The sequence below is a fragment of the Sandarakinorhabdus sp. genome, assembly GCF_051860625.1.
Lineage (GTDB): Bacteria > Pseudomonadota > Alphaproteobacteria > Sphingomonadales > Sphingomonadaceae > Sandarakinorhabdus.
In genome coordinates this window covers 1-55404 of record NZ_JBHYDQ010000019.1, presented here as the reverse complement: position 1 = coordinate 55404, position 55404 = coordinate 1, and the positions used below count along the sequence as shown (strand labels likewise).

56 protein-coding genes (1 of these 56 only partly in view) are annotated in these 55404 nt (G+C 65.3%); 34 read left to right on the top strand and 22 right to left on the bottom strand.

The window, feature by feature from the left end; all coding sequences use genetic code 11:
* Positions 1-2357, top strand: the 3' portion of a protein-coding gene (locus ACTIEZ_RS14845) for a TonB-dependent receptor domain-containing protein (RefSeq protein ID WP_439547468.1). It extends 745 nt beyond the left edge of the window; only the last 2357 of its 3102 coding nucleotides appear in the window; its start codon lies off the left edge, out of view; its stop codon occupies positions 2355-2357.
* Between the two features lie 113 nt (positions 2358-2470).
* Here ACTIEZ_RS14845 and ACTIEZ_RS14840 read toward each other — a convergent pair whose 3' ends face one another.
* Complete coding sequence (locus ACTIEZ_RS14840; RefSeq protein WP_439547467.1) at positions 2471-3298, bottom strand: class I SAM-dependent methyltransferase; 828 nt, start codon at positions 3296-3298, stop codon at positions 2471-2473.
* Positions 3295-5061 (bottom strand): putative 2OG-Fe(II) oxygenase, encoded by a 1767-nt coding sequence (locus ACTIEZ_RS14835; RefSeq protein WP_439547466.1) that lies wholly within the window; start codon positions 5059-5061, stop codon positions 3295-3297. The genes ACTIEZ_RS14840 and ACTIEZ_RS14835 overlap by 4 nt, the downstream gene beginning before the upstream one ends.
* Before the next feature lie 53 nt (positions 5062-5114).
* Between ACTIEZ_RS14835 and ACTIEZ_RS14830 the strand changes: the two genes are divergently transcribed.
* Positions 5115-6620 (top strand): hypothetical protein, encoded by a 1506-nt coding sequence (locus ACTIEZ_RS14830; protein ID WP_439547465.1) that lies wholly within the window; start codon positions 5115-5117, stop codon positions 6618-6620.
* On the opposite strand, the gene clpB is transcribed toward ACTIEZ_RS14830, so the two are convergent.
* Both clpB and ACTIEZ_RS14820 read right to left on the bottom strand, forming a co-directional pair.
* Positions 6617-9193 carry an ATP-dependent chaperone ClpB gene (gene clpB / locus ACTIEZ_RS14825; RefSeq protein WP_439547464.1) on the bottom strand — a complete coding sequence of 859 codons (2577 nt, stop codon included), beginning with the start codon at positions 9191-9193 and terminating at the stop codon, positions 6617-6619. The genes ACTIEZ_RS14830 and clpB overlap by 4 nt on opposite strands.
* Before the next feature lie 100 nt (positions 9194-9293).
* Positions 9294-9668 (bottom strand): hypothetical protein, encoded by a 375-nt coding sequence (locus tag ACTIEZ_RS14820; RefSeq protein ID WP_439547463.1) that lies wholly within the window; start codon positions 9666-9668, stop codon positions 9294-9296.
* Positions 9669-9810: 142 nt separating this feature from the next.
* Here ACTIEZ_RS14820 and ACTIEZ_RS14815 point away from each other — a divergent pair, with 142 nt between their 5' ends.
* Positions 9811-10917: a PQQ-dependent sugar dehydrogenase gene (locus ACTIEZ_RS14815; RefSeq protein ID WP_439547462.1), complete on the top strand. Its 1107-nt coding sequence runs from the start codon at positions 9811-9813 to the stop codon at positions 10915-10917.
* A gap of 39 nt (positions 10918-10956) precedes the next feature.
* On the opposite strand, the gene ACTIEZ_RS14810 is transcribed toward ACTIEZ_RS14815, so the two are convergent.
* From ACTIEZ_RS14810 to ACTIEZ_RS14800, 3 genes are all read right to left on the bottom strand, one after another.
* Complete coding sequence (locus ACTIEZ_RS14810; RefSeq protein WP_439547461.1) at positions 10957-11766, bottom strand: SDR family NAD(P)-dependent oxidoreductase; 810 nt, start codon at positions 11764-11766, stop codon at positions 10957-10959.
* A gap of 90 nt (positions 11767-11856) precedes the next feature.
* Entirely contained in the window at positions 11857-12252 is a 396-nt protein-coding gene (locus ACTIEZ_RS14805) for an MAPEG family protein (protein WP_439547460.1), read from the bottom strand.
* A gap of 11 nt (positions 12253-12263) precedes the next feature.
* The gene (locus ACTIEZ_RS14800) at positions 12264-14189 is read right to left on the bottom strand and encodes a CocE/NonD family hydrolase (RefSeq protein WP_439547459.1); all 1926 of its coding nucleotides are present in this window, start codon (positions 14187-14189) and stop codon (positions 12264-12266) included.
* A gap of 115 nt (positions 14190-14304) precedes the next feature.
* Here ACTIEZ_RS14800 and ACTIEZ_RS14795 point away from each other — a divergent pair, with 115 nt between their 5' ends.
* Positions 14305-14880: a hypothetical protein gene (locus ACTIEZ_RS14795; protein ID WP_439547458.1), complete on the top strand. Its 576-nt coding sequence runs from the start codon at positions 14305-14307 to the stop codon at positions 14878-14880.
* Positions 14881-14895: 15 nt separating this feature from the next.
* Here ACTIEZ_RS14795 and ACTIEZ_RS14790 read toward each other — a convergent pair whose 3' ends face one another.
* Genes ACTIEZ_RS14790 through xseA form a run of 5 tightly spaced genes read right to left on the bottom strand, consistent with a single transcriptional unit; the run spans position 14896 to position 18866 of the window.
* Positions 14896-15609 (bottom strand): 2OG-Fe(II) oxygenase, encoded by a 714-nt coding sequence (locus ACTIEZ_RS14790; protein ID WP_439547457.1) that lies wholly within the window; start codon positions 15607-15609, stop codon positions 14896-14898.
* Positions 15606-16355: a 2OG-Fe(II) oxygenase gene (locus tag ACTIEZ_RS14785; protein ID WP_439547456.1), complete on the bottom strand. Its 750-nt coding sequence runs from the start codon at positions 16353-16355 to the stop codon at positions 15606-15608. Before ACTIEZ_RS14785 ends, ACTIEZ_RS14790 begins: the two co-directional genes overlap by 4 nt.
* Complete coding sequence (locus ACTIEZ_RS14780) at positions 16352-17203, bottom strand: M23 family metallopeptidase (RefSeq protein ID WP_439547455.1); 852 nt, start codon at positions 17201-17203, stop codon at positions 16352-16354. The genes ACTIEZ_RS14785 and ACTIEZ_RS14780 overlap by 4 nt, the downstream gene beginning before the upstream one ends.
* Entirely contained in the window at positions 17203-17424 is a 222-nt protein-coding gene (locus ACTIEZ_RS14775) for a DUF2093 domain-containing protein (protein ID WP_439547454.1), read from the bottom strand. The genes ACTIEZ_RS14780 and ACTIEZ_RS14775 overlap by 1 nt, the downstream gene beginning before the upstream one ends.
* Entirely contained in the window at positions 17424-18866 is a 1443-nt protein-coding gene (gene xseA / locus ACTIEZ_RS14770; protein ID WP_439547453.1) for an exodeoxyribonuclease VII large subunit, read from the bottom strand. The genes ACTIEZ_RS14775 and xseA overlap by 1 nt, the downstream gene beginning before the upstream one ends.
* A 74-nt stretch (positions 18867-18940) precedes the next feature.
* Here xseA and purD point away from each other — a divergent pair, with 74 nt between their 5' ends.
* Genes purD through ACTIEZ_RS14755 form a run of 3 tightly spaced genes read left to right on the top strand, consistent with a single transcriptional unit; the run spans position 18941 to position 23093 of the window.
* Positions 18941-20197 (top strand): phosphoribosylamine--glycine ligase, encoded by a 1257-nt coding sequence (purD, locus tag ACTIEZ_RS14765; RefSeq protein ID WP_439547452.1) that lies wholly within the window; start codon positions 18941-18943, stop codon positions 20195-20197.
* A gap of 44 nt (positions 20198-20241) precedes the next feature.
* Positions 20242-21312 (top strand): phosphotransferase family protein, encoded by a 1071-nt coding sequence (locus tag ACTIEZ_RS14760; protein WP_439547451.1) that lies wholly within the window; start codon positions 20242-20244, stop codon positions 21310-21312.
* A 41-nt stretch (positions 21313-21353) separates the two neighbouring features.
* Positions 21354-23093, top strand: coding sequence for a M20/M25/M40 family metallo-hydrolase (locus tag ACTIEZ_RS14755; protein ID WP_439547450.1), 1740 nt, complete (start codon positions 21354-21356; stop codon positions 23091-23093).
* A 186-nt stretch (positions 23094-23279) separates the two neighbouring features.
* Here the strand turns inward: ACTIEZ_RS14755 and ACTIEZ_RS14750 are convergent, their stop codons facing one another.
* Entirely contained in the window at positions 23280-24599 is a 1320-nt protein-coding gene (locus ACTIEZ_RS14750; RefSeq protein ID WP_439547449.1) for a hemolysin family protein, read from the bottom strand.
* A gap of 138 nt (positions 24600-24737) precedes the next feature.
* Here ACTIEZ_RS14750 and ACTIEZ_RS14745 point away from each other — a divergent pair, with 138 nt between their 5' ends.
* Positions 24738-25436 (top strand): OmpA family protein, encoded by a 699-nt coding sequence (locus ACTIEZ_RS14745; RefSeq protein ID WP_439547448.1) that lies wholly within the window; start codon positions 24738-24740, stop codon positions 25434-25436.
* Between the two features lie 34 nt (positions 25437-25470).
* On the opposite strand, the gene pheT is transcribed toward ACTIEZ_RS14745, so the two are convergent.
* The 4 genes from pheT to rpmI form a co-directional block, all read right to left on the bottom strand.
* Entirely contained in the window at positions 25471-27834 is a 2364-nt protein-coding gene (gene pheT, locus ACTIEZ_RS14740; RefSeq protein ID WP_439547447.1) for a phenylalanine--tRNA ligase subunit beta, read from the bottom strand.
* A complete protein-coding gene (gene pheS / locus ACTIEZ_RS14735; RefSeq protein WP_439547446.1) occupies positions 27831-28901 on the bottom strand; it encodes a phenylalanine--tRNA ligase subunit alpha in 1071 nt (356 codons plus the stop codon). Before pheS ends, pheT begins: the two co-directional genes overlap by 4 nt.
* Before the next feature lie 90 nt (positions 28902-28991).
* Complete coding sequence (rplT, locus tag ACTIEZ_RS14730; protein WP_439547445.1) at positions 28992-29360, bottom strand: 50S ribosomal protein L20; 369 nt, start codon at positions 29358-29360, stop codon at positions 28992-28994.
* 12 nt (positions 29361-29372) lie between these two features.
* Positions 29373-29576, bottom strand: coding sequence for a 50S ribosomal protein L35 (gene rpmI, locus ACTIEZ_RS14725; RefSeq protein ID WP_439547444.1), 204 nt, complete (start codon positions 29574-29576; stop codon positions 29373-29375).
* Positions 29577-29770: 194 nt separating this feature from the next.
* On the opposite strand from rpmI, the gene ACTIEZ_RS14720 reads away from it, so the two are divergent.
* The gene (locus ACTIEZ_RS14720) at positions 29771-30139 is read left to right on the top strand and encodes a VOC family protein (RefSeq protein WP_439547443.1); all 369 of its coding nucleotides are present in this window, start codon (positions 29771-29773) and stop codon (positions 30137-30139) included.
* 41 nt (positions 30140-30180) lie between these two features.
* On the opposite strand, the gene ACTIEZ_RS14715 is transcribed toward ACTIEZ_RS14720, so the two are convergent.
* Entirely contained in the window at positions 30181-30741 is a 561-nt protein-coding gene (locus tag ACTIEZ_RS14715) for a YqgE/AlgH family protein (protein WP_439547442.1), read from the bottom strand.
* Positions 30742-30826: 85 nt separating this feature from the next.
* Between ACTIEZ_RS14715 and ACTIEZ_RS14710 the strand changes: the two genes are divergently transcribed.
* From ACTIEZ_RS14710 to ACTIEZ_RS14685, 6 genes are all read left to right on the top strand, one after another.
* Positions 30827-31312 (top strand): peroxiredoxin, encoded by a 486-nt coding sequence (locus ACTIEZ_RS14710; protein ID WP_439547441.1) that lies wholly within the window; start codon positions 30827-30829, stop codon positions 31310-31312.
* A 62-nt stretch (positions 31313-31374) separates the two neighbouring features.
* Positions 31375-33612 carry a molybdopterin cofactor-binding domain-containing protein gene (locus ACTIEZ_RS14705; protein WP_439547440.1) on the top strand — a complete coding sequence of 746 codons (2238 nt, stop codon included), beginning with the start codon at positions 31375-31377 and terminating at the stop codon, positions 33610-33612.
* A gap of 10 nt (positions 33613-33622) precedes the next feature.
* Complete coding sequence (gene hemH / locus ACTIEZ_RS14700) at positions 33623-34663, top strand: ferrochelatase (protein WP_439547439.1); 1041 nt, start codon at positions 33623-33625, stop codon at positions 34661-34663.
* Positions 34664-34753: 90 nt separating this feature from the next.
* Positions 34754-35476 carry an acetoacetyl-CoA reductase gene (gene phbB, locus ACTIEZ_RS14695; protein ID WP_439547438.1) on the top strand — a complete coding sequence of 241 codons (723 nt, stop codon included), beginning with the start codon at positions 34754-34756 and terminating at the stop codon, positions 35474-35476.
* A gap of 3 nt (positions 35477-35479) precedes the next feature.
* Positions 35480-35683 (top strand): hypothetical protein, encoded by a 204-nt coding sequence (locus tag ACTIEZ_RS14690; protein ID WP_439547437.1) that lies wholly within the window; start codon positions 35480-35482, stop codon positions 35681-35683.
* Positions 35680-35901, top strand: coding sequence for a ribbon-helix-helix domain-containing protein (locus ACTIEZ_RS14685; RefSeq protein ID WP_439547436.1), 222 nt, complete (start codon positions 35680-35682; stop codon positions 35899-35901). Before ACTIEZ_RS14690 ends, ACTIEZ_RS14685 begins: the two co-directional genes overlap by 4 nt.
* A 193-nt stretch (positions 35902-36094) precedes the next feature.
* Here ACTIEZ_RS14685 and ACTIEZ_RS14680 read toward each other — a convergent pair whose 3' ends face one another.
* Positions 36095-36886 (bottom strand): DUF1295 domain-containing protein, encoded by a 792-nt coding sequence (locus tag ACTIEZ_RS14680; RefSeq protein WP_439547435.1) that lies wholly within the window; start codon positions 36884-36886, stop codon positions 36095-36097.
* Positions 36886-37503 carry a lysophospholipid acyltransferase family protein gene (locus tag ACTIEZ_RS14675; protein WP_439547434.1) on the bottom strand — a complete coding sequence of 206 codons (618 nt, stop codon included), beginning with the start codon at positions 37501-37503 and terminating at the stop codon, positions 36886-36888. Before ACTIEZ_RS14675 ends, ACTIEZ_RS14680 begins: the two co-directional genes overlap by 1 nt.
* A 141-nt stretch (positions 37504-37644) precedes the next feature.
* Here ACTIEZ_RS14675 and ACTIEZ_RS14670 point away from each other — a divergent pair, with 141 nt between their 5' ends.
* Entirely contained in the window at positions 37645-38064 is a 420-nt protein-coding gene (locus ACTIEZ_RS14670) for a DUF2177 family protein (protein WP_439547433.1), read from the top strand.
* Here ACTIEZ_RS14670 and serB read toward each other — a convergent pair.
* Entirely contained in the window at positions 38039-38947 is a 909-nt protein-coding gene (serB, locus tag ACTIEZ_RS14665) for a phosphoserine phosphatase SerB (RefSeq protein WP_439547432.1), read from the bottom strand. The two genes, ACTIEZ_RS14670 and serB, sit on opposite strands and share 26 nt — an antisense overlap.
* Between serB and miaA the strand changes: the two genes are divergently transcribed.
* The 7 genes from miaA (at position 38931) to ilvC (ending at position 46370) form a co-directional block, all read left to right on the top strand.
* Positions 38931-39839, top strand: a complete 909-nt coding sequence (miaA, locus tag ACTIEZ_RS14660; protein WP_439547431.1) for a tRNA (adenosine(37)-N6)-dimethylallyltransferase MiaA — start codon at positions 38931-38933, stop codon at positions 39837-39839. The two genes, serB and miaA, sit on opposite strands and share 17 nt — an antisense overlap.
* 232 nt (positions 39840-40071) lie before the next feature.
* The gene (locus ACTIEZ_RS14655) at positions 40072-41268 is read left to right on the top strand and encodes a collagen-binding domain-containing protein (protein ID WP_439547430.1); all 1197 of its coding nucleotides are present in this window, start codon (positions 40072-40074) and stop codon (positions 41266-41268) included.
* Between the two features lie 153 nt (positions 41269-41421).
* Complete coding sequence (locus ACTIEZ_RS14650; RefSeq protein ID WP_439547429.1) at positions 41422-41691, top strand: hypothetical protein; 270 nt, start codon at positions 41422-41424, stop codon at positions 41689-41691.
* Between the two features lie 302 nt (positions 41692-41993).
* Entirely contained in the window at positions 41994-42740 is a 747-nt protein-coding gene (locus tag ACTIEZ_RS14645; RefSeq protein WP_439547428.1) for a PEPxxWA-CTERM sorting domain-containing protein, read from the top strand.
* Positions 42741-42958: 218 nt separating this feature from the next.
* The gene (locus ACTIEZ_RS14640; protein ID WP_439547427.1) at positions 42959-44707 is read left to right on the top strand and encodes an acetolactate synthase 3 large subunit; all 1749 of its coding nucleotides are present in this window, start codon (positions 42959-42961) and stop codon (positions 44705-44707) included.
* Complete coding sequence (ilvN, locus tag ACTIEZ_RS14635; protein WP_439547426.1) at positions 44707-45216, top strand: acetolactate synthase small subunit; 510 nt, start codon at positions 44707-44709, stop codon at positions 45214-45216. The genes ACTIEZ_RS14640 and ilvN overlap by 1 nt, the downstream gene beginning before the upstream one ends.
* A 134-nt stretch (positions 45217-45350) precedes the next feature.
* Positions 45351-46370, top strand: coding sequence for a ketol-acid reductoisomerase (gene ilvC, locus ACTIEZ_RS14630; protein ID WP_439547425.1), 1020 nt, complete (start codon positions 45351-45353; stop codon positions 46368-46370).
* A gap of 182 nt (positions 46371-46552) precedes the next feature.
* Here ilvC and ACTIEZ_RS14625 read toward each other — a convergent pair whose 3' ends face one another.
* On the bottom strand, positions 46553-47014 hold the full coding sequence (locus ACTIEZ_RS14625) for a DUF2721 domain-containing protein (RefSeq protein WP_439547424.1): 462 nt from the start codon (positions 47012-47014) through the stop codon (positions 46553-46555).
* Between the two features lie 257 nt (positions 47015-47271).
* Between ACTIEZ_RS14625 and ACTIEZ_RS14620 the strand changes: the two genes are divergently transcribed.
* From ACTIEZ_RS14620 to ACTIEZ_RS14570, 11 genes are all read left to right on the top strand, one after another.
* The gene (locus ACTIEZ_RS14620) at positions 47272-48822 is read left to right on the top strand and encodes a 2-isopropylmalate synthase (RefSeq protein ID WP_439547423.1); all 1551 of its coding nucleotides are present in this window, start codon (positions 47272-47274) and stop codon (positions 48820-48822) included.
* On the top strand, positions 48819-49181 hold the full coding sequence (locus ACTIEZ_RS14615) for a hypothetical protein (RefSeq protein ID WP_439547422.1): 363 nt from the start codon (positions 48819-48821) through the stop codon (positions 49179-49181). Before ACTIEZ_RS14620 ends, ACTIEZ_RS14615 begins: the two co-directional genes overlap by 4 nt.
* Positions 49182-49322: 141 nt before the next feature.
* Complete coding sequence (gene rpsF / locus ACTIEZ_RS14610; protein WP_439547421.1) at positions 49323-49781, top strand: 30S ribosomal protein S6; 459 nt, start codon at positions 49323-49325, stop codon at positions 49779-49781.
* Between the two features lie 12 nt (positions 49782-49793).
* Positions 49794-50018 (top strand): 30S ribosomal protein S18, encoded by a 225-nt coding sequence (rpsR, locus tag ACTIEZ_RS14605; RefSeq protein WP_372919498.1) that lies wholly within the window; start codon positions 49794-49796, stop codon positions 50016-50018.
* A gap of 12 nt (positions 50019-50030) precedes the next feature.
* Positions 50031-50627: a 50S ribosomal protein L9 gene (rplI, locus tag ACTIEZ_RS14600; RefSeq protein WP_439547420.1), complete on the top strand. Its 597-nt coding sequence runs from the start codon at positions 50031-50033 to the stop codon at positions 50625-50627.
* A 125-nt stretch (positions 50628-50752) separates the two neighbouring features.
* On the top strand, positions 50753-51040 hold the full coding sequence (locus ACTIEZ_RS14595; protein ID WP_439547419.1) for a DUF3297 family protein: 288 nt from the start codon (positions 50753-50755) through the stop codon (positions 51038-51040).
* A 40-nt stretch (positions 51041-51080) separates the two neighbouring features.
* On the top strand, positions 51081-52370 hold the full coding sequence (locus tag ACTIEZ_RS14590; RefSeq protein ID WP_439547418.1) for a replication-associated recombination protein A: 1290 nt from the start codon (positions 51081-51083) through the stop codon (positions 52368-52370).
* The gene (locus tag ACTIEZ_RS14585; protein WP_439547417.1) at positions 52367-52702 is read left to right on the top strand and encodes an MmcQ/YjbR family DNA-binding protein; all 336 of its coding nucleotides are present in this window, start codon (positions 52367-52369) and stop codon (positions 52700-52702) included. Before ACTIEZ_RS14590 ends, ACTIEZ_RS14585 begins: the two co-directional genes overlap by 4 nt.
* Before the next feature lie 154 nt (positions 52703-52856).
* Positions 52857-53717 (top strand): hypothetical protein, encoded by an 861-nt coding sequence (locus tag ACTIEZ_RS14580; protein WP_439547416.1) that lies wholly within the window; start codon positions 52857-52859, stop codon positions 53715-53717.
* 38 nt (positions 53718-53755) lie between these two features.
* Complete coding sequence (gene crcB, locus ACTIEZ_RS14575) at positions 53756-54148, top strand: fluoride efflux transporter CrcB (protein WP_439547415.1); 393 nt, start codon at positions 53756-53758, stop codon at positions 54146-54148.
* The gene (locus ACTIEZ_RS14570) at positions 54148-55233 is read left to right on the top strand and encodes an RluA family pseudouridine synthase (protein ID WP_439547414.1); all 1086 of its coding nucleotides are present in this window, start codon (positions 54148-54150) and stop codon (positions 55231-55233) included. The genes crcB and ACTIEZ_RS14570 overlap by 1 nt, the downstream gene beginning before the upstream one ends.
* Positions 55234-55404 lie beyond the last annotated feature (171 nt).

Here is a 55404-nt window from a genome sequence, read left to right as displayed (position 1 = left end):
GCGGCGGTTCGTCGTTCGTCCCGCAGAACCGCCTTCAGGTGCCTGGCACTTCGGTGCTGTTCAACCCGGCCAATGGTCCGCTCCCAGCCGGCACCAATTGCCCGGCCACTGGCGGCGCCGCCAACCCGGGTGGCTGCGAAGTTCTTGATCGCGGCGTCGGTTCCTTCGGCACCGGCTTTGGCGGCATCTTCCTGACCCCCGGCGCTGACGCCACGGCCTATCGCAACCCGCAGGATGCGTACAACTATGCACCCGTCAACTATCTGATGGTGCCGCAGGAACGCTACCTGCTCGGTGGCTATGCCGATTATGAAATTTCGCCCGGCATTACCGCTTACACCGAAGTGTCCTATGTGCAGAACATCGTTCGCGCTGAATTGGCGCCGACCCCGGTCGGCTTGACCGTGCCGATCCGCATCAGTGCGGTTTCGCCCTTCCTGACCGCTGCCGATGTTGGTCGCCTGAACCAGATCGACGCGAATGAAACCGCCATCAACGCCCGGCGTTCAGCCATCGATGCTGCCAACGGCTGCGCTGTCGGTGCTGCAACCAATGCGGCCTGCACCGGGCTTAACCTTGCTGGTAACCCAGTGACGGCGCTTGGTCCGTTGTTCGCAGGTCAGTCGGCGGCCGCCAATGCCCCTGGCGTCATCCAGGCCAGCTTCAACTGGCGCATGCCGGGCAGCAGCCCGCGTATCAACAACGATGAACGCCACAGCTTCCGTGTCCTCGCCGGTGTCCGCGGTGATATCGGTGGCGGCTGGAACTACGACGCCTATTACAGCTATTCGCGCACCCGCAATGCCAACATCCAGGAAGGCAACGTCTCGCGCGCGGCCATCGAAGGCGCCCTGTTGGGCACCCGGGCGCCCGTCAACTTCTTCGGTGAAGGGGCCGCGACCCAGGCCCAGTTGCGTGCCATCTCGATCATCGCGCAGAACAGCACCATCTCGTCGCTGGAAGTGGCGCAGGCCAACGTCGGCGGTCCGCTGTTCGATCTGGGCTGGGGTGGCGGCGATGTCGCTGTGAACGCCGGTGTCGAATATCGGCGTCTGGCGTCCGAGTTCATCCCGGACACCGCGCTTTCGACCGGTGACGTGATCGGCTTCAATGCGATCAACCCCACCTCCGGTAGCTACAACGCCAAGGAAGTCTTCGCCGAATTGCTGATCCCGATCGCGTCGGGTCAGCCGTTCTTCGAGAAGCTGGAAATCACCGCAGCCGGCCGTTATTCGGATTACAGCCTGCCGACCGTCGGTGGCCAGTGGACCTACGCCATCGGTGGCCAGTGGTCGCCAATCCGCGACATCACCTTCCGCGGCCAGTACAGCCGCGCGATCCGTGCGCCGAACGTCGGCGAACTGTTCGGCGGTGGCGGCATCGGTGCACCGCGTGCCAACGATCCGTGCGCCACGGATGCGGCGCTGGCGCCTGGCCCGCTGCGCAATACTTGCATCGCCACTGGCGTGCCGGCATCCAACCTCGGTGGTCCGATCCCCGGTCCGCTGCAGCCCAACGAGCAGATTCAGGCCCGCACCGGTGGTAACCCGAATCTGAACGCCGAAGTCGCGACCACCTGGACCGCCGGTGTGGTGCTGAAGCCGTCGTTCATCCCGCGCCTGTCGATCACGGTCGATTACTGGAACATCGAAATCGGCAACGCCATTGCGACTGCCGGGGGCGGTGCCGCCAACATCCTCGATCTGTGCTATCGCACCTTCCAGGATCCCAACAACGGCTTCTGCCAGTTGATCACCCGCAACGCCGCCACTGGCGCTATCGATGCGGCGTTCAACCCGGATGGCAACCAGGCCGTGATCTTCGCCGGTGCAGCCAACCTGTCGTCGCTCGAAACACGCGGTTGGGATATCGGCGTCGACTACACCGTGCCGCTGGCCTTTGGTCTGTTCAGCAGCGAATCGCGCCTGAACTTCAACTTCCTGGGGACCGTTGCCGAGCGTAACACCTTCACGCCGGTGAACGGTGTGAACAACGTGATCGAGTGCGCTGGTCGCTTCGGCTTGAACTGCATTCCGCAGTCCAAGTTCCAGAGCCAGAGCCGTCTGACCTGGATGGATGGTGGGCTGACCACCAACCTGCGCTGGCGCTTCATGGGCCCGGTCAACGACGATAACGTCGCTGTCCGTACCGTCGAGCGCATCGGTAGCTACAGCCTGTTCGACTTGTCGTTCGCTTACGACATCAGCGACAATGTTGCGATCACCGCCGGTGTGAACAACCTGTTGAACAAGGCGCCACCGATCCTCGGCTCGAACCAGCAGCAGTCGAACACCTTCCCAGGGGTGTATGACGTGCTGGGCCGCGATTACTTCATCTCGCTCGGCTTCCGCTTCTAAGCGGCTGCCGAACGGCCAAAAAAAAGGGCGGCGAGGGAACTCGCCGCCCTTTTTCGTTTCGCCCCTCCTCTGCCGAAGCGGGGCAGGGGGTGGGACCGGATCAGGGCTTCCTGCTAAGGTCTGCTCCCCGTCATCACCCAGCCGATCGGCCCATCCGGCCCAGCCAGCACCTCGACCCGCACCGCCACCGGTGCCAGCCACGCTGCCCGATCGGCAATACCGTCGGCATCCAGCGCTGCAGCCTGCATCGCCGCCAACCGCGCCATCTCGGCCTCGGCCTCCGCCCGGATTGCCGCCACCGCATCGCGCCGCCCCGCCCGCGCCCAATGGCCCAGCGCGGCCGGCAGTTCCTGCGTCACCGGCTGCGCGGCATGGGCACTGCGCGCTGCCGCGATGTTTGCGGCCATGGCAGGGTCTTCACCGCGCCCGGCCGCCAGGGATTCGGCGACTTCGAACAACCCGGCATCCGCCATGGCCTGCATTGCGTTCAACCTTCGGCCATTGTGCAGCACGGCCATGCTGTCCCGGTGATGACAGATCAGCATCAACCGCCCGCCCGGCGCCAGCACGCGCACAGCCTCCGCCCACGCCGCGCGGCCACAATATTCCAGCCCGAACTGGCTGGTGACCATATCAAAGCTGCGATCGGCGAAGGGCAGGGCATGGGCATCGATACCGCCGCGCACACCCAGGGCAACCGCCGCCGGACCCACGTCAGCCGCGTCGATGCCGGTTCCGACAAAGTCCGTCCGGCCTTCCAACAGGATCTTCAGCACGGAACCGCCACCGGATGCCACATCAAGCACCCGGGTGCCCGCGGTTTGGCCCCTGGCGAAGCGCTGCCAGGCCCCGATCAAGGCATTTTGCACGGCCGGCGGCGCACCAGGCAGGCAGGCGCCACTGGTTTCGCGGGCCCAGTATCGGCTCCACGCCTCGCTCATGTCAGCACCACATCGAACGCCACCGTCATCCGTTCCCCGGCCGGGAACGGACGGGTACCGTGAAACAGGGTGGACGGGAACAACGCCAGCCGTTTCGGTTGCGGCCGGATCAAGTGCAGAGGCTTGAGCTCAAGACCCAATTCTGCCGGCGGCCCACCAACTTCCAGCCACCCAGGCTGGTCCGGTGCATCAATACCCTCTGGCAAGACAATATAGCACGCCGACGACAGCCGCCCCGCCGGGTGGATATGCGCGACATGAAAGCCGCCGCCCACCAACCGCACAGACCAACTTCCTGAAAATTCGGGCCGCTTATGCCGATCGCGGAGCAAGGGATGGCCCGGATCGGCCGGCGGTAGCCCCCCGACATGGCGCAGCACTGCCGCCGATATCGCCTCCCCCAGGGCTTTGACCGTTGGCTCCGGCCGCCCGAACAATCGCCCGCGTGTCTGTGTACCACCGCGCAGACTCTGCCCGATCGGGTGGGCGCGGGCATGGTGCAACCCGCGCAACACCGCGGCCAGCTCTGCCCAATCACCCGCATATTCAATATCTTGCGTCGCCACCAAACCCTCTTGGCCCGACAACCACTGATGCCGCGCATCACCCAACAACCGCCAGGCAATATCCAGATGCGCCCACAAATTCACCGCATTCAGATCAGCCCGCGCCAACGGCTCCAGCACGGAGGCTGCCAGCCCCGGATCGCCTGTGCGCAAGGCCAGTCGCGCCCGTGTCAGCGCCGCCTGTGGCACAGGGCCGACACGCGTCAACGCCGCTTGCGCCCGCCCGGTATCACCGACATTTGTCGCCAGCATCGCTTCGTACAAATCACTGGTTTCGTTGCGACCATGCCGCGCCACCACCGCGTCCAGCACGGTCAACGCCGCTTCCCAGCGATCAGCCGAAAACAGGCACGCGACATGGGCCAGCGCCAGGGGCGCATCATCCGGTCTGGCGGCAATGGCCAGGCGATAGCTGGCGTCGAACGCATCGCCCGCCCCGGCTTCGGCCCGCATCCGGGCCAGCGCATCCTGTCCTCCCCGCCAGGCCGGGCTGCGGGTAACGGCCTGTTCCAGAATGATTATCGCACCATCCTCGCCCGCGGCCTCCAGCGCCTCGGCCAGACCGAGCGCCAGCTCGCCATCGTCTGGCGCCTGGTCCAGCGCCGCCCGGTACAGTCCGATGGCCAGCGCCTCATCACCGGCCATCGCCGCCACGCGCGCACGGCCATGCAATGCCTTCAAATCCTGCGGCCTTTGTGCCAACACGGCATCGAAATCCGTTGCAGCATCCGCCAGATGGCCGCTTGCCAAATGGATGGCACCACTGGTCTGCCGCACGGCAGGGTCGTTCGGCAGCATCGCCAGCAACGCATCGACATCACCGCGCGCCGCAGCATGCCGGCCCAGCGTGTTGAGCAATATCGCCCGGTTCAATCGCGCTTGATGCAGCTTTGGTGCCGCATGCAGGGCAGCGTCATATTGCTTGAGCGCCGCTTCGGCCTCGCCTTGCTGATTCAGGAAGTTGGCATAGTTGTTGAGCACTTGCGCATCATTGGGCGCGGCCTTGATCGCGTTCCCAAACGCTGCCCGCGCCGCCGCCGCCTGTCCGGCACGTGCCTCATTCAATGCCACCAGATGCAGCACCGGGGCCTGCGGACCGGCCAGTCGCAGCACCTGCGCCAGATCGGCTCGCGCCGCTGCATGCTGCCCGGCGGAAAAGGCGCGCTCGGCCCGCGCGAACAGGGCGTTGATATCCATGCCAAAACATTGGCTGGCTGGCCTTTGCCTGTCCAGACGTTAGAAGGGCGCTGATGCCCATCGATCTGCCCATGGATGCCGCGATGGCGCCGCGCCCAGCGATGATCACCGAACATGTGCTGGGCGAAACCCGTCTGCGCCAGCGCGGCGCGGTGCTCACGGGCGAAGCCCTGGCGGATTGGCGCCTGTTGACCCCGGCCGGGCGGGGAGTCTCGCTGTCCGGGCTGCCCGGCACCTTGGTGTTGCTCGATGGCATGCGCCTTACACCGGCGGCGGGCGGGCAGGTAGATTTGTCCATGCTGCCAATCGCTTGGCTAGGGGAAGCCGCGCTCAGTGCCGGGCCGACCGGCATGGCCGATGGGGCAGGTGCCATCGCCGGCACCCTGCATCTGTCTCACGCGCGTGCCGACAGTGGCAGCCGCGTTTGGGCGATGGCCGGCGCGCAATCCGGGCGCGGCATCCGAGGTCTGGATCTGCGGATCGGCGGCAATTCCGGCTGGATCGGCGGCGGCTTCACCCAGGGCGGCGCATTGGCCACGCCCGCTGGACTGGCGGCAACCGGGCAGGGTCGCTGGCATTTAGGCGGCCGTTTCGCCCGCGAGATGGCGGGTGCCACCCTGTCCGGTCGCGCGCTGCTGGCCACCCGGCGGGAACGCGCCGCACAGGCCGATTATCATGACCTCGCGCTGCAGTTGGCCGGCGGCAGCGCCTGGCAGTGGTCGCTCGCGCTGGCCAGCGGTGCGCACAGCGCCAACACCGGCAGCAGCCGCCAAAGCCTGGTGTCTGGCGGCGTCAGCCGCACCACCGGCCTGATCCTCCCTGGCGCCGCAGAACCGATCAGCCTCGCGTTCGGCGGTGAAATGCGGCGCTTGCGGCTTGGCCCGGCACGGGTTCTGGCGCGGGAGGCCTATGCCGAAGCCTATCTGCCGTTGCTGCAGGATCGCCCGGCAGCCGAGAATCTGTCGTTGGAACTTGGCTGGCGCCAGGCCTGGATCGCCGGCCGGTCCGAGCCGCTGTGGAAAGCACGCGCCCGCTGGGAGTTCTTCCCTGGCCTGGCGCTGCGGGGGCAGGTGGCGCGCGGCGTCGATGATCTGGCCACCCTCAGCGGAGTCGGGCGCAGCATCGGGCTGGTTGCCGTGCCGGCCTTTCTGCCCGGCGTGGCGCTGGCGGTCGATTGGCGCAGCCAAACAGCGGGGCCGGCACGGGTCCAGGCCGTCGACGTGTCGCTCTCCGTCCGGCGAAGCATAGCGGAATCAACCACATTGCTGGTGAACGCCATGGCCACGCATCACCAGCGGGCCGACGTCACGCTGCTGCCGGTCGCCCGCTTTGCCAGCCTGCTGCGCGTCGGCGTGGAGCAAGGCAAATGGGCCGTTACCGCGGGCTGGCGCCACCGTTCCAGCCTTGCCGGCGAACCGGCCCGCAGCGCCATCGACGCCAGCCTTGAACGGCAACTGACCGACAAGGTGCGGATCATCGCCAGCCTGAGCAACGCCAACGATGCTGGCGCCGCGCCGGTCGGCCGCCAGGCCCTGCTGCAACTGGTCGCCGGATTCTAGGCCGGCACCAGCGCCAGCTTGCCCTCGCCCTCGTCCACATTCACCGTGCTGCCGTCCGGGACCGTGCCGGCCAGGATCAGCTCGGCGAGCGGGTCCTGCAGATGTTTCTGCACGCTGCGCTTCAGCGGGCGGGCGCCATAGACCGGATCATAGCCGACCCGCGCCAGCCAGCGCCGGGCAGCATCCGTCAGATTCAGGGTGATCTTGCGATCCTTCAGTAGCGCAGCCACGCGCAGCACCTGGATATCGACGATCGGCCCCATCGCTTCCTGGCCAAGCCGCTGGAACAGAACGATTTCGTCTAGGCGGTTCAGGAACTCCGGCCGGAAATGGCCGCGCACCACCTCCATCACCGCGCCTTCGGCATCCGTCACCGGCGTGCCATCCGGCAGGGCGGCGATGTATTGCGAGCCCAGATTGGAGGTGAGGATGATCAACGTGTTGGTGAAATCCACGGTGCGGCCCTGGCCATCGGTCAGCCGGCCATCATCGAGCACCTGCAGCAGCACGTTGAACACGTCGCCGTGGGCCTTTTCCACCTCGTCGAACAGCACCACCTGATAGGGGCGGCGCCGCACGGCTTCGGTCAACACGCCGCCTTCCTCATAACCGACATAGCCGGGGGGCGCGCCGATCAGCCGGGCAACGCTGTGCTTTTCCATGAACTCGCTCATGTCCAGCCGCACCATGGCGCGCGGATCGTCGAACAGGAATTGCGCCAGCGCCTTGGTCAGCTCGGTCTTGCCGACGCCGGTGGGGCCGAGGAACAGGAAGCTGCCGAGCGGCCGATTGGGGTCCTGCAAGCCGGCGCGCGCCCGGCGCACGGCGCTGGACACGGCCTTCACCGCCGCGGCCTGGCCGATTACCTGGGCCGACAAGATGCTCTCCATTTTCAGCAACTTGTCGCGCTCGCCCTGCAACATGCGGTCAACTGGAATGCCGGTCCAGCGACTGACCACGCCAGCGATGTCGTCACCGGTCACTTCCTCGCGCACCATGGCATCGGCGGTGGCGCCTTCGGCCTCCGCCAGTTGGCGCTCCAGGTCGGGAATGCGGCCATAGGTCAGCTCGCCGGCCTTGGCATAGTCGCCGGCACGCTGCGCCTGCTCCACCTCCAGCCGAGCGGCATCCAATTGCTCCTTGATGCGGGTGGCGCCGGCCAATTTCTCCTTTTCGGCCTGCCAGCGCCGGGTCAGCGTGCCGGATTCCTCTTCCAGCCCAGCCAGTTCACCGTTCAACGTCACCAGCCGCTCCCGCGAAGCCGCGTCGGTTTCACGGCTGAGTGCAGCGGCTTCGATCTTGAGCTGGATGATGCGACGGTCGAGCGCTTCGATCTCCTCGGGCTTGCTTTCCACCTCCATGCGCAGGCGGCTGGCGGCTTCGTCCATCAGGTCGATGGCCTTGTCCGGCAAAAATCGGTCGGCGATGTAGCGGTTTGACAGGGTCGCGGCGGCCACAATGGCGCCATCGGTGATGCGAACCCCATGATGCAGCTCGTATTTTTCCTTCAGCCCGCGCAGGATCGAGATCGTGTCTTCCACCGTCGGCTCGCCGACCACCACCGGCTGGAAGCGGCGTTCCAGGGCGGCGTCCTTCTCGACATATTTGCGATATTCATCGAGCGTGGTGGCGCCGATGCAATGGAGTTCACCGCGGGCCAGGGCGGGTTTCAGCAGGTTGGATGCGTCCATGGCGCCATCCGCCTTGCCGGCACCGACCAGCGTGTGCATCTCATCGATGAACAGCACCACATCGCTGCCTTCCGCACGCACTTCATCGAGCACGCCCTTCAACCGTTCTTCAAACTCGCCGCGATATTTGGCGCCGGCAATCAGCGCGCCCATATCGAGCGCCATCAGGCGCTTGTCCTTCAGACCATCGGGCACGTCGCCATTGGCAATGCGCAGCGCCAGCCCCTCGGCAATCGCGGTCTTGCCGACGCCGGGCTCGCCGATCAGCACCGGGTTGTTCTTGGTACGCCGCGCAAGCACCTGGATTGTCCGGCGAATTTCCTCGTCGCGGCCGATCACCGGATCCAGCTTGCCGGCGCGCGCTGCTTCGGTCAGGTCGCGGGCATATTTCTTCAGCGCGTCGAAATTGCCCTCCGCGCCGGCGCTGTCGGCGGTGCGGCCCTTGCGCACGCTGTTGATCGCTTCGTTAAGCGCCTGCGGGGTGACGCCCGCGCCTTGCAGCGCCTTGCCGGCTTGCGTGGTGGTGGCCAACGCCAGCGCGACCAGCAGCCGCTCGACGGTCACGAAGCTGTCGCTGGCCTTGGTGGCAATCTGTTCGGCGCTGTCGAGCACGCGCACCGTGTCATTGTCCCAACTCAGCGATTGGGCGCCGCTGCCGGACACCTGCGCGATCTTGGCAAGCGCCTGATCGGTGAGTTGCAGGGCGGTGGCGGGTACGCCGCCGGCTGCCTTGATCAGGCCGCCGCACAGGCCCTGGTCATCTTCAAGCAGCGCCTTCAGCACATGTTCCGGCGCCACGCGCTGGTGATTGTTCCGGATCGCAACTGTCTGTGCGGATTGCAGAAAGCCCTTGGCGCGATCGCTGAATTTTTCGATATTCATGGCCCATGTCTCCTGTTCGCACAGGATATGGTGTGGCTTTACAGCAACACAAGTGTGGGCGAACAGGAATCTTTTCGGGCGAAATCCGTCGCCAGGCGCCTCAGCGTGGCTTCAGCCAGGCAAACACCAGCCCACCAATCGCGCCGGCCGCGCAGAACAGGATGAACCCATCCGGCCCGCGCGCACCGGCCAGCGGCGTCGTCTGAAACTGGGCGTGCATGAAACCCAGCGTGGTGCCAACCGCAGCAGCGCCGGCCAGCGGCCACGCAATCGGCGCCACCATCGGCAGCTTCGGCTTGAGCCAGGTGGTGAGCAGGAACGCCAGGGCCAGCGCAATACCGAACACGGTCAGCACCGGCACCGCCAGCCCGGTGAAATCCCGCAGGGCGGTTTCCATCGCCAGACCAGGCGGGATCACGACACCCAGATCGATCAGGCCCGATTGCACTTGCCAACTCTGGATGATGCTGGCCATCACAGTGGTAACCAGAACGGCCGCCGACCAGGCTGGTCCGCTGCGCAACATATCTTTGGCCCAAGCCATTCGGCATTACCTCTGTTAACAAATGTAGATTAGCGCACATTGCCGACCCGTGGAAAGAGCCGAATCGTCAAAAATGAAGCATATCGTAAAAATACTGTTAATCACCACGCTGTTGGGGCCGTCAGCGGCGCGGGCGGAGCGCGTGACGGAAATAGCACGCGGGCTCGATCATCCGTGGAGCATCGCCTTCCTGCCCGGCGCCAATGCCGGTGTGCTGGTGACGGAGCGCGGCGGCCGCCTGCTGCACATCGTGCCGGGTCAGACGCCGCGGGCGATCACGGGTGGACCAACCGTGTATCGCAACAGCCAGGGCGGCCTGTTCGATGTGGTGCTGCATCCGGATTTTGTTCGTAATCGCTTGATTTATCTGTCTTATGCGGCTGGCAGCAAGGGCGATAATTTCACCCGCATCACCCGTGCACGACTGGACGGCAATCGGCTTGTCGATGCCCGCGTGATCTTCCAGGTCACGCCCGGCAAGGACACACCGGTGCATTATGGCGGGCGGATGGCGTTCCTGCCCGATGGCAGCCTGGTGATGACCACCGGCGATGGCTTTGATTATCGCGAACAGGCGCAGCGGCTACAGTCTGGCTTGGGCAAAATCGTGCGCCTGGCTGACGATGGCCGGCCCATGGCCAGCAATCCGTTCGTGGGCACGGGGGGCGCGCAGGCCAGCATCTGGAGCTATGGCCATCGCAATCCGCAGGGCCTCGCCGTCGATTCGATCACTGGCCGGCTGTGGGCGCATGAGCATGGTCCGCGTGGCGGGGACGAGGTCAATCTGATCGTGAAGGGCGGCAACTATGGCTGGCCGGTCGCCACCCTCGGCATCGATTACAGCGGCGCCACCATCAGCCCGTTCAAGCGGTACAAGGGCATGATCGATGCGCCCGTGGTCTGGGTGCCGTCGATCGCGCCATCGGGACTGGCCGTATATCGCGGCGCGATGTGGCCGGATTGGCAGGGCGATCTGATCGTCGGCGCTCTGGCCGCGCAAGAGGTGCGGCGGATCGATCTCGATGCCGATGGCAAGGTGCTGGGCCAGGCGCGCATCTTCCCCTCGATCAAGGCGCGCATCCGCGATGTGCGAGTGGCGCCCGATGGCGCGGTATGGGTGACGACCGACGAGGATGCAGACGAAGGCAGCGGCGGCCGGGTGTTGCGGGTGACACCCTAGGCTGCTTGCCGGTCGGGGGCCCCCGCACCCCCTCCGGCCTCAATGCGCTGTCCAGCCCCCATCGATGACCAGTTCCGATCCGGTCATGTAGCGGCTGTCGTCGCTGGCCAGGAACACCACGCCAGCGGCGATATCCTGCGGCTGGCCGGCGTGGCCCACCGGTGCCCCGGCGCCGATCTGATCGACGTTCAGCGCATTCGCTCCCGGTGCCACCGCCTCGGCCAGCGCGCCTGACGTGTCGATCTTCTGCCAGATCGGCGTGTCGATGATGCCGGGGTGCACGCTGTTGCACCGGATGCCGTCGCGCATCGCGGCGCATTCCATCGCCACCGCCTTGCTCAGCAGCCGCACCGCGCCCTTGCTGGTGCAATAGGCCGACATACCGGCCGCGCCGCCCAGGCCCGCCACCGATGAGATGTTGATGATTGACCCACCAACATGGCCATCCGGCCGCGCCGTCCGCATCGCTGGCAGCGCGTGCTTGATGCCCAGGAAGCAACTGGTGACATTGATATCCATCTGCCGGTTCCACTGCTCCAGCGTGACATCGGTGATCAGCCCCGATGTGCCGATGCCGGCGTTGTTCACCAATATGTCGAGCCGGCCATACAGGTCCATCACCCGCGTCACCAGTTCCGCCCAGCGCGCTTCTTCCACCACATCCTGGCCGCGGAAGGTCGCCTGGCCGCCGGCCGCTTCGATCATCGCCACGGTCTCGCGGCCGCCCGGTGCATCGATATCGGTCGCGAACACGATGGCGCCTTCGGCTGCCAGCGCAATGGCACTGGCCCGGCCGATGCCGCTGCCGGCGCCGGTCACAAAGGCCACCCGGCCGGTCAATTTGCCCATCTCGATTCTCCCCTTGGCGTGTTTTGCTGCAGCGTGGGCGCAGCGTGGCGGCTGCGCCAGCCCTTCAAACTGCCCGGGTGCCTGGCAGCATCAGATCAGGGACGTCACCGCTCCCCACGCACCGGCCAGCAGCATGAACATGCTGGGCAACAGGGTCAGGCCGAAACCGGGGCCGCGCTTGGTGGGATCGGCGTAATAGCTGCGGGCATAGACGATGCGGCCCAGGCTCCACAGCGCCGCCAGCCCGCCGGTGATCACATCGCCGAGCACCGGTGCCCCCACCAGCACCGCCGGCACGAACAGCGCCAATTGCTCCAGCGTGTTCATCTGCACCCGATAACGCTTGTCGAATTCCGGGTGCCCGCTGGAGGCCGGGGCCGGCACGTTCCACTTGCCGCGCGCCATGCCAACCGCGGCGCTGAGGCCGAAATAGACGAACAGGGCCACCACCAGCGCGATGGTGGTCAGGGGATAGAGGCTCAGCATGGCAGGGGCTTTCAGTTGGGAAGGGCAGCGCGGGCGGCAGCGGCGCCGCCGACAACCGGGATCGTCACATGGCTGGGCCGCTGGCCATCGCGCCACACGCCCTGGGTCGCCTTGCGATAATCGCCGGGCTGGGCGTGGAAGATGTTGGGCACAAAGGTCTGCGGATTGCGGTCATAAAGTGGGAACCAACTCGATTGCACCTGCACCATCAGCCGGTGGCCGGGCTGGATCACATGATTCACGCCGGGCAACAGGAAGCGATAACGCTCCGCCTTGCCGGGGGTCAGCGCCGCCGGCTTGTCGAAGCCGGTCACATAGCGGCCGCGGAAAATCTCCATGCCGATGCCGAGTTGCAGGCCGGCCAGATCGGGCTGGAAGCTGTTCTCCTCAGGGTAGACATCGATCAATTTCACCACCCAGTCGCTGTCGGTGCCGCTGGTGCTGGCGAACAGATTGGCCTCCGGCTGGCCATGGATCTGCAACGGCGCCTTCAGCGGTGCCGAGACATAAGTGACGACATCGGGCCGGGTGCTGGCGTGGCGCTGATCACTCACCAGCCACGCGCCCCACATGGCGCGATCACGCATGTTCACCGGCACTGGCACGAACGGCACCGGATGGGCGGGATCGGAAACATAATCATCATGCGCCTGCGCCAGCGTCGGCGGGTTCAATGACAGGCTGAAGCGGTCGTCGAGATAGAGGTTCACGCCCTCGCCGGCCGGAAAGCGGTCGTGCCGATCCCAGCGGTCGGCGCCGACGGCATAGGTCAGCACCGGCGGCGTGTCGTGGGCCGGGGCACCGATTTTCAGATGCGAATCCAGGAACGGCTTCATCACGTCGCGGCGGAACTGCAGGCCGGTATCGCCCTGGAATTTCAGCACACCCAGGCCCGACCCGTCATTATTCACGCCCGAATGCCGCCACGGTCCGATCACCAGTGACAGCAGCTTGTTGCCCGAATCCTTGGGTTCCAGCGCGCGATAGACGGCTGGCGCGCCATAGCTGTCTTCCTGATCCCATTGGCCCACCACCAGCATGGTCGGCACGGTCAACGGCCGGGCACCCAGGATCTTGTCCAGTGCCTGGCCCTGCCACCAGGCGTCATAGGACGGATGCTCCATGATCTTGCGCACCGCCGGCAGCGCATCGAGGCCATATTTCTTGACATAGGCGCCCGCCGAACCCGCGCTCAGATACTCGGCATAATAATCGCGCCGGCCCATTGCGACCGGATCGCCACTGCCCTTGGCCACGGTTTGCGCGGTGAAATAATCCAGCATCGTCTGGCGGAAGGCGCCGTTGTGGAACCAGTCATCGCCCATCCAGCCATCGACCATCGGTGACATCGGCACGGCGGCCTTCAATGCCGGGTGCGGATCGACCAGCGCCATCAACGCCGTGAAACCGGGATAGGACGATCCGGTGATCGCCACCCGGCCGTTGGTTTCGGGCACATTCTTCACCAGCCAGTCGATCGTGTCATGGGCATCGGTGCTGTGATCGGTGGCAGTGCGGTTCAGCGGGCCTTTCAGCGGCCGGTTCATCACATAATCGCCTTCGGATTTGTGGATGCCGCGCACGTCCTGATAGACGCGGATATAGCCATCCTGCACCAGTTCGGCGTCGCTGATCGGCAGGATTTCGCTGATCTGCTGGCTGGGGTTGCGGGCCGTGGCGCGCGCCGCATTGTACGGCGTGCGGGTCAACAGGATCGGGCCGTTGCTGGTGCCCTTCTTCATCACCACCACGGTGAACAATTTCACCCCGTCCCGCATCGGGATCATCACTTCGCGCCGCACATAATCGGCCGCTGGCGTCGCGGCGGTGAAGCCGGGCGTCATGTCGTTCTGCATCGTCGGTGTGCTGGCCGGCATCTGGGCAACGGCGCTGGTGGCCATCAGCAGCAGCAGGCCGGAAAAACGGATCCTCATCATGTCCCCCTTCTGTCTGCCTGTTTCATGGCCTGCCTGCCGCCGCCGGGCAAGCCAGTTGGCGACACGCGCGAACTGGCGTAACGGATGCCGGTAAACGGAGCGGGAAGGATCGGCCATGCGCCTGACACGCAGTGTGATTGCCATCACCGGGGCGCTTGGCCTCTCGACCATCGCGGCGGCCGCCAGTGCTGCCGACAAGCCACTGGTGCCGCCGCCCGCCGTTGTCCAGAAACTGCTCGATTGCCGCAACATCACCGACACCACCGATCGGTTGGCGTGTCTCGACACCGGCGTGTCCGCCCTGGCCGAGGCGGTGGAGAAGCGCGATGTGGTGGTGGCCGATCGCGAAGCCGTGAAGAATGTGCGCCGCAGCCTGTTCGGTATCGCGCTGCCCAGTTTCAATCTGTTCGGCAGCGGCAAGGGCAGTGACACCGGTGACGCTGCGGACTCGGATGAACAGGGCGCGCTGCAACAGATCGAAGCGACCCTGAAATCCGCCCGTCAGGGCCCCGCCCGCAACTGGCGCTTCGTGCTGGATGACGACAGCGTGTGGGTGCAAACCGATGGCAAGATGTTCCCGCGCGATCCGCGGGCCGGCATGTCCATCCGCATCCGCCGCGCGGCGGTTGGTACCTTCCTTGCCAATGTCGATGGCCAGATCGCGGTGCGGGTGCGCCGCCTGAACGAATGATCGCGCGCCGTACCGTCAGGCGGCAGCGCGCAGCCAGCCGGTGATCGAATAACGCCGGTTGGGCACCGAACCGGTGACCATCGACACGCTGTGCATCTGCGGCACCGCGAAGATATCCAGGCTGTTGAAGGCGGGTGCCACGCCGCGCACGCCATGCCCGTCTTCGTGGAACAGCAGCAATCCGCCCCATTCCACCCGCCACACCGGGTTCAGGCTGAACACATAGGCGGCGCGGCGCTGTTTGCCGGGCACCGCATCGTCGTGGCCGGTCAGAAAATCGCCGGGGGCATAGGCCGTGGCCTGGCCATCGGCGAACGCGATATCATCGGCGCCCGTGATGGTGCGCAACACGTCGCGCACCGCGCCGCCCGAAAGAAAGGCCGGCCAGCCGGCAATCACGCTATTTCCGCCCGGCGGCGGCGCATTGCCATCGGGCAGGCGCAGGGCTTCATAACGATATTGGAACCCGGTCTGCGCGCCCGCCAGCACCGCCTGCTCCAGCCCGTCGCGCTGTTCGGGCGTCATCGCGGCGCGGCTGCTGCGCGACAGTTCGAACACCTTGTCACCGCTGTTGACCACCTGCACCCAATCGGCGCGGCGCTTCATCTCAGCCAGGCAGGCAATCGCGGCATCTTCGGCCAGAAATGGCTGCAAGCGCACATGGCCATCGCGCGCAAAGGCGCTGGCGGCGGCACGTAGATCGATGGCCTGCGCCAGCGCCAGCATCATTTGGTGCGGAACCAGCCAGTGATGGCAAAGCGGCCCATCGGCGCAAATTGCGGCACCTGGCTGACATGGTGGCGCAAGGGCACCTGAAACAGGTTCATCGTGTTGAACCGCGGCATGAACCCGGCGACGACATTGCCCTTGACGTCCATGAAGTTGAGATAGCCGCCCCAATCGGGCTTCCAGTCCTTCGTCAGGTTGAGCACATAGGCCAGCCGGCGCCCCTCCTCCTCCACCTTGTCGTCGTGATCGGTCAGGAAATGGCCCGCAGCATAGACCGTTGCCTGCGCGTCGGCCCTGGTGATGTCGGGATGGCCGGACACTTCGCGCGCGAAATCCAGTACCGGCGCCGCATTCACCTCTTCCAGCAGATTATACAGCGGATGGCCGGGGTGCCATTTGTTCACATAGGCCTCCACCAGCGGATATTGCCCATACAGGAACGCAAAGCGCCCGCCGGCGGCAGCCGTGGCGGCAGCATTGCCCATCGCTGCCTTCTGCTGCGGGTTCATTTTCTGCAATTGTTCGGGGCGCACATGCTGGCCGAGCGGTTGGCCATCGCCGGCCCAGGCCAGACCGAAGGGCGTGTGCTGGCGCAACACCTGCCACAAATCCTCTGCGGCACCGGCGTCGAGGAAGTTTTCGACCTGCACCAGCCGGTTTTCGGCCAGCGCCGCACGGATCGCGGCGCGATCCAGCGCCGGATTCAAGGCAAACAGGGGGGGGATTTCGGTGATGATGTCGGTCATGATCTCTCTTCTTTCGGCATCGGTGGCAGCAGCGCCTCCGGATCAACGCGCACGCCGTGCCAGGTCATGCCCCAGTGCAGATGTGGGCCCGTCGATCGCCCGGTGCTGCCGATGGCGCCGATGATCTGGCCCTGCGCCACGATATCGCCGGCCTTCACATCGATGCGCGACAGATGCAGCATCGCTGAATGCAGCCCGCGGCCGTGATCGAGGATGATGATATTGCCTTCCAGGCTGAACGGCCCCGCCGCCAGCCGCACGATGCCGGGGATTGGCGCCCGGATCGGCGTGCCACGCGGGGCGGCGATGTCCATGCCGCTGTGATAGCTCGCCGGCACCTCGCCATAGATGCGCTGCGCACCGAAGTGGGTGGAGATGCGGCCCGTGGCCGGCCATTGGAACGCCGCCCGCCAGAACGGCAGCGGGCTGATCTCTTCGCGGGCGGCGCGCACCTGCACCACCTCGGCCTCGCGCATGGCTTCCCACTTCAGGTTGCGCGGTCCATTGGGGTCGGCCGGGGTCATCAGCCGCGCCGGCAGCCGATCAATGTCCCATTCACGGGCCGTCACCATGATTTGCCGGCGGGCGCTGCGGCCATCGCGCATCACCCATTCCAGTTGCTGGCTGCCGGTGAAATCGCGATCCACCCCCAGCATGATGCGACCATCGCGTTCGACATGCACAGCCACGCCATCCACCCGCAGATCGCGGCTGCCGGCGGGCAGGCTGGCGATCAGCAACTGGCCCTGCACGGCGGTCAACGGCTCATCGACCACCAGCGGCAGCGGCGCGGCTGCCGCGGAGATCGCTGCCGTTGCCAGCAGCAGCGGCAAGGCAAAGATGCGCATCAGGGCTGAAACATGCCCTTGGCCCGCATCTCGGCATAGCGGTTGCTGGCGATGTCGGCGCTGAAATAGGCTTCCTGCAGTTCGTGGCTCCAGTACCGCAAAGCGGCGAGCGGGATGCGCTGGTTGGTGACGGCGCAGTTCACATGATCGCCGGATTCCACGATGCGGTAACTGCCGCTTTCATAATGCAGGCGCGCAGCGCGGCCAAAACGATCGAGCATCAGAACAAACTCCCCTGCGCCGCTGGCGGTTTCGTAAACACCGGCGTTTCGCCATCGCCAAAGCGGATCGTCAAGTTTTGTTGTGCCGCCGCTGCTACCGCACTGGCGATCACATGGCCATCTGGCCCACGCACAATGGCATAGCCGCGCGCCAGCACCTGGTCCGGCCCCAGGCTGGCCAGCATGCGCGCTGCCTCGTTCAGCCGGCTGCTGGCACTGGCCAGCCGCGTGGCGAGCAGGAACGGCCGCAAGCCAGCGCCGGTGCGCGCCAGTTTCTGGGCGTCACTGGCCACCGGCCGCGCCAGGGCAGGGGCCAGCCGCGCCGCCATGGCCGCCAGCCGCTGGCCATCGCGCTCCACCCGCGCGCTCAGCAGCGCCGGCCGCAGCCGCCCGCCGGCGCGTTCCAGCCGCAGCGCAAAGCCGCCGGCGCGCGCGTCCAGGGCCTTGGGCAGCCGCTCGGCCAGATCATCGACGCGCTGCGCCGCCAGCCCGATCAGATTGCGCGGCTGCGGCAGCCGGCGGGCCAGCGCCAACCCGCGTTCCTGGCGCAGCGCCAGCCCGCGCAGCAGCGCCGCATCCATCCGGCCGCTGAGCATGGTCAGGCTGGCGGCCAGTTCGGCGCGCACCGGCACGGCGCGCTCGGCGGCGGCGGTGGGGGTGGGCGCCCGCCAGTCCGACGCGTAATCGATCAGGGTGGTATCGGTTTCATGGCCGACCGCGCTGATCAGCGGAATGTGGCTGGCAGCAGCAGCACGCACGACAATCTCTTCGTTGAACGCCGCCAGATCCTCGATCGATCCGCCGCCACGCGCCACGATGATCAGATCAGGCCGCGGGACGGCACCGCCGGGGGCAATCGCATTGAAACCGGCAATCGCCGCCGCCACCTGCGCCGCGGACGCTTCGCCCTGCACCGCCACCGGCCACACCAGCACGTGCGCCGGAAACCGATCGGCCAGCCGGTGCAAGATGTCCCGGATCACCGCGCCGGTCGGGCTGGTGACCACGCCGATCACGCGCGGCAGCGAGGGCAGCAGCTGCTTGCGCGCCGGATCGAACAGCCCTTCGGCCTGCAACTTCAACCGCCGCGCCTCGATCTGCGCCAGCAGCGCGCCGACGCCGGCCGGCTCCATCTTCTCGACGATCAACTGATATTTCGACCGGCCCGGATAGGTGGTCAACTTGCCGGTCACCACCACTTCCAGGCCATCTTCCGGGCGGAAGCTCAGGCCCGTCGCCGTGCCCTTCCACATGGCCAGATCGATCAGCGACCGCTCATCTTTCAGGCTGCCGTACCAATGCCCGCTCGATTGGCGGCGGAACTGCGAAAGCTCGCCGCGCACCCGCACCTGGCCAAAGGCGGTCTCTACCGTGCGTTTCAGCGCGCCGGCAATTTCGGACACGCTATATTCGGGCAGGTTGCTGGCGGGCTGATCATTCACCCCGCTTCCATAAACCGCCCCATCAAACCGGCAAAGCGCCTTGCCGCGACATATTGGCGTGATATTGCGGGGGTATGAGCGTGCCCCCCGAGTCCCTTGATATTCTAGTGCTGGGTGGCGGCGGCCGCGAACATGCGCTGTGCTGGCGCCTGCGCCAATCGCCCCACTGTGGCCGGCTGCTGTGCGCGCCGGGCAATGCCGGCATCGCTGACGTTGCCGAATGCATCAACCTGGCCATCACCGATCCGGCCGCCGTCGTGGCCTTCGCTGCCGAACACAAGATCGGCCTCGTGGTGATCGGCCCGGAAGCCCCGCTGGTCGCCGGAGTCGCCGATGCGCTGCGCCGCGCCAATGTGCCGGTGGTCGGGCCATCGGCGGCCGCCGCCGAACTGGAAGCCTCCAAGGGCTTCACCAAGGATCTGTGCGCGCAGCATCATATCCCCACCGCGCGCTACCGGCGCTTTGCCGGTGCCGCCGATGCCCATCATTATGTCGCCGTGCACCCGTTGCCGGTGGTGGTGAAGGCCGATGGCCTGGCCGGCGGCAAGGGCGTGACCGTGGCCGAATCCAACGAGGAAGGCCTGGCGGCACTGGCCGAAATCGATGGCCCGGTGGTGGTCGAACAATGTCTGGAAGGCCCGGAGGCCAGCCTGTTCATCCTGACCGACGGCGAAACGGTGCGGGTGCTCCCCACCGCGCAGGATCACAAGCGGCTACGCGATGGCGGCGAAGGCCCCAACACTGGCGGCATGGGCGCCGTCTCGCCGTCACCGCGACTGACGCCGGCCGTGCTGAAACAGGCGCTGGACCAGATCGTCCACCCGACGCTGAAGGCGATGCGCGACCGCGGCACGCCCTATCAGGGCTTTCTCTACGCCGGCCTGATGCTGACCGCCGATGGCCCGATGCTGATCGAATATAACGTCCGGCTTGGCGATCCCGAGGCCCAGGTGCTGCTGATGCGGCTGGAATCCGATCTGGTGGCACTGTTGTGGGCAACGGCCACCAACACATTGGCCAGCGTCGAGCCGCGCTTTGCTGCCGAATCGGCCATCACGGTCGTCATGGCCGCCCGCGGCTATCCGTGGCAGGCGGTGGCCGGCACGTTGATCGACGGTATCGCCGCCGCCGAAGCGCTGGGCGTGACCGTGTTCCATGCTGGCACCCGCCGCAACGAAAATGGCCAACTGGTCGCCGCCGGCGGCCGTGTGCTGAACGTGACCGCGCTGGGCCATGACATTTCCGAGGCGCGGGCGCTGGCTTATGCCGCTATTCGCAAGATCAAATGGCACGGCGGCCAATATCGGCGGGACATCGGAAAAGCCGATTGATCCCGTCCCCGTCGGCGGGAGACCGTGCCAACAGGAGACCGGGCATGAGCGATCGGCAGACACAATTTTCGGGCACCAGCGAAGTGCGCGCCGGACAGGAAATCGACGCCGGGCGGCTGACCGACTGGATGGTTGCCAATGTCGAAGGCTTTGCCGGCCCGCTCACCATCGAACAGTTCAAGGGCGGCCAGTCCAATCCCACCTACAAGTTGATCACGCCGGGGCAGAATTATGTGCTGCGCCGCAAGCCGCCGGGCCAGTTGCTGCCATCCGCCCATGCTGTCGATCGCGAATACAAGGTGATCACAGCGCTGTATGCGCAAGGCTTCCCGGTCGCCCGCACCTTCGGCCTGTGCCAGGACAATGACGTGATCGGCACCTGGTTCTACATCATGGACTGTGTCGATGGCCGGGTGATCTGGGACACGACCTTCCCGTCGGTGCCCAGGGAGGACCGCCGCGCCTATTTCGACGCGATGAACCAGACGATGGCCGAACTGCACATGATTGACCCGGTCGCGGCGGGCCTGGGTGATTTCGGCAAGCCCGGCAATTATTTCGCCCGCCAGATCGGCCGCTGGTCGAAACAATATGTCGAGGATGTCGATGCCGGCCGTTACGAACCGATGGATCGGCTGGTGGAATGGCTGCCCGCCAACATCCCGGCCGGTGACGAAACCAGCATCGTCCACGGCGATTATCGTTGTGACAACATGATCTTCCACCCCACCGAGCCACGCGTGCTGGCGGTGCTGGATTGGGAATTGTCGACGCTCGGCCATCCGCTCGCCGATTTCTCCTATCATCTGATGATGTATCGCATGCCGCCATCGACGACGACCGGCCTCGTCGGCAATGATCTGGCCGCGATGGGGCTGCCCACCGAAGCCGAATATGTTGACGCCTATTGCCGCCGCACCGGGCGCGACGGCATTCCCGACATTGATTTCTATGTCGCCTACAACATGTTCCGGCTGGCCGGCATCATCCATGGCATCAAGGGCCGGGTGATCCGCGGCACCGCCACCTCGGCCCATGCGAAAAAATCCGCGGAAGGCTTCGAGGCCTTGGCCGATCTGGCCTGGGATCAGGCGAAGAAGATCGGCGCGCGCTGACTCACTTGCACCAACTTGCGTAACCAGCCACCGTGCGGCCCATGAACCGCTGGCCGCTTTTCCTTCTCACGTTGCTGGCGGGCCTGGCCTGGGCGGCGCTGCGCATCCAGGTGCCGGCGCCGCTCGCTGCCGATGCGCCGGCCAACCAGTTCAGCGCGGCACGCGCCATGGCCGATGTCCGCGTGCTGGCGCGTGAGCCACACCCCACCGGCACGCCAGCCAGCGCAGCCGTGATCGCCCATCTCGAACGCCGGCTGGTCGAACTCGGCTTCTCGGTGCGCCGTGTCATCACCCCGCTGCAGGGGCGCCCGGCGCAGCGGCTGGCGAAATGGGGCGGTGATCCGTCACAACCGGCCATCAGCCTGGTGGCGCTGCGGCCCGGTGCCGACCCCGCCAGCCAGGCGGTGACGCTGCTGGCCCATCATGATTCGGTATGGGCCTCGCCCGGCGCCGCTGACGACATCGCCGGCGTGGCTGCAGCGCTGGAAATCGCCCGCGCCATCCCCAAGGCCACGCAACAGCGCGATCTGGTGCTGATCTTCACCGATGCCGAAGAACTTGGCCTGGTCGGCGCCCGCGCCATCTTCGCGCCGGGCAGCGCTGGCGATCCCATCGCCGGGCGCACCGGCGTGCTGATCAACCTGGAAGCGCGCGGCGGCGGCGGCCGGTCGATGATGTTCCAGACCGGGCCCAACAATGGCGATCTGATGCGCATGTTCGCGCACCATTCGCCGGGTGCGGCGGCCAGCAGCCTGGCTGTCACCATCTACGAAAGCCTGCCCAACAACACCGATTTCACGCCGGTCAAGCTGCGCGGCATCATGGGCCTGAACTTTGCCTTCATCGGGGAGGCCTGGGGGTACCACAGCCCGCTGATGACGCCGGACCGGCTGGAGCAGGGCGCCTTGCAGCATCTGGGCGATTCGGTGCTCGGCGTGACGCGGGCGCTGCTGACTGCGCCGCAACTGCCCGCCGCCACCGAAAATGCGGTGTTTTCCACCGCGCCGGTGTTCGGCATTGTCGTTTATCCCGCCGCTGCGGGCTGGGGCTTGCTGGCGGTCACCGCCGGGCTGATGGTGCTGGCGGTATGGTGGCGCAAGGGCGAATGGCGCATCGCCGATTCGGCGCTGGCCTTTGGTCAGGCCCTGCTGGTGCTGGTGATTGCCGGCTTGCTGATGTTCGGGCTCAACCTGCTTTCGGGCAGTACCGGCGCTGAATATTATGATCGTCTGGCGGCGCTGCCCCGGTTGGAGGCGGCGGGGCTGTTGGCGGCCTTTGCAGCGCTGCTGTTTGCCGCGTCGGCCGGAGTCGGCACCTTGTGGGATCGCTGGATCACCTGGGTGAAATTCTGCTTCGTGCTGGCGCTGGCGGCGCAGATCTGGCTGCCCGGCGCCGGGCCGGTGTTTGCCTGGCCGGCGCTGCTGGCGGCGCTTGGCCTCGCGATTGGTGCGCGCCTGGGCAACGGCGCATCTGCTGGCCCAACCCTGGCGCAGGTCGCGCCGGCCGTGGTGCTCGCAGTGCCCGGCCTCGCCATGATCGGCGAATTGTTTCACTTCACCTTCCTCGGCATCGGTGGCCCGACGCCCTATGGCACCGTGGGGCTGCTGATCCCGGTGCTGGCGTTGATCGCGCCGATCGTGCCCACTGGCCCACGCCGCCCGGCCCTGATTGGTGCAGCGGTGGCGGTCAGCCTGGCGGCCGGGATCGCCTTGTGGGTGAAGCTCGACCCGGTCGCGGCATCGATTCCGCCCTATGCCGGCACCGAGAAACAGCAAGGCTAGGCTTGATTGGTCCTGGCGGCAGGGCCTGTCCTACACGGCCCGATCCTGTCATGATGCCGCCATCCGGGAGCTTGGCAGACAAGGGTATTGGGCGTTCAAATTTGTTCAAAACCCGCGAGATACGTCAAAACCGGAAAAACTGAAGACCGGATTTCGCGGTGCGATGGCGCTTCAACAATCGCAAACTCAGGGCGCGTTATGGGCTCCGTCCGTCACCTTGCTCGCCAGCAACTTGTCGATCTTGCGGCCATCCATGTCGATGATCTCGAACTGCCAGCCGTTGATCCGGAATTTCTCGCCGGTTTCGGGCAGGTGGCGCAACTGCTCCAGCGCCATCCCGGCCGCCGTTTCGTAATCGCGTTCATCGGGCAACGTCAGCCCGAGCGTTTCGGCAAGCTCGTCGGCGGGCAGCGCGCCGGAAATCAGCCAACTGCCATCCGCATTCGCAACAGCGGGCGCATCGTCGATGTCATCGACATCGCTGCGGAAGGCGCCGGCAATCGCCGCCAGCAGATCGGACGGAGTCACAATGCCTTCGAACTGGCCATATTCATCATGCACCAGCGCCATCGGAATATCGGCATCGCGCAATGCCACCAGCGCATCCATGGCATCCAGCACATCGGGCAGGATCGGCGCCGGCCGCGCCAGTGCCACCAGATCGAGCGGCCGGCCTTCGATCAACGCCTGCACCACGTCGCGGGCCTGCAGCACGCCGACGATATCGTCCACGCCGCCGTGCGCCACCAGCAGGCGGCTGTGCGGGGTCGCCGCCAACTGCGCGCGCACCTCGGCTTCGTCAGCGTCGGCATCGATCCAGTCGATCTCGACGCGCGGGGTCATCACGCCGCGTACCCGCCGATCGGCCAGCCGCATGATCCCGGCGATCATCTGGCTTTCCTCGGCCTCGATCACGCCCGCCGATGTCGCATCCGCCACCACCGAACGCAGTTCTTCCTCGGTCACCGTCTGGGTGCTGGCGCGATCCTGGCGCAGCAGGCGGAACACCAACTGGCTCGATTGATCGAGCACCCACACGAACGGCGTGGTCAACCGCGCAAACTGCAGCATGACCGGCGCCACCAGTGCCGCCGTAGTTTCGGGGGAACGCAATGCAAACTGCTTTGGCACCAGTTCGCCAACGATCAGCGAAAGATAGGTGGCAATCGCGATCACCACACCAAAGCCGATCTCTTCGGCCAGGCTTGCCGGCAGGCCGAACCAGGCGGTCAGCCGCTCCCCCACCGGTATGGCCAGCGTGGCGCCGGAATAGGCGCCGTTGATGATGCCAACCAGGGTGATGCCGATCTGCACGCCGGACAGGAAACGACTGGAATCTTCGGCCAGCGCCAGTGCGCTCTCGGCGCCCCTAACCCCTTGCGCCTGCATTGCCTTCAGTCGCGGTCGCCGTGCGGCGACAACCGCCAGTTCCGACATGGCGAAGAAGCCATTGAGCAGGATCAGGCCGGCAATGATGGCGGCGTCCAGCCAGGGGAAGGCGCCCATGGGCTCCGTGCGAGATAGGCGGGGCCACCTGCCCGCTCAAAACGCTTCTTACGGGATGCCAGCCATGGCTGCAAAGCCTGTTCATGTTGCAGCCAGTTGCACTGTGGCTCAGAGTGGCCACACAGAGGGAGAATTTCGATGAAACATACGATTATGGTTGCAATGTTGGGCAGCGCGCTGGTGCTTGGCGGGTGTGTGACCGATCCCAACACCGGGCAGCAGCGGATTTCGCGGACCGGCGGCGGCGTGGCCGCAGGCGCGGGTGCCGGTGCCCTGCTCGGGGCGATCCTGGGCGGGCGCAACAACCGCGCCGAAGTGTTGATCGGCGCGGGGCTTGGCGCCATCGCCGGCGGCGCGGTCGGCAGTTACATGGACAAGCAGGAACGCGAATTGCGCCAGCGCACCGCCGGCACCGGCATCGAAGTGGCGCGCGACGGCGAGGAAATCGCCATCAAGCTGCCATCCGGCATCACGTTTGACACCAACCAGGCGATCCTGCGGCCCGACATGCGCCCGGCGCTGGACCAGGTCGCGCAGACGCTGGCCAGCTATCAATCGACGTTCATCGATGTGACCGGCCACACCGATTCGACCGGCAGCGATGCGATCAACCAGCCGCTGTCGGAACGCCGCGCCAGTGCCGTGGCTGATTATCTGCAATATCAGGGCGTGCAGCGCGCCCGCATGGCGACCCGCGGCTATGGCGCCCAGTTCCCGGTGGCCAGCAACGACAGTGAAGCCGGCCGTGCCCAGAACCGCCGGGTCGAAATCCGCCTGTCGCCGGTGACGCAACAGGATGTACCGGGCAATCAGGGCGGCATGCAGCCACCGCGCTGATCCGTGGCAGGCGTTGCGCAATTGACCGCGTCGGTCAGCTGCGCAACGTCGCCCCCAATTTGGCTGCCGCGGCCACCACCTTTGCCGACACGGCTTCGATATCGGCTTCGGTGAGCGTTGCCGTCGTTGGCTGCAACGTAACCTCCACCGCCAGGCTCAGCTTGCCGGCTTCGACCCCGGGGCCGGCATAGCGGTCGAACAATTTCACGCCGCTGATCAACGCCTTGTCCGCACCGGCCACAGCGCGCAGCAGGCTGTCGGCGGGCAGGGCTTCGTCCACCACAAAGGCGAAATCGCGGGTCAGCGCCAGCAGTGGGCTGGGCGCCCAGGCTTCGCGCTTGCGGCTGCGCGGTGGCAGCGCATCGAGATAGATCTCCACCGCCGCTACCGGGCCCTTGACGTCGAACTGGGCGCTGATGCGCGGGTGGATGATGCCGAAATCGGCCAGCACGGCCTTGCCCAGCACCAGCCGGCCAGCACGGCCGGGGTGCCACCAGGCGTCGGCCGGTGCTGCCACATTCAAGCGCTGCACTGGCGCGCCCAGGGCAGCCAGGGCAGCGAGCGCTTCGGCCTTGGCGTCGAACGCGTCGGGCTTGATCGCTGGCCCGCTGCGCCAGTCGCGTCCGCGCAACTCACCGGCCAGCAGCACGGCAGCGGTGGAGTGTTCCCGATTTGCCAGATAGCGCTCACCCAGTTCGAACAGGCGCACGGTTGCGGCGCCGCGATCCATGTTGCGCGCCGCCGCCGACAGCAAACCGGGCAGCAGCGACGGCCGCATCGCCGCCATATCGGCCGAAATCGGATTGGCGAGCGTGAACGCCGCGCCGCCGAAGGCATCGGCCTGCGCCGGTGGCAGGAAACTCCAGGTGATGGCTTCGTCAATCCCGCGGCTGGCCAAGGCGCGGCGCAGCCGGCGCTGCGTGCGTTGCAGCGGCGTGGCGGTGGGCGCCGCGACCCCGTCGGCTTGCGGCAACGGCGTTGCCGGCACCTGATCGAGGCCATGGATACGCACCACTTCCTCGACCAGATCGGCCTCACCATCGACATCACGCCGCCACGACGGCACCGAGACCTGCCAGATGTCACCGCGGGTCACGCCAAAGCCCAACCGGTCAAGAATATCGGCCTGCTCGTCCGCCGCCACGTCCAGCCCGGCCAGACCCAGCACGCGCGACGGGCGATAGGCGATGCTGCGGCTGTGGTCTGGGATCTCTCCGGCAATCACCATGTCCGATGCCTCACCGCCGCACAGGTCGAGCACCATTTGCGTCGCCAGCTCCAGGCCGGGCACGACAAACAATGGATCGACACCGCGCTCGAACCGGGCGCGGGCATCGCTGTTGATCCCGAGTTTGCGACCGGTGGCGCCAATACGCTCCGGGGTGAACCAGGCCGCCTCGATCAGCACCTCGCTGGTGTCGGCCGAACAGCCCGAAGCCTCGCCGCCCATGATGCCGCCGATGTCGTGCACCTCGGCATCATCGGCGATCACCGTCATCGTCTCCTCGAGCGCATAGGTCTTGCCATTGAGCGCGACCACGCTCTCGCCAGCGCGCGCCCGCCGCGCCGTCAGGCCGCCATGCAGCTTGGCGACATCATAGACGTGCAGCGGCCTGCCGGCATCGATGGTCAGGAAATTGGTGATATCGACCAGCGCCGAAATCGGGCGCAGGCCCACTGCCCGCAGCCGGCGCTGCAGCCAATCAGGGCTGGCGCCGTTCGTCACGCCGCGCACCACCCGCCCAGCAAACGCCGGGCAACCTTCCAAGTCCTCGACCGTGATCGGGCGCGGCATCGGGAATCCACCCGCAACCGGCGCAATCACGCGTGACTTCAGCGTGCCGACACCTGCCGCCGCCAGATCACGGGCTATGCCCATCACGCCCAGGCATTCCTGCCGGTTGGGCGTAATCGCGATATCGAACACCGGATCATTCAACCCGGCCCAATCGACATAGCGCACACCAAGCGGCGCATCGTCGGGCAGCGCGATAATGCCGTCATGCTCGTCCGACAGCTCAAGTTCGCGCATCGAACACATCATGCCGCGCGATTCGACACCGCGAATGGCCGCGATTTTCAGGGTGATGCCGCTGCCAGGCACGAACGTGCCGGGCGGCGCGAACACGCCCTTCATCCCGGCGCGCGCATTGGGCGCGCCGCACACGACCTGCATCGGCTCCCCGGCGCCGGTATCGACGCTGAGCACCTGCAACTTGTCGGCCTGCGGGTGACGCTGCGCGGACACGACATGGGCGATGGTGAAGGCGCCGAGCCGTTCTGCCGGGTTTTCGATGCCTTCCACCTCGAGGCCGCAGCGGGTCAGCGCGTCGGCGATTTCGCTGACGCTGGCGCTGGTGTCGAGATGGTCCTTGAGCCAGGAGAGGGTGAATTTCACGGATTCGCTCCAGCTGAAATCGAGGGCAGGTCAAAGGCCGAGAAGCCATTGTGCTTCAGCCACTTGATGTCGCCATCAAAGAAAGCGCGCAGATCGGTAAGGCCATATTTCAGCATCGCCAGCCGATCGACGCCGGTGCCGAAGGCAAAGCCCTGCCACTCATTCGGGTCCAGCCCGCACGCCGCGATCACGCGGGGGTGCACCATGCCGCTGCCCAGCACTTCCAGCCACTTGTCGACCTGGCCGGCGCCGGCCGGCTTGCCGGTCTTGGCTGAATAGCCGACATCGACCTCCACCGACGGTTCGGTGAACGGGAAATAACTCGGCCGGAAGCGCAGCACGACGTCATCGACCTCGAAGAAGGCCTTGATGAACGTCTCCAGCGTCCAGCGCAGATGCGCCAGCGTGATGTTGCGATCGATCACCAGCCCTTCGATCTGATGGAACATCGGCGTGTGGGTGGCGTCCGAATCGCTGCGATAGACCCGGCCAGGTGCGATGATGCGGATCGGCGGTTTCTGCGCCATCATCGTGCGGATCTGCACCGGCGACGTGTGCGTGCGCAGCACCATCGTCGGCTGCCCGGCGATGTAGAAGGTGTCGTGCATTGCGCGCGCCGGGTGGCTTTCCGGGATGTTGAGCGCGGTGAAATTATGCCAGTCATCCTCGATCTCCGGGCCGCTGGCGACGGCAAAGCCCAGATCGGCAAAGATTTCCGCCAGCTCGTCCATCACCTGGGAAACCGGGTGGATGCTGCCAGTGGGCGGCAAAGCCACGGGAAGCGTCATGTCCTGGCGTTCGGCGGCCAGCTTGGCGTTCAGCGCCACTTCGTCCAGCGCCGCCTTCTTGGCGGCCAGCGCAGCGGTCACGGTTTCGCGCAAGCCATTGAAGGCCGGGCCGTTCACGCTGCGCGCTTCGGGCGTCATTCCGCCCAGAGTCTTCAGCAGCAAGGTGATGTTGCCCTGCTTGCCCATCACCGCCACACGCACCGTTTCCAGCGCCTCGGGGTTCTCGGCCGCGGCAATGCGAGCCAGGATGTCAGCCTGCAGCGTCGGTATATCGGTCATCGGACGGCCTGAAATCTTGAGGAAAAACGCGAAAAAAAGGGCGCGCGCCGGTGCCGGCGCGCGCCCCTTCTTCCACGTCTGGCGTCGCGGTTAAGCGGCAGCCTTGGTGTCGAGCGCGGCCTTCACCTGGCCGATGATGGCGGCAAAGCTTTCCGGCTGGTTCATGGCCAGATCGGCCATCACCTTGCGATCGAGCGGCAGTTCCATCAGCTTCACGCCGTTCATGAACTGGCTGTAGGTCAGGCCATGTTCGCGCACGGCAGCGTTGATGCGCTGGATCCACAAGGCGCGGAAATTGCGCTTGTTTACCTTGCGATCGCGATAGGCATATTGGCCAGCCTTTTCCACCGCTTGCCGAGCAATGCGGATGGTGTTCTTGCGGCGGCCGAAATAGCCCTTGGCCTGTTCCAGAATGCGCTTGTGTCTGGCTTTGGTGGTCACACCACGTTTGATACGCATGGGTGCTGCTCCTTACTTGATGCCGTACGGCGCCCAGGCGTGCACCCGGGCGGTATCGGCTTCGGACAGCACCTTGGTGCCGCGATTCTGGCGGATATATTTGGCGTTGTGGCTGATCAGGCGGTGGCGCTTGCCAGCGACTCCATGCTTGATCTTGCCAGTGGCGGTGATCTTGAATCGCTTCTTGACCCCGCTCTTGGTCTTCATCTTGGGCATTTTGGTCTCCTTCGAAAGACGCATCAAAAACCGCCATGGCAGCCCTTTTGGCCAGGCGGTCCGGTTCATGCGGAACGGGCGCATTAGCGACTTGCCCCCCGGCTGGCAAGGGCATGGCCGACAGGACCCCAATTCCCAGCTTGTCGACTCGGAATGTTCTATTTATGTTCTGAGTTCTTCAGGGAGGATCGACCATGATTGGCTATGTCACAGTGGGAACCAATGATCTGGCGCGCGCGGCGCGATTCTATGATGCCATTGCCGCAGAAATGGGCGTGGGGCGCATGATGGATTTCGGCACTTTCATCGCCTGGGGCACGCCCGGCGGCCCGGCCGGCATTGCCGCCACCGTGCCATTTGATGGCAATCCGGCCAGCGTGGGCAATGGCGTGATGGTGGCCCTCGAAGCCCGTGACCGGGCGCAGGTGGACCGCCTTTATGGCATCGCTCTGGATCACGGCGGCAGTTGTGAAGGCCCGCCCGGCCCGCGCGGGGACAGTGGCTTTTACGCCGGCTATTTCCGCGATCCGGATGGCAACAAGTTGAACGCGTTTGTGATGTGAGCCGCGTTTGGCGCGGCGCGTGATGGCGTAGGCGCGGCAGTTCAGGCGCGTCCGGGCGTGGCCGACAGATTGGCCACCGCCACGCCGGTCAGTGCGAAGGCGCTCTCCCAGCGGCGCTCGGCCGGCGTGTCCCACACGCAAGTGCCGTCGGGCGGCGCGATGTGCCAGCCGTGCAGGCGCATTTCGCCATCAAGCTGCCCGGCGCCCCAGCCGGCATAGCCGAGCACCATGTGCCAGCGCCTCGGCCCGCGCCCTTGCGCGATCGCCTGCAGGATATCCAACGTGGTGGTGAAGGCCCAGGCATCGCCGACCCGGATCGTGCCGGCGGCGGCATAGTCGGCCTCGTGCAGCACGAAGCCACGGCCCTGTTCTACAGGGCCGCCAGCCAGCACCGGCGCATCGGGCACATCCCCGCAATCGATATCGAGTTGCGAGAGGATGCCGTGGAAACGGATATCGGGATGCGGGCGGTTGACCACGAGGCCCAGTGCACCCTGATCGTCGTGCAGGCACATGGCGATCACGGTGCGGTCAAAGCGGTCATCGCCAATGCCAGGCATCGACAGCAGCAACTGGCCGCTGAGAAAGGGAGGTGTTTCCATCGCATCCACCATAGGCGCGTGCTGGACGCCAGCCAAGGCCAAGGCTAGGAAGAGCCGGCGGCATTTTGCTGGGTGGAGAGACCCCATGACGATCAAGGTTGGCGATAAAATTCCCGATTCCACGTTGGTGAAGGCCACAGCCGATGGCCCGGCACCGGTTGGCACGGCCGATCTGTTTGGCGGCCGTACCGTGGCGCTGTTCTCGGTCCCCGGCGCCTTCACGCCAACCTGTTCGGCCCGGCACCTGCCCGGCTATGTCGATCATGCCGGCGACATGAAGGCCAAGGGCGTCGACGAAATCGTCTGCGTTTCGGTGAACGATGCGTTCGTCATGGCGGCCTGGGGCAAATCGGCCAATGTCGGTGATAATGTGACGATGATTGCCGATGGCAATGGCGATTTTTCCAAGGCGCTCGGCCTGACCTTTGATGGCAGCAATTATGGCATGGGCGTGCGCGGCCAGCGCTTTTCGATGATCGTCAAGGATGGCGTGGTCGCTGAACTCAATGTCGAGCCGCCCGGTGCGTTCGGCGTGTCGTCGGCCGAACATCTGCTGGGGCAGCTCGCCTGACCCAGCCGCCGCCCCCCGCAAACCAGCAACGCCCTCAGCCGGCCAAGGCGCTGCGTTCTGCCGTGAACCGGCGCACCCTGTTGGTTGCGGCGCTGGCCGGCGGCGGCCTGGCGATTGGCTGGGCTGTGTGGCCGCGCGCATCGCGTGGCAATTGGGCGGCAGCGCCCGGCGAAACCCTGGTCAATGCCTATGTGAAGATCGGGGCCGACGGCCGTGTCGTGGTGGCCGTGGCGCAGGCCGAAATGGGCCAGGGCATCTGGTCGGCGCTGGCGCAGATCGTTGCCGATGAACTGGGCGCCGATTGGCGCGCGGTGGGTGTGGAGCCGGCGCCGCTAGGGCCTGATTATGCCAATCCCGGCCTCGCGCTCGGCGCAGCCGCCGGCCTGTCCGAACCGATGCGCAGTGTGGTGATGGCCACCGGGCGCCGCGTGGCGCGGTTCTTCGATCTGCAGATCACCGGTGGTTCGAACAGCGTGCGCGCCTGGGAGCCGCCATTGCGCGCCGCCGCAGCAACGGCTCGCGAGATGCTGATGAAGGCCGCGGCACGGCGTTGGCAGATTGACTGGCAATTGCTCGATACTGCCGGCGGCTTTGTAACCTACAAGGCGAACCGGCTGCCATTTCATGTGCTTGTCGCGGATATCGATGCCGATGATGCCCGTGATGATCCGGTGCTGCGGCCCACCCGCCGCCTCGCCGGGCAGACGGTGCTGCGCCTCGACATCCCGGCCAAGGTCGATGGATCGGCCCGCTTCGGCATCGATGTGCGGCTGCCAGGTCTGGCCTATGCCGCGATTGATCAGGGGCCGATCGGCGCCCAGGTGGCCAGCCACGCCGCGCCGGCATTGCCGCCGGGCGTGACGGTTGTTGCACAATCCGGCTTCGTTGCCTGTGTGGCTGACACTTGGTTCGCAGCACACAAGGCACTGAAAAGCCTGACCATCAAATGGCAACCGGCCGCATCGCCGCCGGGGCCCTGGCTGGAGGCCGCAGTGCGCGGCGCGTTGTCCAGCGACGGCCGAACGTTCGGCCCCACCGACACGGTCGGCACAGCGGTGCGCGATGATGGCGATGTGCTGACCGCGCTGGCCGGGGCGGGCGGCGTCACCGCCGAATATGGCCTGCCGTTTCTGGCCCACGCCTGCCTGGAGCCGATGACAGCCACCGCACGCGTCACCGAAGGCCGCGCCGAAATCTGGGCGCCCACGCAAAGCGCCACGCTGGCGGCACGCGCAGTGGCGCAAGCGCTTGATATCGATGCAAATGATGTCGTGGTGCACCCGACCCTGCTGGGCGGCGGTTTCGGCCGCAAGGTTGAAGGCGACGCCTGCGCGCAGGCGGCCCTGATCGCGCGCGCCGCGGGGCGCCCGGTGCAGCTCATCTGGAGCCGCGAAGAGGATATGGGCCACGACATGTTCCGCCCCGCCGTGGCGGCGCGTCTGCATGGCAAGGCCACCCCCAATGGCATTAGCGGCTGGAATGCTGCCATTTCCGTGCCTGATGTCGGTTCGGCCTTTGCCGGCCGCAACCTGGGCAGCTTCGCCGGACGGCCCTCGGCGGGCGCCGGCGCCATCGAAGGCGCGGTCGATCTGCCCTACGCCATCCCCAACATCCGCGTGCAGCATTGCCTGGCCGATTGCACCGCGCCCTTGGGCTTCTGGCGCAGTGTCGGCCACAGCTTCACTGGCTTCATCGTGGAAAGTTTCGTGGACGAACTGGCGGCCAGCGCGGCGGTCGATCCCGGTGCGTTTCGGCTGGCGATGCTGAAGGATCAGCCACGCCACGCCGCGGTGCTGGCGGCCGTGCTGGAAATGGGCGGGCCGCTTGGGAAAGACGCGGAATCGGCTGAAGACATGTCTGCGGCGGGGGCCACCGTGGCCAGGGGCGTGGCGTTGGTGGAAAGTTTCGGGAGCATCGTGGCCCAAATTGCCGAAGTCGTGTCCGTTCCGGGCCAGCGCCCGCGCGTGACCAAGATCTGGGCGACCGTGGACTGCGGCCGGGTCATCAATCCCGACACTGTCGTGGCCCAAATCGAAGGCGGCATCATCTTTGGCCTGTCTGCCGCGCTTTTTGGCCGCATCAGTTTTCAGGGCGGCAGGGTAGAGCAGGACAATTTCCACGCCTATCCACTCGTGACCATGGCCGATTGTCCTGAAATCGATGTGCGCATCCTGGAATCCGACGCCGACCCCGGCGGCATCGGTGAACCCGGCACGCCGCCGATCGCGCCGGCTGTCGCCAATGCGCTGTTTGCCGCCACCGGCCGGCGTTGGCGCACATTGCCGTTCTTCCCGGCATGAGGATTTTTCAGTGACCGCGCCGCACGGATTGCCACCGTTGATCCTGCCGCCCGTGCAGCTGCCGGCGGACCATGTGCCGGTTCGTGCCGGGCGCGTCGGCGTGCTGATGGTCAACCTCGGCTCTCCGGATGCGCCCGACGTGCCATCCGTCCGCCGATTCCTGGGCGAATTCCTGTCCGACAAACGGGTGATCGAAATCCCCGCCTTCCTGTGGCAGCCAATTCTCAACCTGCTCATCCTCAACATCCGGCCGCGCACGGCGGCTGCCAACTATGCCAAGGTCTGGCTGCCCGAAGGCTCGCCGATCACGGTGTACACACGCCAACAGGCCGAAGCCCTGCAGCAGCGCATGGGTGATGCCGTGCTGGTCGATTGGGCGATGCGGTATGGCACGCGCAGCATCGGCGAACGGCTGGAGGCGATGATGAAGGCCGGCTGCGATCGCATCCTGCTGGCGCCCATGTATCCGCAGTATAGCGGCGCCACCAACGCCACTGTGGTGGACGAGGCATCGCGTGTGCTGATGGCGATGCGCTGGCAGCCGGCGCTGCGCACGCTGCCGCCCTATTACGACAATCCCGATCATATCGCCGCGCTGGCGCAATCGGTGCGCGACGGCCTCGCCAGCCTGGATTTCACCCCCGATCTGATCGTCACCAGTTTCCACGGCATGCCGCAAAGCACATTGGCTGCCGGCGATCCCTATCATTGCCAGTGCCGCAAGACCGGGCGCCTGTTGCAGGAGGCGTTGGCTATGCCGGTGCGTGTCACTTTCCAGTCGCGTTTCGGACGCGCCGAATGGCTGAAGCCCTATACCGACGACACGCTGCTGGCGCTTCCGCAAGAAGGCATCAAGAAAATTGCCGTGGTCTGCCCTGGATTCGCCGCCGATTGCCTGGAAACCCTGGAAGAAGTGGCGATGGAAGGCCGCGATGAATATCTGGAGGCTGGTGGCACCAATTTTGCCTATCTGCCCTGCCTGAATGCCTCTGATACCGGCATGGCCATGCTGGAAACGATCATCGGCCGCGAATTGGCTGGTTGGCTGTAAACCCCCATTGAATCGGCTCGCATTAAGCCGCAAAGTGCGACAGGCTGTACCGCACGCAACAGGTCGGCTGGGGAAAGGGTGGATTTCGATATGGCACGGGTAGCAGTGGTGACCGGCGGCACACGCGGGATTGGTGAAGCGATCAGCCTGGCGCTGCACGGCATGGGGGTGACGGTAGCGGCCAATTATGGCGGCAGCGACGACAAGGCCCGCGCCTTCACGGATCGCACCGGCATCAAGAGCTACAAGTGGAATGTCGCCGATCACCAGGCGTGCCTCGATGGCTGTGCGCAGGTGACCGAGGAACTCGGCCCGGTGGACATTGTCGTCAACAACGCCGGTATCACCCGCGACGGCACGCTGATGAAGATGAGCTGGGAAGCCTGGGACGAGGTGATCCGTGTCAATCTGGGCGGCTGCTTCAACATGGCCAAGGCGACGTTCGTCGGCATGAAGGAACGCGGCTGGGGCCGTTATGTGCAGATCGGCAGCATCAACGGCCAGGCCGGGCAATATGGCCAGGTGAATTATGCCGCCGCCAAATCCGGCATCCACGGTTTCACCAAGGCGCTGGCGCAGGAAGGCGCGCGTTTCGGCATCACCGCCAATGCGATTGCGCCGGGCTATATCGATACCGACATGGTCGCTGCCGTGCCGCCCGATGTGCTGGCCAAGATCGTCGCCAAGATCCCGGTTGGCCGGCTTGGCCAGGCCAGTGAGATCGCCCGCGCCGTCGCCTTCCTGTCCAGCGACGATGGCGGCTTCATCACCGGATCGACGCTGTCGATCAATGGTGGGCAGCATATGTATTGATCGATGGCGCGCCGCAGATTGCCTGACCGGCTGGCGGCGTTGCTTTTGCTTGGGGGCGCCATTGCGGCAATGGCCGGCGCCCTGTGGGCGGCTTCATGGCTCGGTGAGGTGCTGGTGGCGATGACCGGTGCGGCCTGGATTCGTGCTGCGCCGGCTGGGCTGCTGGTCGCGGCAGCGGCAATCACCTTGCGCTGGATCATGCGATGAATGCCGGTCCACGCAAATACAGCCTCACCATCCAGGGCCACGCCACCAGCCTGACGTTGGAACCCATCTTCTGGCAGGCCTTGAACGAAGCCGCTGCTGCCGAAGGCAAATCGCTGGCCGCAATGGTCGCGGACATTGATGAGGCGCGGACCACCAACCTGTCGAGCGCGATAAGGGTGTGGCTGTTCGAGCGGGCGCGGGCTCAGTCCGTTGGCTGACGTCCGCAGCGATGGCCGGGGCCCGTTCGCGGCAGACGGCAATCGCCGCCACCGGGCCGCCATCTGTAACAACCGTGCGCGTCTGCGGATCGGCCATGTTGTCGATCGCTGAAGGCGTGTGAACTGGCGGTCAGCGATCGAGTGGTATCACCGGCGCATTTCAACGAGGGCCTTGCCCTGCCCGGCGTTCGACTCACCCCTTTGGCGGCCATGGGAAAAAGCCCGACGTGCGCGCGATATAATCGGCATAGCCCGGCCGGTGTTTTTTCAGAGAATGTTCGAGCATCGGCGCGCCGGACCAGCGGGTGAGGGTGAAGCTGAGGAACAAGGGCCCCGCGATGGTCCAGATCGGCGCGCCGGCGGCGACGCCGACGATGAAGATGCCCCACCAGGTGGTGAAATCGCCAAAATAATTGGGGTGCCGCGTGTAGCGCCACAGGCCGGTGTCGAGCACCTTGCCCTTGTTGGCCGGGATGGCACGGAAGGATTCCAGTTGTGCGTCGCCGATGGTTTCAAACGCGATGCCCACCACGGCGATGCCGACACCGGCCCAGCCCCAGATTGGTAGCGCGGCACCGGTATCGGCAAGGATGCCGGCCTGCGCGGGCAGCGATACGCCCCACAGCAACGGCCCTTGCAGGCCGAACACCTGCAGCAGCGCGGTGCGTTCGAAGCTCCAGCCGCGCTTGGCCTGGGCGCTGGCGATGATCTTTTCATAGCGAGGATCGGGGCCCAGCCGGCGCCAGCGGGTGATGAGATGGGTGCCCAGCCGCAGGCCCCAGGCCGCGACCAGCGCCAGCAGCGCCCAGCCGGCCAGCCCCGCCGGGCCGCCGTTCAGCAGCGCCGCGACCGCCACGGCATAGACCATGCCATAGGCCCAGATCGCATCTATGAACGCCACATCGCGCAGTCGCACCGCGATGCCCCAGCAGGCCAGCATCAGCGCAACAACCGCAACAAGCGTGAAAAGCAGTTCGGGAAACATCAGGCGGCGCGTCGGTAGGGTTGGTCGCCGGCTGCCAGGATCGATTTCATCGCCTTCTGCGGGTGGCGCGGGGTGGTGGCGTGGTAGTGATGGGCAATTCGCGCCATGTCGGCGGCGTAATCGCCAGTCGGCATGAAGGCCTGGGCAAGCCCACCCATGCGCTTGGCATAATCCATCATGCCGACGATCAGCGGCACGCCGGCCCCCATCGCGATATGATAGAAACCGGTGCGCCACTGCCCGACGCTGCGCCGCGTGCCTTCCGGCGCGATGGTGAGCAGAAATTCGTCGCGGCGGGCAAATTCGTCGATCATCGCCTGCACATAATTGCCGCCGGCTTCACGGTTGATCTGCACCCCGCCCATATCGCGCATGAAGCGCCCGAGCGGCCAGCGGAACAATTGCCGCTTGGCCATGAAGCTGGGTGAGATGCCAAGATCACGGGTCAGGCCGAGGAAATAGACGAAATCCCAGTTCGACGTGTGCGGCGCAGCGATGATGACGGCTTTTTTGGGAATCGGCCCGTGGCTGACGGCCTGCCAGCCTTGGGCCCGATAGAAGCGCAGGATTGCGGCCTCTATCCCGCGGGAAAGCAGTGTCTTGTCGGTGCCGTTCATGCCATCCCCCCGAATGGTTGCCTGTGCGAGGCAGCTTCGTTGTATGCAGCGACACAGTTTCGCGGCAAGGCCGCTCGCCTGTCAATTGTGGTGCGCCCGGATGTCGCCATGGTTATGCATGCCAGCGTCAAGGGGGATATCATGACCAAGCTGCTGATTGCTTATTTCGCCACGCTGGTGGCCTTTGCTGCCATCGATGCCGTGTGGCTGATCAACATGGCGCCGCGCCTGTACAAGCCGGAGATCGGCGCGGTGATGATGGAGAACGGTTTCCGGTTGGCGCCAGCGATGATTTTTTACGCCATCTATATCGGTGGCATAGTCTATTTCGCGGTGTGGCCGGGCCTGACCGAGGGGATTGCGCGCGCGGCGCTGCAGGGCGCGGTGCTGGGGTTCGTGTGTTACGCGACCTATGATCTGACCAACTATGCGACGCTGAAAGTGTGGAGCCTGAAGGTGACCGTGCTGGATCTGATCTGGGGCACGGTCCTCACCGGCAGCACGGCGGCGGCCGGCACTTGGTTCACATCGATGATCACAGCGCGGTTGTTCCCGAACTGATCCATTCCGCACGGCGATAGCCTTGGGCGCGCAGCAGCACGGTAAGATCGCCGTTGCGCACATGCGCCATCGCGGCGGCGGCGGTTTTGGGTTTGGCGTGATAGGCGATGCCAAGGCCGCTTTGCTGCGCCGCAGCGCTGATCATCGGGATGTCGTTGGCGCCGTCCCCAACCACCAGCGCGGCATTCAGCGGCGTACCATCGGCCAGCAGCAGCGTGCGCTTGGCGGCGGCGTCGATGATAGGTTCTGCGACGGTGCCGGCCAGCGCTTCACCGGCGACATCCAGCCGATTGGCGACCACGCGGGCAAAGCCGATCTGGCGCGCCACCGGTACCGCAAAATGCATGAAGCCGCCCGATACCAGCAGCGATCGCGCACCGTTCGCGACCATCGTTTGCACCAACGTGCGCGCGCCGGGCATCAGGCGGACACGTTCATTCAGGCATTGATCGAGGGTGGCGACCGACAGCCCTTTCAACAGCGCGACTCGGGCGTGCAGGGCGCCGGCAAAATCCAGTTCGCCGCGCATGGCGGCTTCGGTGACTGCCGAGACCTGGTCCTTCACCCCGGCATAATCGGCGAGCTCGTCGATGCACTCGCATTGAATCATGGTGCTATCCATGTCGGCGACGATCAGCGATTTGCGGCGCGGACTGGCGGCTGACTGCACGATGACATCGACGGCCGGTAGCGCGGCTTCCAGCCCTGCGCGGATGGCAGAAGCATCGCCGCGCGCCAGGATATCGAGCGCGTCGCCAGCCTCCAGCCAGCTCTGCGCCATGATGGTTGCGCCGGCGCTGGCAGCGGCATCACTTGCCGCCGAGACATCGCCGGGCGACAAGCGGCCTTCGGCGACCAGGGTGATGATGAGCGCGTCTGACATTGATCTCGACCTCAAGCGGGTCACCGTCCTGACAGGGCCGACCGCGGGCGGCAAGTCTGCGCTGGCGCTGGCATTGGCCGCACGGGTGGGCGGCGTGATCATCAACGCCGACGCCAGCCAGTTGTATGACTGCCTGCGGGTGGTGACGGCGCGCCCGCGTGCGGGGGACGAAGCCGCGGTGCCGCATCGCCTGTACGGTGTGCTGGCCGGGGATGATATGTGCACGGCGGCGCGCTGGGCCGACATGGCCAAGACAGAAATCGCAGCGGCGCGCGCGGCGGGCCTGCAGCCGATCATCGTCGGCGGCACTGGCCTGTATCTGGCAGCGCTAATGCACGGCCTGGCGCCGGTGCCGGACATAGGTGCCGATGTGCGCGCCGCCGTGCGGGCATTGCCCACCGATGTGGCCCGCGCGGCGCTGGAGCAGGAGGACCCGGCCAGCGCCGCGCGGCTGATGCCTGCCGACCGCCAGCGCATGCTGCGAGCCTTGGAGGTGGTGCGCAGTACCGGGCGCCCGCTTGGCCATTGGCAGCAGCAGCGCGCCGGCGGCCTGGGCGCGGCGGCCGTGCAGGGCCTGGTGGTCGATCGGCCGCGCGCCGAGCTGCACGCGCGGGCCGCAACGCGCTTGCAGGCAATGCTGGCCGAGGGCGCCCTCGATGAAGTGGCGGCGCTGCTGGCGCTGGGCCTGCCGGCGGATGCGCCGGTGTTGAAGGCACTGGCGGTGCCGCAACTGGCGGCGCATCTGGCCGGTCTCTGCAGCCTGGACGACGCCATGGCGCAGGCGTTGTTTGCGACGCGGCAATATCAGAAACGGCAATCGACCTGGGCGCGCGGGCAGGTTTCGGGATGGCTTCGCGTGGTGCCGACACCGGATGGTGTGGTTGTCGCCTGACCTGGCAGCCGAATCAGGGCAATTTGGCAATAAGGATGCCGGTTGTTTCGCGCAAAACATTGGCGTGGTTAACGAATTTTTTCGCGATAATTGCATCCAAAGATAAGCCAAACAGCGTAGATGTCTGCGATTGGGGTTTCTTTTTCGCTAATTTTATGCCATTCGCACCCACGAAAGTGTTAATTTCAGGGTCATGATTATGAACAGCGTTGCTAGCCTCAGGTCTGGGATAGTGGGCACGGCACTCGCCGCGGCGCTTGTGGTCGCGGTCCCGGCTGCGGCCGTGGCGCCGCTGTCCACGCCGGCGCGCGACGGCCTGCAGGCGATGCGCGAACTGAACCTGGTGGTGCTCGGCGACATGCAGACCAGCAGCCAGGTGGAAGGCAAGGCGTTCATTGCCGGCAATCTCACTGGCTCCAGCTCGTTCGGATCGGGCCGCGGTTCGCAGGGTGCCACGCCTTCGTCGCGGCGCACGTTGACGGTGGGCGGCAATCTGACGGCCAACATCAATCTGAACAACGGCCCCAATGGCGGCAATGGTCTGGTGGCGTCCAACCATGGCGTGCTGGTGGGCGGCAACTATAATGTCGGCTCGATCAACGGCGGCGGCGCGTCCGTCGATGTCGGCGGCAACATCAGCGGCAACAACCTCAACCTGTCCAATAATCAGGTCGTCAATGCCGGGGGCAACATCACCGCCTCGATGAACGGTTCCAATGCCAGCCAGCGGGTGAATTCTGGTGGCAGTATCGCCGGTAATGCCAATGGTGCCATCTACACCAGGAACAAGGGCATTGGCTGGAATGCGGCCAGCACGTCGGTTGCCGTGACGGCCGAAGCCGCAAAGCTGACGACCGATCTTTCGGCCTTGTCGCAGGAACTCAGCACGCTGTCGCTGCTCAACAATCCCAGCAGCTTCGTGATGGGCGGCCAGGGGCCGATCTTCACGGCGGTCAATGGCGGCAACGGCTTTGCCTTGTTCAACATTGCCGGCCATATCCTTAACAGCAACGAGATCGCCTTCACCCAGAGCGGCGGACCGATGCCGATCATCATCAACGTGTCGGGCACCAGCATCAATTGGCGGGGCAACAGCGTGGGCGGCTACAATGCCAGCCTTAACCCGTTCCTGATCTGGAACTTCTACGAAGCCACCGATCTCACCATCAGTGGTGCGATGAAGCATGGTTCGATCCTGGCGCCGCTGGCCAACCTGATCACCAACGGGGTCGATCTGGAAGGATCGATCGTGGCGAAGAATTTCAACCAGAGCGGCCAGGTCCATCTTGGAACCTACGCCGGCGGCAGCGATTTCCTGGCCGAGCCGATTCCGGAGCCGTCGAGTTGGGCGATGCTGGTGATCGGATTCGGCTTGATCGGTGGCATGATGCGGCGCCGCACCGCAACCATGGCACGCGCCGCTGCGTAACTGCTGCGATGTTTGTTACAGCGGTTCTGATCGCGCGGATTCAACGCCTTGCCGCATCCGGGCATTTTACCGATGGGGCATGGCGTATTGTCATGCAAATGCAAAATCGATGTGTTGATGTGCAGTGCAGCAAAAAAAACAGGGAGAGCGGCAATGCAACTGATTCGACTGGCCGCGATCGCCGCGGTAATGGCGCCCATACCGGCCACTGCTGCGGTGATGCTGAAGGTGCCGCAAGTGACCAAGGCGCCGGCATGTTACAGCGATTCGCCGGCCTGCGATCGCAGTGTGACGGCGCCATTGCGCGCCGCGGCCGAGTCCGGCATGATGCCTGAACCAGCCGTGGCAGCCATTGTCGGCATCGCCATCCTCGGTCTGGCGTTGGGCCGTCGCCGCCCTGGCCTGCCACAAGTGGTCTCCTGAACACCGCGCTGCGGCGCAGCCGGACCAGGCATCAATAGCCCGATTGCCGATACCCCCGTCGCTTGCGGCGGGGTTTTTTGTTGTGCGCGGTGCAGCGTCCCCGGCCTGCCAGCGCAGCATCTCCAGCAGCCAATGTGTCAACAAAAGCTACAAAACTGTCGGAATTATTTACAAGTGATGAACTTTTTGCGAGCCAGATTCGGCCAAGCATCTGATGATATGGATGTTAACTAATTTGGAACGAATTTTGCAGGTTTGTCGCCAGTGCGTGCTTCCACGCCAACGAAAAGGGATGAACTTAAATGCGTATGTTTCTGCTTGCGGCGGCCGCCGCCACCGTGATCGCCACCCCAGCGTTTGCTGTCACCAATCTGATCAGGAACGGCAGCTTCGAAGCGGCCGGCACAACCGGCACCGGCGCGTTCACGCATTGGACGAAGACCAACATACCCGATCTCAGCCCGCCGCAGGATCAGCCGGCCAGCGTGATCCTTTACAACAGCAACGCCGCCTACCCGGTCGGCGCCTATGGCGAAGCCGTTGGGCCTGACAATATCGCCGCTTCGGCCAGCCCGGATGCTGTTGGGAATTATGCCGCCTATTTCGTCGGCGATTTTTCGGTCAATGAGACCCTTGGCCAGATGACCTATCTCACGCCGGGCAATTACCGCGTCGGCTTCAGCTATTATCTGACCAACAACGGCCTCGCCAACCCGAACAATGCCAGCCTGGATGTCACCATCCTGGGCATACCGGTGGCGTCGACCATGATTACCGACGCCTCGCAGGGCGGCACCTGGTTCTATGCCTCGGGCGTTGGCCAGATCCTCAATCCGGGCTTCTACCCGACGGCGCTGGTATTCAACTCCAACGGCTTCCCGTCGAAGGATGTCGTGGTTGATCGTGTGTTTGCCATTGCCACCACCGATGCCGCCGATGTGGTGATCCCGGCTCTGCCGGAACCGTCCACCTGGGCCATGCTGGTCGCAGGCTTCGGCTTTGTCGGGTTCGGCCTGCGCCGCCGCCGCCGCATGGTGGTTGCGGCCTGAACCAACGGTCTTGGCCGGGTGTGCCCGGCAACATCGCCCCCGTCGCACTGTGACGGGGGTTTTGTTTTGGCCGGGCCGGGTCAAACTTACCAAATATTGTTACCATACCGGCATTTCGCGCATGAAAATTGCGCACTCGCGGCTTGACGTGGCATTTTGCTTCCCATAACAGCAGCCGTCCGCCGGATTGCGGGCTGTTGCTGCGTGGGAAGTTGATCATGGGCCTGGAGATTGCCGGCGCCGAAATCGTTGTGCAGGCGCTGACTGATCTCGGCGTGGAAGTGGTGTTCGGCTATCCGGGCGGCGCTGTGCTGCCGATTTATGACGCGCTGTTTCAGCAGAACCGCATTCGCCACATATTGGTGCGCCACGAACAGGCCGCGGTGCATGCCGCCGAAGGTTATGCCCGCGCCAGCGGCAAGGTCGGCGTGGTGCTGGTCACCTCCGGCCCCGGTGCCACCAATGCGGTGACTGGCATCACCGACGCGCTGATGGATTCGGTGCCGCTGGTGGTGATCACCGGCCAGGTGCCGACGCATCTGATCGGCACCGATGCGTTCCAGGAATGCGACACGGTGGGCATCACCCGCCATTGTTCCAAGCACAATTATCTGGTGAAGGACACGGCCAAGCTCGGCCCGGTGCTGCACGAGGCGTTTTACATCGCGCGCTCCGGCCGGCCCGGCCCGGTGGTGATCGATATCCCCAAGGATGTGCAGATATTCAAGGCGCGCTACACCAAGCCCGGCACCATTGCCCACAAGACCTACAAGCCGCAGGTGAAGGGCGATCTGGCGGCCATCGAAGCCGCAGTGGATATGCTCGCCGCCGCCGAGCGGCCGATCCTCTACACCGGCGGCGGCATCATCAATTCGGGGCCGATCGCCAGCCAGTTGCTGCGTGAACTCGCCAAGGCGAGCGGTGCGCCGGTGACCAGCACGTTGATGGGCCTGGGCAGCGTGCCCGATGATCATCCACAGTTCCTCGGCATGCTGGGCATGCATGGCAGTTACGAAGCCAACATGGCGATGAACAAGTGCGACCTGATGGTCTGCCTGGGCGCGCGGTTCGATGATCGCGTCACCGGCCGGCTGGATGCCTTCTCGCCGGCCAGCAAGAAGATCCATGTCGATATCGATCGCTCCAGCTTCAACAAGACGGTGCGCGTCGACCTGACCATCCAGGGCGATGTCGGTTCCGTGCTGGAAGATATGCTGAAGGTCTGGCGGGCGCGCGGGCACCGGCCGGCCGATCTGGCGCCGTGGTGGGCGCAGATCCAGGGCTGGCGCGCGCGCAATAGCTTTGGCTTCGAACAAAAGGGTGGGGCGCTGCTGCCGCAGAAGGCCATCCAGCGCCTCTATGAGATGACACGCGCGAAGAAGCCGATCATCTCCACCGAAGTCGGCCAGCACCAGATGTGGGCGGCCCAGCATTTCGGTTTCCATGAGCCGAACAAGTGGTTGACCAGCGGTGGGCTCGGCACCATGGGCTATGGCCTGCCGGCGGCCATTGGTGCGCAACTGGCGTTTCCGGGTGCGCTGGTGATCGATATCGCCGGCGAAGCCAGCATCCAGATGAACATCCAGGAACTCGGCACGGCGGTGCAATATCGCCTGCCGGTGAAGATCTTCATCATCAACAATGAATATATGGGGATGGTCCGTCAGTGGCAGGAATTGAACCACGGCAGCCGGTACAGTGAGTCTTATTCGGACAGCCTGCCGGACTTCGTGAAGCTGGGTGAGGCCTATGGCTGGAAGGGCATCGTGATCGATGGCCCGGGCAATCTGGATGAGGGCATCCAGGCAATGCTCGATCACCCCGGCCCGGTGATCGTGGATTGCCGGGTGTCGAAACTCGCCAATTGCTTCCCGATGATCCCGTCGGGCGCGGCGCATACGGACATGATCCTGAGCGCGTCCGACGAGGTTGGCCCGGCCGACGACGATGCGAAGGCGCTGGTCTGATGAAACATCTCCCCTCCGAACGGCACACGCTGTCGATCCTGGTCGATAACGAAGCCGGCGTGCTGGCCCGCATCGTCGGGCTGTTCTCGGCGCGCGGTTACAATATCGAGAGCCTGACCGTGGCCGATGTGTCGCTGGATCATGCCGTCAGCCGCATCACCGTGGTGACCAGTGGCCCGCCGCCGGTGATCGATCAGATCATGGCGCAACTGGATCGGCTGGTGCCGGTGCACCGGGTGATCGACCTGACCGACCATGGCCCGCACGTGGAGCGCGAGATGGCGCTGGTGAAGGTGGCCGGCACTGGCGACAAGCGTGTGGAGGCGCTGCGGCTGGCCGATATCTTCCGGGCGCGCCCGGTGGATACCAGCACCACCAGCTTCGTGTTCGAAGTGTCGGGATCGAGCGACAAGGTCAATCAGTTCATCGCCTTGATGCGCGAGGTCGGCCTGGTGGAGGTCGCGCGCACTGGGGTTGTGGCCATCGCAAGAGGTGCGGAGGCGGTATAGTTTCTCCCCTCCCGCTTGCGGGAGGGGCCGGGTGTGGGCTTTGCCCGCAGGCACGAAGTTTCGTCGGGGTGGACAGACCCACCCCCAGCCCCTCCCGCAGGCGGGAGGGGAGCCAGAAGGAAGAAGGACAGCAGATGCGCGTTTATTATGATGCCGATGCCGATGTCGGCCTGATCAAGGGCAAGAAGGTCGCAATTGTCGGCTATGGCAGCCAGGGCCATGCCCATGCGCAGAATCTGCGCGACAGCGGCGTGGCGGACGTCGCCATCGCGCTGAAGCCGGGGTCGGCCACCGCCAAGAAGGCGGAAGGCGTCGGCTTCAAGGTGCTCAGCAATGCCGATGCCGCGGCCTGGGCCGATGTGATCATGGTGCTGGCGCCCGACGAATATCAGGCCGGCATCTATGCAGACGATCTGGCCGCCAACATGAAGCCCGGCGCCGCGCTGGCCTTTGCCCACGGCCTCAACGTGCATTTCGGCCTGATCGAGCCGCGCGCCGACATCGATGTGTTCATGATCGCGCCCAAGGGCCCCGGCCACACGGTGCGCAGCGAATATCAGAAGGGGGGCGGTGTGCCGTGCCTGATAGCCATCCACCAGGACGCCAGCGGCAACGCCCATGATGTGGCATTGAGCTATGCCAGCGCCATCGGCGGCGGCCGGTCTGGCGTCATCGAAACCACATTCCGCGAAGAATGCGAAACCGACCTTTTTGGCGAGCAGGCCGTGCTGTGCGGCGGGCTGACCCACCTGATCCAGGCCGGTTTCGAAACGCTCACCGAAGCCGGCTATGCGCCGGAGATGGCTTATTTCGAGTGCCTGCACGAAGTGAAGCTGATCGTCGATCTGATGTATGAAGGCGGCATCGCCAACATGCGCTATTCGATCAGCAACACCGCCGAATATGGCGACATAACCACCGGGCCCCGCATCATCACCGATGAAACCAAGGCCGAAATGAAGCGCGTGCTGGCCGATATCCAGGGCGGGCGCTTCGTGAAGAATTTCATCCTCGACAACCGCGCCGGCCAGCCGGAGCTGAAGGCATCACGCAAGGCGGCGGCCGCGCATCCGATTGAGGAAGTCGGTGCGCGGCTGCGCGGGATGATGCCGTGGATCGCGAAGAACCAGTTGGTGGACAAAGCCAAGAACTGATCGCAGCCGGGCGAGTGCGCGTAACGCGCGCCGACTCCGGCAAGATCGGCCAGCGAGCGAAAAAGGCGGTCCCGACAGGCCGCCTTTTTTGACTCGTCTGACGGCGTGGCTCCGCCACGCTCTTTCCTTATTTCCCAGTTGTATCCAGCGGACTCGGCGGCCCTGCCGCCGGCCGCAATCCACTACCGCTGATCCTCCAGCATCTCCGCTGCCCGTACCCGCACGCTGCGCAAGGCCAGTTGCACCTCCCACAGGAACAGCGACAGCCCGCCGGTGAGCAGCAGCGTCGCCAGCACGAACAGCCAGGCGATGCCCTCCTGCAACCGCCCGCCGAGCAATTGTTCCAGAAACAAGAGCGCCACCACGATGCACACCAGCAGCGCCGACATCGTGCACAGCGCGATGGCCCAATTGGCCGCGGCCATGCGCTTGGACAAGACGGCCAGATCACCGACGGCAAGGCGGCGTCGCTCGGCGGGGTAGCCAGCGATCTGGCCCTCCAGGTGCCGCGCGCGATCGACGACTCGCGACAAGCGGTGCACCATCACATTCAGCAGGCCACCGATCGCGGTGAGCAGAAACACCGGCGCCAGCGCCTGCTGCACCGCCGTGCTGATATCGATGCTGGTAAAAATGCCGTCCATGCCGCCACCCAAGCCGTGCAATCTGCCACGACGCAAGCCGGCATATCGCGCAACTTGGTGGGCGTGGCTTGCGCGAAACCGCTACTTCGGGTTATGCATTGGCTATGGTTTTCACGCCCGCCCTGCTTGGTCTGCGACTTATCCGCCCTCGGGCGTGATTGGGCTGTTGGGCTGTGTCCCTCGGCCATGCGCCTTGAGGGGATGAACCGCCCAAAATATTCTGCGCTGCATTCAGCACAAATCGACAGGCCAAACCGATGAGCACCATAACGACGAACCATATCCGCATTTTCGACACAACATTGCGCGACGGCGAACAATCGCCCGGTTGCTCGATGAATCTGGAAGAGAAATTGAAGGTCGCCGCGCAGCTCGAAGCGCTGGGCGTCGACATCATCGAAGCCGGCTTTGCCATCGCCTCCGAAGGCGATTTCGAAGCGGTGCAGGCCGTCGCGCGGCTGTGTGACACCGCCATCGTCGCCAGCCTGGCCCGCGCCGCGCCAGCCGATATCGAGCGCGCCTGGGCTGCCCTGAAAGACGCGCGGCGCCCCCGCATCCACACCTTCATCGCCACCAGCCCGCTGCACATGCGGGTGAAGCTGAACAAGACGCCGGACGAGGTGATCGAGGCGATCCGCATGTCGGTCAGCCTGGCGCGCAATCTGTGCGAGGATGTCGAATGGTCGGCCGAAGATGCGACGCGGTCCGATCCGGACTATCTGTGCCGCGCGGTGGAAACCGCCATCAAATATGGCGCCACCACCATCAACCTGCCGGATACGGTGGGCTATGCCACGCCGGAAACCTATGGCGCGATGTTCCGCGATGTGATCACCCGCGTGCCCAATGCCGATCAGGCGATCTTCTCCACCCATTGCCACAATGATCTGGGCCTGGCCGTCGCCAACACGCTGAGCGCGATCATGGCCGGCGCGCGCCAGTGCGAAGCGACGGTGAACGGCATCGGCGAGCGTGCCGGCAATGCCGCGGTGGAGGAAATCGCGATGGCGCTGCGTGTGCGCCAGGATGTGATGCCTTTTGCCACGCGCATCGTCAGCACCGAAATCACCCGCGCCAGCCGGCTGGTCAGCGGCATCACCGGCATGGCGGTGCAGGCCAACAAGGCGATCGTGGGCGCCAACGCCTTCGCGCATGAAAGCGGCATCCACCAGGATGGCATGCTGAAAGACAGCAGCACCTATGAAATCATGACGCCGGACTCCGTCGGGCAGGGGGCGACCAGCCTCGTGCTGGGCAAGCATTCGGGCCGCGCCGCGTTTCGGTCAAAACTGGCTGAACTGGGCTATGACCTGTCCGACAATGAATTCGGCGATGCCTTCAAGCGCTTCAAGGATCTGGCCGACGCCAAGAAGCAGGTGTTCGACGAGGACATTGTCGCGCTGGTCGATGACGAAGTGCTGCGCGGGCACGATCGCATCCAGGTGCTGGAGGTGGAAGTGTATTGCGGCAGCAATGGCCCGCAACGCGCGATCCTCACCCTGTCCATCGATGGTGAGGAAGTCACGGCCGCCACCCGTGGCAATGGCCCGGTCGATGCGCTGTTCAACGCCATCCGCAAGCTGGTGCCGCATGAGGATGCCGTGCTGAACCTGTATCAGGTGCATGCGGTGACGGCGGGTACCGACGCCCAGGCCGAAGTGAGCGTGGTGCTGGCCGAACATGGCCGCACCGTGCGCGGCACCGGGGCGCACACCGACACGCTGGTGGCGAGTGCGCGGGCCTATGTGAATGCGCTCAACAAGCTGATGGTGAAGCGCGGGAAATCGGCGCTGACGGCGGCCGGGTGAGCCGCCGGCTGGTCATTGTCTACAACGCCAATGCCGGCATCGCGGCAGGGGTGATGGACAGCGTGCACAAGATCGTGTCGCCCTCCACCTACCCCTGCCAGCTGTGCGCCGTCACCTATGGTCTGGTAGCGATGAAGCGCGACTGGCGGACGTTTCTGGACGGGCTGGGCATGGAGGTGATCTTCCATCACCGGCCGGATTTTCGCGCGGCGTTCCCGCAGGCCGCCGACTGGCCGTTGCCGCTGGTGGCGGTGGAAGAGGGCGGGCGCCTGCGCGAACTGGTGCGCGCGGCGGAGTTTGTGGACATCGCGGACCTGCCCGGCCTGATCCGGATGGTCCAGAGCCGCGTTCAAGGCTGACCGGCAGAATCGCTTGCCTTCGCATGCCCATTCCGTCATACGCGCCGCTTCGCCGTGCCGGACAACCGCGCGCGATCGAAAAAAGCAAGCCGGAGGGGCGGGGCAATGGTGCCACGCCAGCGATCGGCACAGGAGAGATGCATGCCGTTTTACGAGCATGTCTTCCTCGCGCGACAGGACCTGACCACAGCTCAGGTCGAAGCGCTGACGGAAGGCTTTACCCGCGTATTGATTGACAACAAGGGCAGTGTTGCCGGCACCGAATATTGGGGCCTGCGCACCTTGGCCTATCGCATCGCCAAGAACCGCAAGGCGCATTATGTGATGCTGACCATTGACGCACCGCCGGCCGCCCTGGCCGAGATGGAGCGCCAGGTTGGCCTCAATGAAGATGTCGTGCGTTCGATGACGATCCGTATCGATGCGCTGCCCACCGAGCCGTCGGCGATGACCCGCCGTGGCGGTGAGCGCGAAGGTGGCCGTGAAGATCGCCCGCGTGGTGACCGCGATGGTCCGCGCGGCGATCGTGGTGATCGCGGCGACCGTGGCGGTGATCGGGGCGGCGAACGCCCGCGCCGCGAACCGCGCGCAGCGTATTAAGGGAGAATGTAGATGGGACGTCCGTTCTTCCGTCGCCGCAAGTCGTGCCCGTTCTCGGGTCCGAATGCGCCAGCCATCGATTACAAGGATGTGCGCTTGCTGCAGGGCTTTGTCTCTGAACGTGGCAAGATCGTGCCGGCCCGCATCACCGCGGTGTCGGGCAAGAAGCAGCGCGAGCTGGCCAAGGCCATCAAGCGCGCGCGTCATCTGGGCCTGCTGCCCTATCTCGTGAAGTAAGGAGCAGCCGACATGCATGTGATCCTGCTCGAACGCGTTGAAAAGCTTGGCACCATTGGCGATGTCGTCAATGTGAAGCCAGGTTTTGCCCGCAATTTCCTGCTGCCGCGCGGCAAAGCCTTGCGCGCGACCGAAGCCAACAAGAAGCGGTTTGAAAACGACCGCGCCCGCATCGAGGCCGACAACGCCAAGCGGCGCGACATCGCCCGTTCCGACGCCAAGGACATCGAAGGCGCCAGCGTCGTGATGATCCGCGCGGCATCCGCCACCGGCCAGCTTTATGGTTCGGTTGCGGCCCGTGATCTGGCCGAAGCGCTGACCCACGGCGGCCACAAGGTGGTCAAGGGCCAGATCGTGCTCGACAAGCCGATCAAGAATCTGGGCGTGCACGACGTGAAGGTCGCGCTGCACCCGGAAGTGGTGGTGATGGTCAAGGTCAACATTGCCCGTTCGGCCGAAGAAGCCGAACTCCAGGCGGCCGGGGTGGACATCAATGCCACCGCCGAGCGTGAGGAAGCCGGCTTCACCGAAGCCTATGATCCGAACGCCGAACCGGGCACCATCGCGGTGGACGACGACATGGATGCAGGCGAGCCGGCGGAAGCCTGAGCCGTTTGATCCGCCAGATCGGGGGCCGCTGGCACACGCCAGCGGCCCTTTTTCTTTTGCCAGCCGTTCAAGTCCGGCTTGGCCTTTTTCTTGCCCACACCGATCCGCACGCCTATGAGCGCGCGATGACTGATCAGCCTGAAACGCCCGAAACCCCAGCCGAGACCACAGGCGGCCCCACCGATACGCCGCCCGATCGCCTGTCGGTCAATCCGCGCAGCGAATATCATGATTGGGATCTGCTGCGCCGCGGCGTCGGCATCCGTTTCAACGGGGCGGAGCGGACCAATGTCGAGGAATATTGCGTGTCCGAAGGCTGGATTCGCGTCGCCGCCGGCAAGAGCCTGGACCGCAAGGGCAACCCGCTCACCCTGAAGCTGACCGGCACGGTCGAGGCCTGGTACAAGAGTTGAAGGCTTGCGCGGGTTGCGCGTTGGCGTGACAAGTGCAGCCATGGACTTGTTCGGCAGCCCTTCACCCGTCGCCACCGGCGCGCCGCCGCTCGCCGAACAGTTGCGCCCGGCAACGTTGGATGCCGTGGTCGGCCAGGCGCATCTCACCGGCGAAGATGGCGCGATCACACGGATGGTGGCGGGCGGCAGCCTGTCCAGCCTGATCCTGTGGGGGCCGCCCGGCACCGGCAAGACAACAATCGCGCGGTTGCTGGCCGATGCGGTCGGCATGCGCTTCGTGGCAATTTCGGCGGTGTTTGCCGGCGTGGCGGATTTGAAGAAATTGTTCGCCGATGCGCGCATGAACAGCCAGCGCACATTGCTGTTCGTGGACGAGATACACCGCTTCAATCGGGCCCAGCAGGATGGTTTCCTCGGGCCGATGGAGGACGGCACCATCACGCTGGTCGGTGCAACCACCGAAAATCCCAGCTTCGAACTCAATGCCGCGATATTGTCCCGCGCCCGCGTGCTGATCGTGCGCCGGCTGGATGAGGCCGCGCTGGCCGATTTGTTGGCGCGCGCCGAAGCCCATGTGGCGCGCGCGCTGCCCGTCACCGCCGAGGCGCGCGCGGCGCTGATCGCCTCTGCCGATGGCGACGGGCGATTTTTGTTGGGCCAGGCCGAAAGCCTGTTTGCACTGGGCGATGTGCCGGCGATGGCACCGGCGGAACTGGCCGCGTTCCTGCACCGCCGCATGCCGGTGTATGACAAGGATCGCGAAGGCCATTACGGGCTGATTTCGGCGCTGCACAAAAGCCTGCGCGGCTCCGATCCCGATGCCGCGCTTTACTGGCTGTCGCGCATGCTGGTTGCCGGTGAAGAGCCGCTTTACGTGCTGCGCCGGCTGGTGCGCTTTGCCAGCGAGGACATCGGCCTGGCGGACAGCAACGCCCTGCGCGTGTGCCTTGATGCTAAGGATGCCTTTGATTTTCTGGGCAGTCCGGAGGGCGAACTGGCCATCGTCCACGCCTGTCTCTATCTCGCCACCGCACCAAAATCCAATGCCGCCTATGTCGCGCAAAAGGCCGCGATGAAGCTGGCCGCCAGCACCGGCTCGCTCACCCCGCCGGCGCATATCCTGAATGCGCCGACGAAGCTGATGAAGGAACTGGGTTACGGCAAGGGCTATGCCTATGATCATGATGCGCCCGATGGCTTTTCCGGGCAGGATTATTGGCCGGAAGGCATGGCCGGGCAGACGCTCTACACCCCGTCCTCGCGCGGAGCGGAGGCGCGCATTGCCGAACGGCTGGCGGAATGGTCGCGCCGGCGGGCGGCGCTGCGATGACGTGGGATGACGTGCTGGCCCTGGCGTTGGCACTGCCCGGCGCCACGCGCGGCACCAGCTACGGCCGTGACGCGGTGCTGGTGCGCGGCAAGATGGTCGTGGTGATCGGGCGGGCGCCGGATCATTTCGTGCTGCCCGCCAACCTGGATGAAGTCGACATGCTGATGGCGACCGACCCCGACTGTTTTTACCAGACGCCGCACTATGTCGGCTGGCCCGGCGTGCTGGTGCGGCTGGCTTGCGCCGATCCGGAACGCATCGCGATGCTGGTGGAGCGGGCCTGGGCCGGTCGCGCGTCAGCGGCGCAGCGCAAAGTGCGGGGTATCGCCTGATGGTCCAGCCGCGCATGTCCATAAAAGCACGAGTCATGCTGAACTTGTTTCAGCACCCATGGCAGGCTCGTCCCCCAAAGACAGCACATGGCGGCAAGTATGTCCCATGGACCCCGGATCAAGTCCGGGGTGACTTGGGCTTGTGGGGGATGGCGTGACCCCATTGGCGGATGGCCCGTCATCAGCCGCGCGCTTCACCCGCTTCGTCGGCATCGACTGGTCAGGCGCGAAAGGCGCGCGGCACAAGTCCATCCAGATCGCCATCTGCGACGCCGGCGATGCGCCGCCACAGTTGGTCGTGCCGCCCGCCCCGAATTTGGCCGGCGTGTGGTCGCGGCTGGCGGCACTCGATTGGCTGGGCGGGCTTTCCGGTGATGTGCTGGTCGGGATGGACGCCGGCTTCGGCTTTGCCGCTGTGCCGCCGTTCACCGCCCCGGCGCGCGAATTGTGGGCGGAGGTGGAAACCGTGTGCAGCAGCGAGGTCGATCTGGGCGCCCATCTCTATATTCAGCATCGACGCGAGGCGTTCTGGTTGGGCGCCGCCGATGGCCCGCGGGCCTTGCGGGCGCATCTGCGGGTGACCGAACAAATCTACAAGGCCAGCGGCCTCGGCGTGCCGACCTCCAATTTCGTGCTGCTCGGCGCGTCCCAGGTCGGCAAGGCGACGCTGACCACGATGCGCCTGCTGCACCAGTTGCGCTGGCCCGTGTGGCCGTTCGATCCGTTGCCCGAACGCGGCCCGTTGATCCTGGAAATCTATGCGCAGGCCTTTGCGCGACTGGCCGGCTTTCGCGGCAAGCTGCGGGATAGCGAAAGCCTCAACGTCGCGCTCGCCCGCCACGGCAGCCGGCCGATGCCGCCGGCCTTTCCAGCGACATTCCCCGATCATATCGGCGATGCCATCATCACCGCCGCCGGCCTGCGCGCCATCGCCGACCAGCCGCACTGGTGGCAACCGGCGGCGCTGACGCCTGAAATTGCCAGAACGGAAGGCTGGACCTTCGGCGTTCTCTAAGGCTGGCGCGCGCCGTAGCCGCAAGCTAAGACAGGCTCATGAATGTCAACACCATGTCGCCCATGCTGCTGGTGGCCATCGGCGGTGCGCTGGGGTCGATGCTGCGCTATGGCGTCGGCCGCTGGGTGATCGGGCTCACTGGCCCGGGCTTTCCCACTGGCACCTTTGCGGTCAACATCATTGGCGGGTTGCTGATGGGCCTGCTCGCTGGCTGGCTGGTGCGGGTCGATGACGGGGTCGAAGGTTTGCGCCTATTGCTCGGCGTCGGCGTGCTTGGCGGCTTCACCACTTTTTCGGCGTTCAGCCTGGAAGTCTACAACATGATCATTCGCGCTGAAATCGCGCTGGCGGCGGCCTATGCCGTCTCCAGCACTGCGGGCAGTGTGCTCGCGGTGCTGCTGGGCGTGTGGCTGATGCGGGGTGCTGCCTGATGCCGACTGTTGCAATCGCCGAGGATGACGATGGCATCCGCCTCGATCGCTGGTTTCAGCGCCACGCCGCCGAAGTGACGTTCAACATCGTGTCGCGCTGGTCGAAAACCGGCGCGGTGCGGCTCGATGGCGCCAAGGCCGGACCGGGGGATCGCATCAGCGCCGGCCAGACCCTGGTGTGGCCCGATGTGCTGCCGGAACCCGCCACACCGCGCCCCGTTGAAAAGGTGCGGCCGCCGCTGCACCCGGACCAAATCGATTACATGCGATCCATGGTCATCCACATGGATGCCCACGCCATCGTCATCAACAAGCCGCCGGGCCTGGCCACCCAGGGCGGCACCGGCATTTCCACCAGCGTCGATGCCATGCTGGACGCGCTGCAATATGATGCGGCTGCGAGGCCAAGGCTGGTGCACCGGCTGGACAAGGATACGTCCGGCGCGCTGTTGCTGGCGCGCACCGCCCGCGCCGCTGCGTTCTTCAGCAAGGAATTTGCCGGGCGCGAGGCGAAGAAAACCTATTGGGCGTTGACCCTGGGTGTGCCGGAAATCCGTGCGGGCACCATCGATGCTGCCATGTCCAAACAGCCCGGCACTGGCGGCGAGAAGATGCATGTCGATCCCGAAACCGGGCTGAAGGCCAAGACGCGCTATCGCGTGATCGACAAGGCCGCCGCCCGCGCCGCCTGGGTGGAGTTTCAGCCGCTGACCGGGCGCACCCACCAGATCCGCGTGCACGCCGCCGCGATCAGCCATCCGTTGATCGGCGATGGCAAATATGGCGGCAAGGAAAGCTATTTGACCGGCGGCATCAGCCGCAAGCTGCATCTGCACAGCCGGCGGCTGGTGATCGCGCTGCCCGATGGTGGCACGCTGGACATCAAAGCGGACCTGCCCAGCCACATGGCCGAAAGCTTTGCCATGCTGGGGTTCGATATGGCGTTGGGCGAGTATGAAGAACCACCGCCACCGCCGCCGCCCAAGAAACTGCCGCGTCGGCTTTCCAGCGCCACCAGCGGCAACCGCCGGGGTGAACGCCGCGCGCGTGGGCAAGTCGCAGAGGCACCGCCGCGCCGCAAGTGATGGCGATCTAGGGTCGATTACAATCAAGTCGAACCCGCAAAGCGCCCTCCCTTGGAGGGAGGAAACCATGACGCTTCAATCAAACTATAATCAACTCTAGACTCGATTGCATGGTGACTGAATCGATTTGGGATTCCCAAGGTGACTGATTTCTGATTCACCCTGATTGCT

Excerpts from the sequence above, each read along its gene's own strand:
- ACTIEZ_RS14670 (WP_439547433.1), top strand. The coding sequence starts at position 37,645 with ATGACCAAGCTGCTGATTGCTTATTTCGCCACGCTGGTGGCCTTTGCT.
- ACTIEZ_RS14645 (WP_439547428.1), top strand. The coding sequence starts at position 41,994 with ATGCGTATGTTTCTGCTTGCGGCGGCCGCCGCCACCGTGATCGCCACC.
- ACTIEZ_RS14785 (WP_439547456.1), bottom strand. The coding sequence starts at position 16,355 with ATGACCGACATCATCACCGAAATCCCCCCCCTGTTTGCCTTGAATCCG.
- ACTIEZ_RS14720 (WP_439547443.1), top strand. The coding sequence starts at position 29,771 with ATGATTGGCTATGTCACAGTGGGAACCAATGATCTGGCGCGCGCGGCG.
- clpB (WP_439547464.1), bottom strand. The coding sequence starts at position 9,193 with ATGAATATCGAAAAATTCAGCGATCGCGCCAAGGGCTTTCTGCAATCC.
- ACTIEZ_RS14815 (WP_439547462.1), top strand. The coding sequence starts at position 9,811 with ATGAAGCATATCGTAAAAATACTGTTAATCACCACGCTGTTGGGGCCG.
- ACTIEZ_RS14625 (WP_439547424.1), bottom strand. The coding sequence starts at position 47,014 with ATGGACGGCATTTTTACCAGCATCGATATCAGCACGGCGGTGCAGCAG.
- ACTIEZ_RS14775 (WP_439547454.1), bottom strand. The coding sequence starts at position 17,424 with ATGCTCGATCGTTTTGGCCGCGCTGCGCGCCTGCATTATGAAAGCGGC.
- serB (WP_439547432.1), bottom strand. The coding sequence starts at position 38,947 with ATGTCAGACGCGCTCATCATCACCCTGGTCGCCGAAGGCCGCTTGTCG.
- ACTIEZ_RS14830 (WP_439547465.1), top strand. The coding sequence starts at position 5,115 with ATGCCCATCGATCTGCCCATGGATGCCGCGATGGCGCCGCGCCCAGCG.
- ACTIEZ_RS14710 (WP_439547441.1), top strand. The coding sequence starts at position 30,827 with ATGACGATCAAGGTTGGCGATAAAATTCCCGATTCCACGTTGGTGAAG.
- rpsF (WP_439547421.1), top strand. The coding sequence starts at position 49,323 with ATGCCGTTTTACGAGCATGTCTTCCTCGCGCGACAGGACCTGACCACA.
- ACTIEZ_RS14755 (WP_439547450.1), top strand. The coding sequence starts at position 21,354 with ATGAACCGCTGGCCGCTTTTCCTTCTCACGTTGCTGGCGGGCCTGGCC.
- pheS (WP_439547446.1), bottom strand. The coding sequence starts at position 28,901 with ATGACCGATATACCGACGCTGCAGGCTGACATCCTGGCTCGCATTGCC.
- ACTIEZ_RS14800 (WP_439547459.1), bottom strand. The coding sequence starts at position 14,189 with ATGATGAGGATCCGTTTTTCCGGCCTGCTGCTGCTGATGGCCACCAGC.
- purD (WP_439547452.1), top strand. The coding sequence starts at position 18,941 with ATGAGCGTGCCCCCCGAGTCCCTTGATATTCTAGTGCTGGGTGGCGGC.
- ACTIEZ_RS14570 (WP_439547414.1), top strand. The coding sequence starts at position 54,148 with ATGCCGACTGTTGCAATCGCCGAGGATGACGATGGCATCCGCCTCGAT.
- ACTIEZ_RS14820 (WP_439547463.1), bottom strand. The coding sequence starts at position 9,668 with ATGGCCAGCATCATCCAGAGTTGGCAAGTGCAATCGGGCCTGATCGAT.
- ACTIEZ_RS14810 (WP_439547461.1), bottom strand. The coding sequence starts at position 11,766 with ATGGGCAAATTGACCGGCCGGGTGGCCTTTGTGACCGGCGCCGGCAGC.
- crcB (WP_439547415.1), top strand. The coding sequence starts at position 53,756 with ATGAATGTCAACACCATGTCGCCCATGCTGCTGGTGGCCATCGGCGGT.
- ACTIEZ_RS14650 (WP_439547429.1), top strand. The coding sequence starts at position 41,422 with ATGCAACTGATTCGACTGGCCGCGATCGCCGCGGTAATGGCGCCCATA.
- ACTIEZ_RS14640 (WP_439547427.1), top strand. The coding sequence starts at position 42,959 with ATGGGCCTGGAGATTGCCGGCGCCGAAATCGTTGTGCAGGCGCTGACT.
- ACTIEZ_RS14835 (WP_439547466.1), bottom strand. The coding sequence starts at position 5,061 with ATGGATATCAACGCCCTGTTCGCGCGGGCCGAGCGCGCCTTTTCCGCC.
- ACTIEZ_RS14790 (WP_439547457.1), bottom strand. The coding sequence starts at position 15,609 with ATGATGCTGGCGCTGGCGCAGGCCATCGATCTACGTGCCGCCGCCAGC.
- ACTIEZ_RS14840 (WP_439547467.1), bottom strand. The coding sequence starts at position 3,298 with ATGAGCGAGGCGTGGAGCCGATACTGGGCCCGCGAAACCAGTGGCGCC.
- rplI (WP_439547420.1), top strand. The coding sequence starts at position 50,031 with ATGCATGTGATCCTGCTCGAACGCGTTGAAAAGCTTGGCACCATTGGC.
- ilvN (WP_439547426.1), top strand. The coding sequence starts at position 44,707 with ATGAAACATCTCCCCTCCGAACGGCACACGCTGTCGATCCTGGTCGAT.
- ACTIEZ_RS14745 (WP_439547448.1), top strand. The coding sequence starts at position 24,738 with ATGAAACATACGATTATGGTTGCAATGTTGGGCAGCGCGCTGGTGCTT.
- ACTIEZ_RS14690 (WP_439547437.1), top strand. The coding sequence starts at position 35,480 with ATGGCGCGCCGCAGATTGCCTGACCGGCTGGCGGCGTTGCTTTTGCTT.
- ACTIEZ_RS14620 (WP_439547423.1), top strand. The coding sequence starts at position 47,272 with ATGAGCACCATAACGACGAACCATATCCGCATTTTCGACACAACATTG.
- ACTIEZ_RS14685 (WP_439547436.1), top strand. The coding sequence starts at position 35,680 with ATGAATGCCGGTCCACGCAAATACAGCCTCACCATCCAGGGCCACGCC.
- ACTIEZ_RS14795 (WP_439547458.1), top strand. The coding sequence starts at position 14,305 with ATGCGCCTGACACGCAGTGTGATTGCCATCACCGGGGCGCTTGGCCTC.
- rpsR (WP_372919498.1), top strand. The coding sequence starts at position 49,794 with ATGGGACGTCCGTTCTTCCGTCGCCGCAAGTCGTGCCCGTTCTCGGGT.
- ACTIEZ_RS14750 (WP_439547449.1), bottom strand. The coding sequence starts at position 24,599 with ATGGGCGCCTTCCCCTGGCTGGACGCCGCCATCATTGCCGGCCTGATC.
- rpmI (WP_439547444.1), bottom strand. The coding sequence starts at position 29,576 with ATGCCCAAGATGAAGACCAAGAGCGGGGTCAAGAAGCGATTCAAGATC.
- ACTIEZ_RS14780 (WP_439547455.1), bottom strand. The coding sequence starts at position 17,203 with ATGCGCATCTTTGCCTTGCCGCTGCTGCTGGCAACGGCAGCGATCTCC.
- ACTIEZ_RS14595 (WP_439547419.1), top strand. The coding sequence starts at position 50,753 with ATGACTGATCAGCCTGAAACGCCCGAAACCCCAGCCGAGACCACAGGC.
- ACTIEZ_RS14760 (WP_439547451.1), top strand. The coding sequence starts at position 20,242 with ATGAGCGATCGGCAGACACAATTTTCGGGCACCAGCGAAGTGCGCGCC.
- rplT (WP_439547445.1), bottom strand. The coding sequence starts at position 29,360 with ATGCGTATCAAACGTGGTGTGACCACCAAAGCCAGACACAAGCGCATT.
- phbB (WP_439547438.1), top strand. The coding sequence starts at position 34,754 with ATGGCACGGGTAGCAGTGGTGACCGGCGGCACACGCGGGATTGGTGAA.
- ACTIEZ_RS14590 (WP_439547418.1), top strand. The coding sequence starts at position 51,081 with ATGGACTTGTTCGGCAGCCCTTCACCCGTCGCCACCGGCGCGCCGCCG.
- ACTIEZ_RS14675 (WP_439547434.1), bottom strand. The coding sequence starts at position 37,503 with ATGAACGGCACCGACAAGACACTGCTTTCCCGCGGGATAGAGGCCGCA.
- ACTIEZ_RS14805 (WP_439547460.1), bottom strand. The coding sequence starts at position 12,252 with ATGCTGAGCCTCTATCCCCTGACCACCATCGCGCTGGTGGTGGCCCTG.
- ACTIEZ_RS14680 (WP_439547435.1), bottom strand. The coding sequence starts at position 36,886 with ATGTTTCCCGAACTGCTTTTCACGCTTGTTGCGGTTGTTGCGCTGATG.
- ilvC (WP_439547425.1), top strand. The coding sequence starts at position 45,351 with ATGCGCGTTTATTATGATGCCGATGCCGATGTCGGCCTGATCAAGGGC.
- ACTIEZ_RS14585 (WP_439547417.1), top strand. The coding sequence starts at position 52,367 with ATGACGTGGGATGACGTGCTGGCCCTGGCGTTGGCACTGCCCGGCGCC.
- ACTIEZ_RS14715 (WP_439547442.1), bottom strand. The coding sequence starts at position 30,741 with ATGGAAACACCTCCCTTTCTCAGCGGCCAGTTGCTGCTGTCGATGCCT.
- miaA (WP_439547431.1), top strand. The coding sequence starts at position 38,931 with ATGAGCGCGTCTGACATTGATCTCGACCTCAAGCGGGTCACCGTCCTG.